Origin of the sequence: Microcoleus sp. C2D2, assembly GCF_036702495.1 — a bacterium.
Classification (GTDB): Bacteria; Cyanobacteriota; Cyanobacteriia; order Cyanobacteriales; family Microcoleaceae; genus Microcoleus.
In genome coordinates this window covers 1-57,671 of record NZ_JAUBTO010000017.1, presented here as the reverse complement: position 1 = coordinate 57,671, position 57,671 = coordinate 1, and the positions used below count along the sequence as shown (strand labels likewise).

The window sequence follows — 57,671 nt, the reverse complement described above, 5'->3', positions numbered from 1 at the left end:
GCTGCTGGCAAAGCGGCGCCGAATTATGGCTTCGCCGATCGGCGGTCGCGCTATGATTAATCAAATGCTGGCAATTGCAGAGAAGTTTGAGATTGAGCCGAGTATCGAAGTTTTTGCGATCGCACAAGCGAATGAAGCCATGCAGAAAGTCCGCGACAATCAAGTGCGCTATCGCGCAGTTTTGACGGTGAGTTAGATAATGCGTAATCGGTAAGGTGCGCAGTGCGCAGTGCGCACCCTACTAGAGATATATAAGCAACGAATTAAAGCAAAGAATTAGCACTAATAAAACGATCCTTTAAATCGGCTGGGGTCACGTTCAACACAGTACCCAACAAAGCATTAGTAAAACCGAATCTCATATTAGTAGCTTCCACGCGGCCATTGCCATCGGGATCGAGACTTTGCTGCGAGATGCCGCCCTTGGCTAACAAACTCGTTCCCCCCGCTATAGTTCCAGGATTGAGCAGCAGCAGTCTCGGATCGTTTAAGCTATAACTTACCTGTTCAAAGGAGATATTGCTGCTGGTAAATTGCCCACTAATTCCTATCGAATCGTTAGACTTATCAAAATCCACAATTAGCGCGTCAGGAACTTCAATTCCAGCTACTCTGATTCCCGCTTGATCGACTCTAAAAACAAAGACATCCCTCCCCCCACCACCTTTGTAAATATCCACATCTCGGTCGCCAATTAAAGTATCATTACCGTCACCGCCAACTAACAAATCACTACCTTGTCCACCGCGCAGCAAATCATTTCCCGCACCCCCATCAACGAAATCGCTATTTCTATCTCCTGTCAAGGTATCCTCACCAGCTTCTCCCAAAACATCGTCATCATCTTTGCCGCCGTAAATAGAATCACTGCCGGCACCGCCTAACAGACTGTCTTTACCATCGTTGCCGAAAATCCGTTCTGCATCTGACGATCCCCTGACAGTATCATTGCCGCCCAGCATCCAAAGTCCCCCAGGAAAACTAGCAAGTTGTCCTGGTGCAAGTGTAATATTTTCAGGAGAATTGTCTCCTACCAAACGAGAGATGCCTGAATTATCGGGCGTGAGTACCATAGTTGTAAACTTTGTGCGATGTATGCGATCGTGAATATTTTGCAATATTCTAAAGCTGAGTTGGGTGCGCCAGAACACAGTTACTTTCTCCACGCGATCGAGCACTCGCTGGCGCACCCTACTTGAGAGCTCTATCGCTCCATCTTGGCACAACCCTGATGGAAGTATCCTAGATTAAAATAAAAGTTAAAATTTGAGCCGATGCCAATTATCTTAGTTGAAGACTTGAGCAAAGTTTATCCAGTAGCGATTAAAGAACCGGGACTTAAAGGAACAGTGGGACACTTTTTCAGGCGCACGTACCGCAATGTCAAAGCAGTTGAGGGCGTTTCTTTCAGCATTGAACCTGGGGAAGTGGTGGGGTTTCTCGGCGCTAACGGTGCGGGCAAAACTACTACGCTGAAAATGCTGACTGGTTTGATTTATCCGTCTGCTGGTACTGTGAGAGTGTGCGATCGCACTCCTTTTCGTCGCGAAGCAGATTTTCTGCAAAGAATCACGTTAGTGATGGGGCAGAAACAGCAGTTAATTTGGGATTTACCCGTGCTTGACTCTCTGCGAATCAATGCCGCTGTCTACGGCATTCCCGATACAGATTATCGGCGGCGAGTCGGAGAATTGACAGAAATGCTGTCACTAGAAGGCAAGTTAAATCAGGCGGTGCGCAAGCTGTCTTTGGGCGAACGCATGAAAGCTGAATTGATGGCAGCGCTGCTGCACCAGCCGGAGGTATTATTTTTAGATGAACCGACTTTAGGTTTGGATATAAACGCACAGTTTAGCGTCAGGCAATTTCTGCGAGAATATAACGAGCGCTATCAAGCAACGGTGCTGTTGACGAGCCATTACATGGCTGACATTACTGCTTTGTGCAAGCGCGTTTTATTGATCCATGAAGGGCAATTAGTTTATGATGGCAGTTTGGACGGATTGCTCGACAGGTTTGCACCTTATCGGGAAGTTCAGGTAAAATTAGCCCATCCGCTGGCAAAAGATAGCGCTTTTGCTTACGGAGAGGTAGAATCAATTGAGGGAAATTCAGTGCGACTTTTGGTCAAAAGGGAGGAGCTGACGGTAAGCGTGGCAAAGATTTTGGCGGAGTTAGAAGTGATAGATTTGACTGTTACGGATCCGCCCATTGAAGAGGTGATTGGGCGAGTTTTTCGCACTGGAAAAATTTAATTGACTGCGCCGAAAATTTGGTGCGGTTAAATTAACCACAATACTTGTAGGGGCGGGTTTAGTCAACTATCTATTCCGGCAGACTAATAATCTAGATCGACCCGCCCCCACCAGGCAACAGAATTCGATCGCGGGCAATTCACCGGACACGATATAACTATAAATCTACAGGATTTATTGAGATGCTATATGAACAAATTTTTGAGAATTAGTAAAACTTTGCTAGTTACCTACTACGCTTATATGCTCGAATACCGGGCGGAATTGTTTTTGTGGGCGCTGTCGGGAGTTTTGCCGTTTATCTTGATGGGCGTCTGGATGCAGGCGGCCGAAACTGGTGAATTTGCGCTGAAGTCGATCGACTTTGCCCGTTATTTTTTAGCGGCTTTCATTGTGAAACAAACAAATGTAGTTTGGGTGATTTGGGAGTTTGAAAAGGAAGTAGTGCAAGGCACGCTATCTAATAGATTGTTGCAGCCTCTCGATCCCGTATGGCATCACATTGCATCTCACGTTTCCGAAAGGTTTGCGAGGCTGCCGTTTGTAGGCGGATTAGTGCTGCTGTTTTTTGCACTTTACCCGCAGGCTTTTTGGCTGCCGAGTTTGGGCAGGTTTTTGCTGTTTTTGTTGGTTGTCGTCTTGGCTTTTTGCTTGCGGTTCTCGATCCAGTATACCTTTGCGCTGTTTGCTTTTTGGCTGGAAAGGGCAAGTGCGATCGAACAATTCTGGTTTTTAATTTATCTATTTTTATCGGGACTTATCGCGCCGCTAGAAGTGTTTCCCGCACCCGTGCGCGAAGTAGTTTTGTGGATGCCGTTTCCTTATTTGATTCATTTTCCCGCTTCAATCTTGATCGGATTGCCCGTAGATGTAGGCCGGGGTTTGTTGGTAATGTTGGGTTGGAGTGCGGTGTTTTTTGTGTGGAATCGCTGGCTTTGGCGGCAGGGTTTGAAGCAGTATTCTGGCATGGGAGCTTAAATAATAATTAAAAATTAGAAAACTGTAAGCTGCGTCACAGTAAAAATGTTAATCGTTTTGTCAAAAAGACGTGACGCACCCTACTTAACTGTGGAGTAAATCTAAAATCTAAAATCTAAAATCTAAAATCGACGGCGGCAAGGTTTGAAGCAGTATTCCGGTATGGGAGCTTAAATAATAATTAAAAATTAGAAAACTGTAAGCTGCGTCACAGTAAAATGTTAATCGTTTTGTCAAAAAGACTTACGCGACGCACCCTACTTAACTGTGAAGTAAATCTAAAATCTAAAATCTAAAATCGACTGACGCACCCGAATTAACTCTGGAGTAAATTTAAAATCTAAAATCTAAAATCGACTGACGCACCCGAATTAACTGTAGAGTAAATCTAAAATCTAAAATCTAAAATCTAAAATCTAAAATCGGTCGATCGCAGACATCATGCAAAAATGCAATCGGAAGTATTCGACAATTGCATAAAAATCGATTTTTTGTATATATAAGTACAAAACTTTACAATAAAGTCTTATATTAATAAACTCAACGACTGATAAACGGGATGAAAGAGATTCTAATGACAGCCAAAAAAAACCTCATTGTAATCGGCAATGGCATGGTAGGTCACAAGTTCCTAGAGTTAATGGTGAGCTCGGATGCTACCAAACACTGGAATTTAATTACTTTCTGTGAAGAACCGCGCGTTGCTTACGATCGCGTAAACCTCAGCGGATTTTTCTCTGGCAAAACAGCGGGAGACTTATCTTTAGTTGCACCGGGATTTTATCACGAAAATGACATAAAGATTCACATCGGCGACAAAGCAGTCGCCATCAATCGGGAACAAAAAATAGTTTCTTCAGCCAACGGTTTAGAAGTTCCCTACGACAAAATTGTTCTCGCGACTGGTTCCTATCCATTTGTGCCACCAATTAAAGGCAAAGACGCTACAGGCACTTTTGTTTACCGGACAATTGACGACCTGGAGGCGATGTCCGATCATGCTAAAAATTGCCGAGTTGGCGTAGTAATTGGCGGCGGTTTGTTAGGTCTAGAATGTGCTAACGCGCTGCAAAATATGGGCTTGAAAACTCACGTAGTTGAGTTTGCTTCGCGGCTGATGCCCGTGCAAGTTGACGAAATTGGCGGTGCAATTCTCCGCAGCAAAATAGAAGAGTTGGGGGTTTCGGTTCACACCAGCAAATCTACAACAGAAATTGTTAGCGAAGATGGCAAAGTTACTAAAATGCTGTTTGCTGACGGTTCGGAATTGGCAACAGATATGATTGTCTTTTCTGCTGGCATTCGCCCCCGCGACGAAATTGCCAGAAGTTGCGGTATAGAAGTAGGAGAACGCGGCGGCATTGTGATTAATGATAGCTGCCAAACCTCCGATCCTGACATTTATGCGATCGGAGAATGCGCGCTTTATCAAAGTCGTATCTACGGCTTAGTTGCGCCTGGGTATACAATGGCAAGCGTAGCAGCGGATATTTTGAGCAGTGCAGCGGATGACAGGCAAGATGCCTGCACTAGCACTTTTACAGGTGCGGATATGTCCACTAAACTAAAACTTTTGGGAGTGGATGTTGCTAGTTTTGGTGATGCTTTTGCCAATTCTCCCGATGCTAAAGAAATTGCTGTTGCTGACACATTCCAAGGTATCTACAAAAAATTAGTTTTAAATCAAGATGGCAGCCGGATTTTAGGCGGGATGCTCGTTGGAGATGCTTCTGCTTACGGCACTTTGCTGCAATTCATGCAAAATGAAATTGCTCTGCCGCCGCATCCTGAAGATTTGTTAATGCCACCGCGATCGGGCGCAGCATCTGCTGGCTTGGGTGTGGACAGTTTGCCGGATTCGGCTCAAATTTGTTCTTGCAATAATGTCAGTAAAGGGCAGATTTGTGAAGCGATTCGCGATCGCAATTTAACCGATGTTGCCAGCGTCAAGAAATGCACTCAAGCTGGTACGGGGTGCGGCGGGTGCGTGCCTTTGGTGACAGATATCTTCAAGTCTGAGATGAAGAAAGCCGGGTTTGCTCTCAAAAATCACCTCTGCGAACATTTTGAATATTCCCGTCAAGAATTGTACCATTTAGTGCGCTCTCAAGAGATTAAAAGCTTTGATGAGTTAATTGAAAGACACGGCAAAGGTAAGGGTTGCGAAATTTGCAAGCCTGCTGTTGGTTCGATGCTGGCTTCTACTTGGAATGACCATATTTTAGAGAAGTCTCACGTCGGTTTGCAAGATACGAACGATTACTTTTTGGCAAACATTCAGCGCGACGGTACTTATTCGGTGGTGCCGCGAGTACCCGGTGGAGAAATTACGCCGGATAAGTTGATTGTTTTGGGAGAAGTTGCCAGGGATTTTGGGCTTTATACTAAGATTACTGGCGGGCAACGGATTGATTTGTTTGGAGCTCGCGTGGATCAATTGCCGCATATTTGGCGTCGGTTGATTGATGCGGGATTTGAGTCGGGACACGCTTACGGTAAGGCTCTGCGTACTGTAAAATCTTGTGTGGGTAGCACTTGGTGCCGGTTTGGGGTGCAGGATTCTACGAGTTTGGCGATCGAAGTTGAATTGCGGTATCGCGGTTTGCGATCGCCCCACAAGCTCAAATCTGCTGTCTCTGGCTGCACTCGCGAATGCGCGGAAGCTCAAAGCAAAGATTTTGGGATCATTGCTACGGAAAACGGCTGGAATTTGTACGTGTGCGGCAACGGGGGAATTAAGCCGCAGCACGCGGTTTTGCTGGCTGCGGATATCGATAAGGAAACTTTGATTAAGTATATCGATCGCTTTTTGATTTTCTACATCCGCACGGCGGATAGATTGGAACGCACTGCTACTTGGTTTAACAAGCTTGAGGGCGGGATTGAATACTTGAAACAGGTGATAATTGAGGATTCTCTGGGCATTTGTGCTGAGCTGGAAGCGCAGATGGAACATTTAGTGAATACTTATCAATGCGAGTGGAAAACGACCATTGAAGACCCACAAAAGGTGCAGCGGTTCCAGCATTTTGTGAATTCCGATTTGCCCGATCCGAGTATTGTTCGTGTTGCGGAACGGGGACAAACGCGGCCTGCTTACGAATATGAAAAGGCTCTGGCTGGAGTTTCGGAATAACCCCTCCCCAGCCCTCCCCTTACTAAGGGGAGGGAGCAAGATAACCCCTCCCCAGCCCTCCCCTTGTTAAGGGGAGGGAGCAAGATTTAATCTTCCAGGCTCTGCCTGGGAATGAATTCCCGGAGGCTCTGCCTCCTCGAACCGTGAGCCAGAGCCTCCTTCCGCGAGGCAGAGCCTCGAAACCTACGTTCCCAGTCTCCGGCTGGGAACGAGATTAAAGTAAATTAACAGGAAAAGAAGATGGTTCAATCATTACAAGTTTCGGATACTGTGACTACTTGGGTAGATGTGTGTTCTCTGGATGCGATCGCCCCGAATACCGGAGTTTGCGCTTTAGTTGCAGGGGAACAAGTGGCGATTTTCCGAGTGGGAAACGGGGATGAAGTGTATGCGATCGGCAATTACGATCCGTTTAGCAAGGCTTTTGTGTTGTCGCGGGGACTTGTGGGCGATCGCAGCGGCACTTTGAAAGTTGCTTCTCCGATTTACAAGCAGAATTTTAGCTTGGCTACGGGCCAGTGTTTGGACGATGAAACGGTAAAAATTCCGACTTTTACGGTTCGGGTTGCTGCCGATCGCGTCCAAGTAGCTGTTAGCTAGATTCAGCGGCTTAATTGTTCGATCGCCATCCGCCACCACCTCACATTCCTATGGGTGATGGCGGATTTTACATTGGGGTGCTCCAGAGTCAATATTTTTGATCTAAAATAGAGTCCATCGGCTCCCTACTCCCGGCTCGCTCAAAAAACTATAAACTAATACCGGAGCTGATGCGAGGATTTTAAATGCAAACAAACTCCAGGGGGCAGGAAATCGGTATGTTGTTAAAAAAACTTGTTTCGGAAAATAATCCCCAGACAGTGGCAGAGTTAATCCACGCAAAACTCCAAATCGGTCAACTGACTTGGGGGGATCTCAACACACAAGTTTTCTGCCAGCACTGGCGGGACGAATCTTTGCACGAAGTCCTTAGAGAAATTGCAGCCAAGCTTGACAAAGCAACAGCAAGCGAAATTATAGAATATCTGACCGATCAAAACGGTCAAGAAAAAAAATTTATTAATTTGTTTTTAGCAGCGCAATGCGTGTTAAAAGTTAAAAATGGTGTCAAGAAAACAACAGAAAAAAAACTGTTAAAGGCTTTAAAAAAGTTATCGCAATACGGCACAGGTTTCCTGATTCTTTATCAAAGCGCTCAAGAATTGCAGGAAACTTATCAAATTCGCGAGCAATCGATCGCGGCGATCGCCCAAACTTGGAAAAACGACCCGCAAACCCTGCCCTGGCTGAAAATACTCGCTCACTCCAGCGACTTTGGCGAAGTCCGGGCCACAGCAGTCGAAGCAATAGCCCGCGGTTGGCCCGACGAGCCAGAAATTTACCTGATGCTCAAAAAACTCGCCAAATCCGATGGAAGCTGGGCAGTGCGATCGACCTGTGTCCGAGAAATCGCTTCGGGTTGGCCCGACACGAAGGATACCTTGCCGCTGCTGAGTGCCCTGGCGAAGTCCGATCGAAGTCCCGCAGTCCGCACCTGCGCACTGGAACAGTTAGCCTCTAATTGGCCCGATCGAACAGATACCTTGCCGCTGCTGAGAACCGCCGCCGAATCCGACGAAAATTTGGGAGTGCGAGTCTGTGCGTGGCAAGAAATAGCCAGACGTTGGCACAGCGTTTCAGGCACGGCGTCCCTGCTCAAAAACCTTGCCCAGACAGGAAGTTCTACCCTGCGAACAGTAGCGGTGCGGGAGTTGGCAGCGGGCTGGCCCGCCGCGGCCGACGTTTGCCTGCTGCTGAAAAGCCTAGCCGAATCCGACAGCAGCAAAGAAGTGCGGACAGCAGCGTTAGAAGAATTGGCCAGGCGCTGGCACCGCGAACCAGACATTTACCCGCTGGTGAAAACTAAAGCCGAGTCCGACGCGAGTTCGAGCGTCCGGCGGGCAGCAGTGCAAGCAATTGCCTCTGCCTGGCCCTTGAACCCGGAAACTCTGACTTTTTTGACAAATATAGCAGTGGGCGATCGCGACGCCGAACTGCGCGAAATCGCCCTGCACGAGATCGCTGCAGGTTGGCCCGACCACCCAGAAACCCTGCCCCTGCTGCAAAAAATAGCTGATTCCGAGGATTACTGGACTGTGCGGCAAGTAGTAGTGAAAGCAGTCGCCGCACTGCCGTCACCGAGTCTCGAAGTCTTTGCTTGGTTGCAAAAACTCGCCGAGTCAGACAGACACCTGAACGTCCGAGAAACTGCGGTGGAAGAGATAGCAAGACGCTGGTCAGTGCGGGCCGAGACCCTGCCTTTCCTCAAAAGCCTGGTCGAGTCGGAGCAAGATTCTCACCTGCTGAGCGTGCTGGTGCGGGCGATCGTGCGGGGGTGGCCCGACGACCCGGAAACCTTGCCTTGGCTGAAAATTCAGCTTGATTCTGCAGAAGCGCTGGTGCGGCAAGCTGCGGTGCAGGAACTCGCTCACAACTGGCCTTTGGGTGCTGAAACTTCGATGCTGCTTACGGCTAAAGCAGAGGGCGATCCGAGTCCGGGCGTCAGGCAAATGGCTTTGCAAAAGTTAGCCCGGGGCTGGACAAATCAGTCTCAAACTTTCGAGTGGCTGAAAATTAGAGCTCAAAAGGATCGAGATTCGCAGGTGCGGGCGATGGCTCTGGTAGAGTTAATCCGGGGATGGAAAGACGAACTGGGAATGTTTGAGTTTTTGCGCGATCGAGCTTTGAGCGATGTTGACAATCAAAACTGTTCTTTTGCTTACAATCCCCGATTTACAGCCCTCGAAGCGATTATCGAACATTATCCCGAAAATCCGGGAGTTGTGCCGTTGTTGCGATCGCTTTCCGTTTCCGACACCGACGAGCAAATCCGGGCCTTAGCGGGCCGCCGGCTCACAAGCGAAGAATGGTAAGCAGAAACAATCTATTTTACGTTGTTTGGAAGTGACTCTAGAAGTTGCCGGGCGTGCATCTACGTCGGGATTCTCCACAATTTGGGTGGAACCTGTTTACCAGCCGTAAGTTTAATGTTACGGTATGTGTGTAGATTGAGTGTGTCAGAAAGAGGTACACATTTTTTTTAAGGAGTTGAAAGCATGAAGGACAGGCTAATCATAAAAATTTTGAAAGAAGGCGATCGAGTTCTCAATGTTTGGCATAGTAACGGCGAGATTTATGTAGTTGTTCGGAAACCAAACGAAGAAGTCTTTGTTCACTGCATTGCCCCGGATGAAGATGGGCAACCCAGACTTTCTACAGCACCGGAAGTTACAATTACAAATGGTGATGGGGTAGTTGAAGCATGGGCAACTGATGAGAATGCTAAGCAAGTTTTTTCTTTAACAGCTTAATGAGGTAAAGCGTGAGAAAAAAGTCGCTCAAAATCAAAGTTGACGATCTGTCTGATGAAAACTACATCCATGTTGCTAACGAAGTGGTAAAAGCAGTTAAAGCCGCCGCGCCCGACTGCAAAGTTTCTATTTTAGGGTCTGACCCGGAAACGTTTGAAGGAAAAAATCAAAAGCAAATAAAGGGTAAGTAAAATGGCAGGTCAAAAAAGACCAAGAGAGCATATCAAAGTACAGAAAGAGGTCAAGCAAAGGGATGGTTATGAATGTGAGATATGTGGTCGTGTTACTGAGAAAGCGCACGGACATCATCTGATCCCTTATAAAGATGACGGGCCGGCAGATTTAATCAACATGATGACACTTTGCCCAGAGTGTCACAGAGCATATCACAGTGGAGAGGTAAAAGTTGATATTTGGCGTTTTTAACTGAAAATTTTAAATTTTATAGCTTCGCCACCTGCTTTTTGCTGTTGTCTAGAGGGAGCGATGGTCTCCAAAAACCGAGCATTGCTACTTAAGGAAACCGTTTCAATATCTGCGAGCGTCTTATCTATCCCTTAAATCGAGCGCGAACTCCCACTCTTGACTGCTAAAATTAGAGCGCTCGCTTTCCTATTTAAACTACGGTAAAATATAGATTTTCGAGAACTACATTAGGCATACTTCCAGTACCTAAAACCTGTGTAGCATCTAAAATTTCTATCCCTACTAATAACTCATTTTCCCCAGTATTTAAAGCAATTTCGTCAGTTAACTTTAAAGTGTGACACTGATGTTTACCTTCTACATGAAGTACCCACTGCATACAGTTTCCAAACCAGTCTCAGGTAGTGAAGTTCAGAAACTTGCCCATGCCCTTAAGAGTGACGCTTATGTTGCAAATGAAGCTGCTTTGGCTTTAGCTAAACGGATTGCGGCTCGTCGCCATCGTCAAAAAGCTGCCAATGTCGCCCAGTAGTAAGTTTGCTGGAGTGGATTTTGATATCTATTCATTCCCACCAAAGACCGATCGCAAACCGCACCGCTTCCCCCATCATCGAACAACGATCGCGATCGGAACCTGTTTTATCCCACGCGAGCAACTGTTCCCGAAAAGCCTGGTATTGCTTGGCAGTAATGCACGATCGCTTTCCGTTTCCGACGCACAAGAGCAAGTGCGGGCTTTAGCGGGTCGCCGACTTCAAGTGTTAACGATTAACTGTTAATAATCGATCAAAAGGGCGATCGAAAACCGCACCGCTTCCCCGATCATCGAACAGCGAACGCGATCCGACGCCGTTTTCTCCCACGCGAGCAACTGTTCGCGAAACACCGGGTCTTGCTTCGCCTGCTGCACGATCGACTGACTGATGACTTTCTTTTGAATCTGCTCAGTCGCGATACCTTGCTGCTTCAAATAATCCAACAGCCGCTGCACGCTTTCGGAGAGTTTCTCCGGCGTTTGAGCCATCAAAATCAACCAAATGAGGCGCACCATCCGCTGGTAGATTTCCTGTCTTCTGAGCAACACTTCATTGTGACTCGGCGGAAGACTGTTACTAGCAACAGCCAAGTCGAGCAAACTCAAAATTTCAGCATCCTTGGCTAAAACCTTTTCCAACATATCTGGATAAAGCTCCAAAATGCGATCGCCCAAAATCTTGCCGTTCACCAAACGGTTCGCGCTCAGCCTCAGTAAATTTTGTTTTTCCGCCGATTCAAAAAATTGAACGTTCAACTTAAGTGCGTAGCTTTCCAACTCCACCCGACGCACCGTAAAAACCAAAGCCTCCCAATTAGGAGATTCAGCAAAACACACATTCACAATAGAAGTGTCCTCTTGATGCTGCCCCCCCAATTCCCCCGGCTCAAAATCGCGATCGACCGGAAAGCGATTTGCCGCAACCTTCGCAGTATAATCAAACTCAGTAAAAACATAGCGGCAGTCAACTCTCGACAGATCCACATCTTGAACTTGCCAATTTTGAATGCAGCAACCCGTAAGCTGCGCCCCCTCCAAATTCGTCCGAATCAAACGGCACTCAATCAAACAAGCTTCTCTTAAATCCGCCTCACCCAAAATCGCATCCATCAAATAAGCGCCGCTCAAATCAGCTTTCCGCAAATCAGCACTGCGCAAATTAGCTTCGCTCAAATCCCCCCGCAGCAAATACACTCCTTCCAGGTTAGCTCGCAGCAAAAGCGCCTTCTTAAAACTCGCTTTCAATAAATAAGAACCCGCCAGATTAGCTCGACTCAAATCAGCGTGATCCAGCACCGCCTCAGTCAAATCCGCCCCCGCCAGCACAGCTCGGTGCAACTCAGCGCCCGTCAGATTTGCCCATCGCATTTGAGCGCCGTTGAGGTCAGCTTCAATCAAATTTACACCGATTAAAATTGCCGATCGCAAATTCGCTTCCACCAAATGCGCTTCCCGCAAATTAGCACCCGTTAAATTAGCACCAACAAGACTGGCGCCATTGAGATTCGCCTCCATCAATTCCGCCGCCATCAACTTCGCGCCGTCGAGTTTAGCCCCAGCCAAATTAATTTTGTCAGATTTAACTCCTTGAAGATTAGCACCGCCCAAATCCGCTTCAGGCAATGCGGCCCAATTGAGCTCTGCTGCTTCCAAACAAGCAAGGCGCAAATCCGCTTTAGCAAGATTTGCCCCGCTCAAATTTGCCACGCTTAGATTCGCCCCAGCCATCCCCGCACTGCGGAGATCCGCGCGCCGCAAACAAGCCCCAATTAACTTGGCATTGCTCAAAAAAGACCAGCTCAAATTAGCACCGGTCAAGTTAGCACCAGTGAGGTCTATTTCTCGCAGGTTGATACCGCTTAAACTAGCGCCGCTGAGGTCAATGTGACTAAAGTTGCGCTCTCCCTGTTGATAGCGCTGTAAAAATTCTTGTGTTTGCATTCCGCAGGTTTGGGGGCTAGCAATTTAGGTGTTTTAGGACGCGCTGGGCAAGAACTTTAACTCTAAGGTGCGCACGGATCGCTATCGGGCTAGGCACAGGGACACTACCCCTACTACTTACTGCAACAACTCAAGTCCTCCAGGTGATGCGTGCGCACTTTACCCCTATAGATGGCCGTTCAAAGGATTTGTTGCCTAAGTTCTATTTCCACTACCAACTTTACAGACTTTTGTCACTTAGAGTAGCAGAGTTCGTATCTGATACGCTGCCCCGCCGGAGACTGCTTTTACCTAAAGCGCTGCAATTCTTGCTGCAAGTGCTTTCCCCATTTAGTTGCTAGAGGAATTTCTGTAAAAGGAACCTGCACCGCAGCAGCATCTTTCAACAAAAATTCCAGGGCGATTCGACTTCCAGAATTCGGCGGCGACTCCAAATCAACTGCCTGAGAGTTGACTAACAACCGTAGCGACTGCACGTCTTTTAAAGAAAAAGTTTGCAAATTCACCGGCCCGCGGCGAGTAGGTTTTCCCCAAGTTAAACTGTCTTCTTGCTGACCGAGTACAGCATAAATATCGTACTTGGCTTTAGCAAATTGTTCGGCCCAGACGCGATACGCTTCCAGCTTTTGATACTCGTTCCATCCAGCCCAAGCCAGCCCGATAAAAATTGCCAGCAGCGGCAGCCACATTAAACCTCTTTCCATGCAATACCCTTGTTGAAAATAGTCCAGGTTCTGTTTGTCATTTTCTCTAATGATACAATTGATTGAACTCCTAAAACTTGCTATGCAATTCTAACTAGAAATTAGAGCAATTTTTGATCGAGCAAGAGCCACCGCCGAAAACTACCAAAAGTCGGCTTGGGAGAGATCCACAAGCTGCAGCAAGGAAAACTGGCGCTGGCGGTGAAAATTGGGTTATTGTGGTGAACAAGCCTTCCCTAAACGGACGATCGGCCATGAAAAAGTTTTTCCTTCTGTGCTTATTTTTAATCGGGCTCGGCTGGGCGATTTCTAATTTCCCAGGACTTGCTACTCAAGGCACTTACGACTCGATTGTGCTGGATTTTCGCGAAGATTTGGGTGCTGCTGAGATTGCGAAAGAAGTAAATGCGATCGCCCAACAGTACCAAGTCGCACCGCAACTCAACAGCGAATTCTCAGCGGGCGACAATGTATATGTAGTTAAGGGCGATCGCACTTTGCTAAACGCCCTGAAAAAATCAAATTTGGCTAAAGATACCGAATACATTGAACCCAACTACGTCTACAGCGCTTTCGGGATTCCCAATGACCCCATGTATACCAAGCAGTGGAATCTCCGCAGCATCAACGTAGAATCGGCCTGGAACGAAACCAAAGGCAGCGGCACAACAGTAGCGATAATTGACTCGGGCATTACTCCAGTCGCTGACTTAAAAGAAACCAAATTTGTACCCGGCTACGACTTTGTAAACGATCGCGCCGAAGCCTACGACGACCACGGCCACGGCACTCACGTCGCCGGTACAGTCGCCCAATCAACTAACAACAATTATGGCGTTGCGGGCATCGCCTACGAAGCAGCTTTAATGCCGCTAAAAGTGTTAAGCGCCAGCGGTGGCGGCACGGTTTCCGACATCGCCGAAGCGATCAAATTTGCTGCTGACAACGGCGCCGACGTGATTAACATGAGTCTCGGCGGCAGCGGCGAAAGTCAGTTAATGTCCGAGGCGATTGACTACGCCCACTCTAAAGGCGCCGTCATCATCGCAGCAGCAGGCAACTCCGGCGAGAGTTCCGCTTCCTATCCCGCCCGCTATCCCCACGTCATCGGCGTTTCCGCCCTCGGCCCCGACGACGAAAAAGCCTCTTACTCGAATTTCGGCGCCGGGGTTGACATTGCAGCCCCGGGCGGTTCTGAAATGGGCAAGATCCTGCAAAGTACGATCGACCCGGAAACCGGCGCCGAAGTCTTTGAAGGCTACCAAGGCACTAGCATGGCTTCTCCCCACGTTGCAGCCGTTGCAGCCCTTGTCAAGGCCTCGGGCATCACAGAACCAGACGCGATTCGCAGCATACTTTTGCAGTCCTCGCGAACTGTCACTGAAGATCCGTTAAACCATTTTGGTTCAGGACACCTAGACGCAGCCGCAGCAGTTCAGCTAGCCCAGCGCGGACAAATCAACTTCCGCGATTTCTTCCGCTGGCTGCGCGACAACGGCTATCTCAGCCCCCGCTTTTGGATTGACGGCGGTGCAGTCGCCCTGTTGCCTAAAGTTGCAATGGTGCTCGGTTCTTACCTGCTGGCTTTCTTTATGCGGAATTATTTCCCCTTCGCCTGGACTTGGGGCTTTTCCGGCGGTTTGATTGCTGGCAGTTCTGGGTTCTTTTTCCTGCGCAACTTGTTTGTATTTGACTTGCCGCAGTGGCCGCTGCGGGTGATGGGCAGTTCTATTCCCGAACTCGGCGGTGCAATTAATGGCAGCAGTATCCTGAATCCCTTTTTTGCTAGCGTTTTGATTCCTGGGATTTTGATTGCTTTGCTATTGGGACATAAACAGTGGAAGTGGATCGCGATCGCAATTTCGATCGGTTTTGCCAGCAGTTTAGCGGTGAATGCTTTTGTGTCTCCCGCAGTTTGGGGATTGGGAAGTGGTTTGGTAGCACAAACATTCTTGATTGTCAATGCTTTGCTGTGTTTCGGATTGGCGCGTTTGGCGATTAAAACAGAGGTGCAGTCAGCATGAGTATTACTGTCAAAGGCGAAATTGAACGTAAAGGATTAGGCCCGGGCACTTGGGCTTTGGTTGGCGAAGATGGGGAAACTTACGAACTTAAGGATGCTCCTTCTGAGTTGAAAAAAGCGGGTTTGAAAGTCAGTGTTAAAGGTGAAGTCCGCAAGGATGTGATGACTTTTGCTATGATCGGCGACGTTCTTGAGGTGCAGTCTTTTGAGGAGTTGTAGGTCGATCGACTAATCCAGCTTTCGAGCAAAAAAAACCCCGGCCAAAATTGGCTGGGGTTTATTCATCAGGGTGCATCTACTAATTTCATCTCCCGCCTCACAGCACCTCTTTCAGGACACTTGGGCAGAATTTGGCAGAATTTGTGGCGACGGCGTGCGATCGAAAAAAAAAAACCCCAAACCAAAATTGGTGGGGAGTTAATTAATCAGGGTGCATCTACTAATCTAATCTCCCGCCCCAGAGCACCTCTTTCAGGACAATTTGGCAGAATTTGGCAGAATTTGTGACGACGGCGTGCGATCGACAAAAAAAAACCCCAAACCAAAATTGGTGGGGAGTTAATTAATCAGGGTGCATCTACTAATCTAATCTCCCGCCTCACAGCACCTCTTTCAGGACACTTGGGCAGAATTTGGCAGAATTTGTGGCGACGGCGGGCGATCGAAAAAAAAAAACCCGGCCAAAATTGGTCGGGAGTTAATTAATCAGGGTGCATCTACTAATTTAATCTCCCGCCTCACAGCACCTCTTTCAGGACACAATGGCCGAATTTGGCAGAATTTGTGGCGACGGCGGGCGATCGACAAAAAAAAACCCGGCCAAAATTGGTCGGGAGTTAATTAATCAGGGTGCATCTACTCATTAAGCTTTCTGAGAATTCCAGCGCCATCCGGACAACCTCAAACTTTTTCAGCATCAGCCTCGATACCGAAAAAAAAAACCCGGCCAAAATTGGTCGGGAGTTAATTAATCAGGGTGCATCTACTAATTTAATCTCCCGCCCCAGAGCACCTCTTTCAGGACACAATGGCCGAATTTGGCAGAATTTGTGGCTAGGGCGTGCGATCGACAAAAAAAAACCCGGCCAAAATTGGTCGGGAGTTAATTAATCAGGGTGCATCTACTCATTAAGCTTCCTGAGAATTCCAGCGCCATCCGGACAACCTCAAACTTTTTCAGCATCAGCCTCGATACCGCAAAAAAAAACCCGGCCAAAATTGGTCGGGAGTTAATTAATCAGGGTGCATCTACCAATTAAGCTTCCTGAGAATTCCAGCGCCATCCGGACAGTCGGATCGAATTTTTCAACAGGGCGATCGCTTCCAGCAGAAAATATTCTGTAATCCTTTATTGGGCGCGGGGTGGAAAGTCCGGCAGAATTGGGATAGCGTTTGGGTGCTTTAAAGGGAAATTATTACCACGTTGACATGACGCTGGATCAGATGATATTTTTCCGCCCTTTGCCGGACTTGGCTAATTACAAAACGCCGATCGACGATTTGTTTCTCACAGGGGCTCGAACGCATCCGGGCGGATCGATTTCGGGGATGCCCGGACGGAATACGGCTCGGGTTTTCATGCACGCGCAGCAGCCCTTCGCGCCGACTTTGGCGGATGCGGCTAATTTTCTGAAATCGACGGCTAAGTCGCTGTTTCAAGCAATTAGAAGTAAGATTTTTAGCAACCGCAGATGAACGCAGGTGAACGCAGATAGCAATCTGATTCATCTGCGTTTCATCGAGTCAATATTTTCACGAGATTTAGCATTAATTCCAGTCATAATCTCGTTAAATACAACATCAAAAAAAATACTATTGCAATCACTATAACAGCTACTACCAGTATACCTGCCAAGAAATTTAAACCAGAGGAAACTGTCCACACAATTGCCACAACATAAGGGCAGCCTACAAAAATAGCAGCAAGTATTGCTGTTAATGGCGTCCACTTAATATCTCTTTTAGTAAAAGGAGTGGCTCCCAAACCTTTGAACTGATATGGATCGGATAACCCTAAAGGTTTTGGGGATGACACTATGGGTTTTTGAGAGGGGGATAATGGTTTTTGACGTCGCAGGCCCATGTTGTACTCCTTGTGAACGATTAGTAAATTTTATTGGAATGGTTTTTGAGCCGTTTTGAATTACAATAAATTCCCCCTTTCTAAGATAACAATAGCATCAGATCCCGCACTGCTTCCATCAGATCGGCGAGTCTTTCCATAGGGCCGTTTTGCTTCTTCTTGATTGAATACTTCTTGCCAAGTTTGATCGGGTTGGCGAACTATAAATCGGATTTTGACATCTCCTGGTAAACTGCCATTAAACACTCGATTATCAAGAATAAAGTTATACATTGGGGGATAAGTTATCAAAAAGCAAGCAGATTCATCGAAAAGTTTATCCAAAGCTTTAAGAACAGTCTCAGGTGTTTCTTCATTTCCGGGTTGAGGAAATTTACCAATATGTTCAATTGTGGAAACAGACAAAACTTTTCTACCCTTCAAATCCACATTCATGATTGACAGTTTATCAGTTACGCTGGGATGTTTGTCGTAAGGGTCAATAATTTTTTCTACTCGAATAGGTCTCCAATAATTACAAGAAACAGCTCCTATTTCCCAAACATTTTTACCTGCCAAAGAAAGCCATAGATCTACAATGGATAACTCTACAGTCCGCTCTGTTCTGGGTTCTGGAGGAAAGCCACAATTTCCTCTGTGGTAAAAGTATTTGAGAGTATGACCTGCAAAATTAAAGTATTCCATATCTACAGATGAATCAACTATGCTTTTGCTATCAATATTCATGGGATTATCCTCGTTGTTTCCAAGTGTATAGCTAGTTTTGGATCTGAAATCTGCTATTTTACGTCTGTTATTGCAGGATTAGCGACGTACCTTTTTGGCGACCAATCGGACCATAGGGCAGTATCTATCCCGTTTTCTTTCTTCCCACTTAGGGCCGCTCTTCGAGCTAATGATTTCAAATCCTAGTTGCTCGAGCATATCTCCAAGAAGGGCTGCATCAAAGCCATATTTGTGAACATTATACTCATAATCATTACCTCCAAACATTAGATAGTTGAAAAACTCTAAATCAATATGACCTTCAACAAGTTGCTGACACATCTCCCGAACATCAGGAACAACAATATCAATAATGCCTCCTACACGCACTAATTTACTCCATTCTTTCAGTACATTTTTTACTTCAAATCGGTTGAAATGTTCCAGAATATGGGAAGCAAAAACTTCATCAAATTGCTCGTAAATTTCTTCGGGAAAGTTTTTGGCATCGCAGACTATTTCGATATCATCTAGAGGGCGAATATCGTGATGGATGTAGCCTGGTCGCGGCTTAGAACCAGCACCAATTTCAAGTTTTTTGGGGCTTTTATCGTCGGCTAGCTGGAAAATTAACGAATTATCTTGTGCATTCACGGTGACACCTCAAAATTTTATAGCTACGGTTATCAGTTTCTCAACTAAACTGGAAAAAATTAGGACTTATCCTCCCGACTCTATCGGTAGGTGTGCAATGCGCACCTTACTAGACGTAAGTGGCAATACTATTCGTAAAATCTACAATTGCTTCATTCAAACAATTAGAAAATCGCTCAAATGAAAAATTTTCGTTCATGTGCTCGCGACCTTTCTTTCCAATCTCGGTTGCCCGATCCTTGTTTGACCAGACATATCTCAAACATTTTTTAGCTTCCTGCAAATCAATTTCGTAGTAACTTCCACTATGGGAAGCTTTAAAGTTCTGACCAAAAGGAGCGGAAATCTCGGAAACTAATTTTTCTTGTGTTGGCAGGCAAAATGCCACATCACTTGTTAAGTAATCCAGCATTGACGTGGATAAGGGAGCAATGACTGGCAAGCCGCACAGCATTGCTTCTGCTATAGGTAAACCCCAACCTTCTCCTCGGGTGAAAGAAACAAAGGCATCCGCTCTATTATAAAATCGATTCACCCATGCTGGATGAAGAGATTTGGTACTAAATGAACACATAGGAGGCTTCTTGTGTTCTTGGCTTTTCTTAATTAAGAAGTTACCGATTTCATCAGCTTTATCCCCCGGACAGTGGAGATGTAAGTTTACTTCTTCCCAGGAAAACTCTTTAAAAAATGCCTCAACAAGTAAATCAACTCCCTTTCTAAAACTGAAGCTTCCTACAAATATAAAACTAAAACACTCTGACCCTTCTGAGCGCCATCTTGGTACTGGTTTAAATATTTGAGAATCGACTGGTAGAGGGGTGACGTAAACTTGAGAAAAATATTTCTTGAAGACAGATGATCCACTACTAGAGGCAGTAATAATAGCATCAACTTCTTTCATTGCTTTGATGTCTTGCTCGTCCAAGTCGGACTGATCGCAAAGAGTAAAAAACATACATGGTTTTTGGTATTTTTTGAAGCTTTGAGGAGGTCCTATTTGTAAAATTAAATCGCAATTATCTAAATTTGTAGCACAATCTATCGATTTTAGTTCTTCTTGATAAATACCTTCATACTCCCATTGTTTATTGTTGTCAAGAATCTGAACTTGCAATCGTGGGTTGCGCGCAAGCGCTATAGCAAAACTCTGGGCTACATGACCATATCCAGAATAAATTCGATGTCTGCCACCGTCTATAATTAAAACTCGAATCTGCTTAGGATCGTGAGTTTTTTCGGATATTAAATCTTTTGATATTTGCTTGGTGTGTAACGTGTGCAAGGTTTTTAACTCCTAAATTATCATCTAATTATGTGAAAGCATGAGCTAGCAATCCCTCTCTTTGCTGTCTATACTCTTGAACCGAGTCAGGTTCCGGCATATTTCATATTATTTGCTATGACGCAAGTTGAAGTAGCTGATTGTAGAAAAGATTGTAAATGCTCAAAGCAGCACGTTTTGGTGAATATCTTGCTGCTGTTTCAATAGCATTTAACTTGAGTTGCAATAACACTTTGCTGTCAGCTTGGATCAGTTTGCCAATACCCTTGATGCAATCCTCAATTGACGTTGTGTCAACGACTACAGAGTTAAAATCCGGGATAGCAAATTCATCTGTTCCTCCTTTATTGGGGACAACTGGAATGCAGCCAGAAGCCATTGCTTCTATAGCTGTACGCCCAAAAGCCTGGAAATCAGAAAGATCTAGAAATATATCTGAGTTCCGCAACAGGGCCGCTACTTCGGAGCGACTCAGATGAGGAAAGATAGTAGTATTTTCTGGAATCGGTATCCCAGCAGATTCAATCAGACTCCGGTCAGAGCCAAAGATGGTAAAATGCACTTGATTTGGAAACAATTCTGATAAAATTTTAGCGACAGCTAATGTGCGACGGGGAGCGCGTCTGGCCGTGGTGAATCTTACCATCATAGAAATCTCTATACGAGAGTTTTCACTCTTCAAATGAGGGTAGTAAACTTGATGATCGATGCTGGCTTGGACTTTGTGAACATTAACGGCATGATTGCGATCGACAATATGACACAACCAGTTGGTTTTGGCAAACCGGACAGCATGGGGAATCAGTGTATACGATTCTCGTGCTTCTTCCCACTCAGGGGTATCTATACAAGAAAATAAGGGTTCGTAATCTTGTATATAGTAAGCCGGCAAAATTTGGTGATTGTCTCTGACTAGCATTTCCAGCATTTTTACTGAGCTATAAGTCGTTGCACAGACAACAGAGAAATTTTTAGCTAAGTTTTTTAGGTCTGTTAAAGTTTGATAAGAGATAGCAATTTGACCGATCTCGGGAATTTCGGTTGTGTAACTCTTTAAAAAGTCAGTAAAGTTAGATTGATTGACAGCTATTTTGGCAGGGATACCGCAGCGATAAAGTGCTAAGGATTCTTGCACGACTGAATGAGCGCCACCTCCACCGCCTTTGACGGGGAGAATAAATAAAACTTTTGGGAATTCATCATTGACATTTAACTTGACAGTAGGCTGATAATAGGGAAGAGATTTATCTCTATCTAGCTGACCATTCTGGGCTAAGGCTTCCTTTAATTTGTAATAAGCTGGAGAAAAGTTGGGGTCAAGCTCAAACGCTTGACGATAACAGCTAATTGCCTCTTCCCACTGGTCTTTTTTGCTGAGAAGTTCTCCTAAATTGTGGTAAACTTTGGCAGAAAAATCGGGTTGGATTTCAATAGCTTGACGGTAGGCAGCGATCGCCTCTTCTGTATGTTCCAGTTGTTGGAGAGCTTCGCCTAAACGATAGTAGGCGGTAGGGAAATTGGGGTTGAGTTCGATCGCCCTACGGTAAGAGTCGCTCGCTTCCTTCCATTGCTTGAGTTGACCGAGGGCATTTCCTAAGTGATGGTGAGCTTTAGAAAAATCCGGTTGCAGCTCAATTGCTTGACGGTAAGATGCGATCGCATCCTCATATTTCCCTTGTTGCCGCCAAAGTTCCCCTAAACTGTGGTGACACTCAGGGTTATTTGGGTTAAGTTCAAGAGCTTGACGGTAGGTTGCAATCGCCTCTTCTATTAGTCCTTGTTGTTCCAGAGCTTCACCTAAACGATAATAGGCGGTAGGGAAATTGGGGTTAAGTTCGATCGCCTGACGATAAGAGGCGATCGCTTCGGGCCACTTTTTGAGTTTGCCCAAGATATTTCCTAAGTTATTGTGAGCTTTAAAAAACTTAGGTTGCAGCTCAATTGCTTGACGATAAGAGGCGATCGCTTCCTCAAATTGCTTGAGTTGACCAAGGGAATTTCCTAAGTTATGATAAGCTTTAAAAAACTTGGGTTGCAGCTTAATTGTTTGACGATAGCAAGCGATCGCCTCTTCATGTTTTTCTTGTTGTTGCCACAGCTCTCCTAAGCTGAAGTGTAACTCAGGATTATTTGGATTAAGTTCGATCGCTCGACAATAACAGGCGATCGCTTCAGGCAATTTTTTAAGTTGTAGGAAGATATTTCCTAAGTTATGGTGAGCTTTAAAAAGCTTTGGTTGCAGCTCAATTGCTTGACGGTAAGATGCGATCGCATCCTCATATTTTCCTTGTTGTTGGCAAAGTTCCCCTAAACTGTGGTGACAGTCAGGGTTATTTGGGTTGAGTTCAATAGCTTGACGGTAGGCGGCGATCGCTTCTTCAGTTTCTCCAAACTGTTTTAGAGCTTCGGCTAAACGATAGCAAGCAGTAGGAAAATTAGGATTAAGTTCGAGCGCCTGACGATAAGAGGCGATCGCTTCGGGCCATTGTTTGAGTTGGCCCAGGGCATTTCCTAGGTTATGGTAAGCCTTAGAAAAATTCGGTTGCAACTCTATTGTTTGACGATAACAGGCGATCGCTTCTTCGTGTTGCCCCACTCGTTGCAAAACCTCCCCCAAACTGCGGTGAAACTCAGAGTTATTGGGGTTGAGTTCAATAGCTTGACGGTAGATAGCGATCGCCTCGTCTAGTTTACCTTCCCCTGCCAACTGTTTGCCTGTTTGGAAATTTGTTTCAGCCGTTTCTTGGTTAGTTTTTATTGACATATACAAACCTCTATTCGATCTTATTTTTAGCGCCAATTATTAGTATTGAGTCCCAGGGGCACGATATGTTCGCGCAGTTTAAGACGCAAACGTTCGAGAGCTTGATTATTTTTAATTTCCTCAGTCAAAGCTTTGACATTAATATCAGGATGCTTGGATTTGAAGGCTGCCGAACCTTGTTTAGAAAGCTCTTGACGGCGTTCGTGTCCGAAACTTTTAGATTTAGAGTGATAGACGTAGGCATGATCGGCAATTGCGAGTTTGAACCCAGCTTTGCGAGCTCGAATTGAGAAATCATTCTCTTCTCCATAACCGTAGGGAAAGCTTTCTTCATCCAGCCAACCTATGGCATCTATTACTGCTCTCTTAATCATGTAGCAAAAGCCATTAACAAAATTCACACAAGGAAATGCTTTGTCGGAAACATTAGCCACTATATCACTCAGAGTTTCCAGGGAGTATCCTTCAGGAATATTGTTAATCATCCAGCCACCGTTTTTGTCAAATATTTCCGGAATAGATTGCCAAGATGCACAATTTGACAGAGGTCCAACTATGCCAATAATTTTTTGAGAATTAGCACATTCAATTAATTTTTCAAGCCACCCAGGAGTAACAATTGTGTCACTGTTTAATAAAATAATGTAGTCACCCTTGCTGGCGCGCAGACCAATATTAGCTGCTTTGGTATAACCGCGAGCCGTCTCATTTCTAAACAAAGTGGCTACAGAATCCTCTTGAACCCACGACTTAAGAAAGTCTCTAGTTTCTGGTTGAGAACCGTCATCTACAATCAGCAAGCGATAGTCAACCTTTGTGTGTCGTCTAATGGAAGTCAGACACTCTTTTACATCCTCGAAAGCATTGTGAACGCAGAGAACAATATCAACTAGATCGACTGTAGATTTTGAGACTGGCGAGAATTTAAATGACAAGGGAATTTGTGAAGATTTATTATCAACCTTCTGTTCTCCACAAAAATCAATCAAATCCGCTTGCGACTGTACAGCGACATCTTCAAAGCCATCATTAATCTGGAGAATGGCTTTCCATAGCTGCAAATAAAGTTCAAAGTCACCAGGCTTAAGTTGCAGCCCCATTTGATAAAATACGATCGCTCCATCCCTTTGTCCTTGTTTAATCAAAGCATTACCCAAACCCAAATAGAGTTTCGGATCTTTTGGGTTAACCTCCAGAGCCTTGTGATAGAGCTTGATATTATCTGGATTTTCTTGAATAGCTTGATTGTAATAACTAATAGCTTCTTTCGCAGATAATGGGCTGTGATGTCGCAGCGCATCCCCCAACTTTTCATACACGAATCGCAGATCAGACTTTAACTCAATTGCAAGCCGATAAGCAACAACGGCCTCCTCCCACCTCTCCAACTCCACTAAAGCTTCGCCCAAATTATAGTGAGACCAATGGAAGTCAGGATTTAGCTCGATCGCACGTCCATAAGCCACCGCCGCCTCTTCCCATTTCTCCTGCTTAATCAGCACATCCCCTAAATTATTGTGCGACCAAGAGAAATCAGGATTCAACTCAATAGCCAGACGATATGCAGCAACCGCCTCATCTAACCTTTCTTGTCCATGCCAAATATCCCCTAAATTGTGGTGGACTTCCCACAAACTAGGCTGAAGTTCGATAGCTTTATGATAAACTATTACTGCTTCATCCAACTCACCAGTTTTAACCAGAGTATCCCCTAAACTCTGATAAATTTCGGCTGAACTAGAGTCTAGCTCTAAGGCTTTACGATAGGAATAAATAGCTTTTTCGCACTCCCCCTTTTTAGCCAAAGCCTTACCTAAGCTGTAGTGAGGTTTGGCGGCATTGAAATTAGCTCCGACACTCCCGTAAGAATGCTTGTCTCGCTTCCTTTCCTGTTCACCAGATTCCGAGTCAACCTTTTTTAAGCTAACTAATTGAGGAGGTAAGATTTCAGGAGCTTGCTGCGATAATGCGGAGGAATGTGAATGATTATTTACTGGAAAGGCAATGATATTAGATTGGTTGCTCATACCCTGTACCGGTTGTAATTTGAGAGTAGTAAATCAGCTTAATTTATTTTTCTGGCTATTGGCTAAGCATCCGGAAAATTTCTAAACTTTGCTCAGTTCAATGGCGCGGTTGTAAGCCTCGATCGCCTTATCAATCTCGCCTTTTTCTTGTAAAGCATCCCCTAAGTTTTGGTGAACCTCCCAGATATCCGGTTTCAATTCAATGGTTTTTTCATAACATCCGATCGCCTCATCCAACTGACCCCAACTGTCCAAAACATCCCCCAAACTTTGATAAGCTTGAGCCAAATTGGGATTTAACTCGATCGCTCTCCGATAACAGGCGATCGCTTCTTCCCGCCGATCGAGACTTGCCAAAGCTTTCCCCAAACCGTAATGAGGTGCATCGAAATTTGGGTTCAGATCGATCGCTTGTCGGTAAGCCGCGATCGCCTCTTCCCACTGTCCCATAACGCTCAAAACCTCCCCTAAATTGTGATAAGCCTCCGCATAACTCGGCTGCAACTCAATCGCCCGCCGATAACACGAAATAGCCCGATCCAACTGACCCAGTTCTAACAAAGTATTGCCCAGAGTAAAGTGTTCATCAGGCTTTGCCCAATTGATATCCAGAGTGAGAGCTTCATACCAGCATTCTGCCCCTGCTTGCGGCTGACCGGACTGCAAAAATACCCTCGCTAAATTCCGGTAAGCCGATGCTAAATTCGGTTTAATTTTAATTGCTTGTTGGTAACAAGCAATTGACTTTTCCCACTGTTTCTGCTGAGCGTAAAGGCTGCCTAAATTGGCGCGAACTTCAGCAAAATCCGGCTCGATTTCCAGGGCTCGAGCGTACCAATCCCTCGCCGCCTCTGCTTTGCCCATAGCTTGGGTAGCATTCCCCGCAATCTTGTAGGCAACCGCCACATCCGGTTTAATTTCAATAACTCGCTTGCACTCCGCGATCGCCTCTTCAAATTTCCCCTGGGCGTAATAAGATTCTGCCTGTTTGATGTATGTTTCTGCACTGACCGAATTGACGCTCGCCACAGGTTTGCCGCTGTTAATATTACCGCTATCAAGTGCGGATAATGTTAGAGTTTCGGCAGATTTTGAATGACCGTTGTTCAGATTGTTTGCTGGTGCCGAAGAAGCGATCGTATCCCCAACTTCCACAGCGGCAGCAGGTTTGTGACTGTTGCGATCGCCATTTACCTGCGTCGCGGGGGCAAAAGTATCTGCTGCTTTACTGCCAGATACCGAACTGTTGCCGTTAAGTACCGCCACTTTCTGCAAACAAACAGCAGCTTCATCCAACTTGCCTTGTTTGGTCAACGCTTTCGCCAGATTTTGGTAAGCCACAGTTAAATTCGGATTTAACTCGATCGCGCGGCGGTAACACGCGATCGCATAAGTAATTTGACCTTGCTTAAACAAAAGGTTGCCCAATTTAAAATGCTGATCTGGCGATACCTTTTCTGGTTCCAAAGAATAAGCTTCGTACCAGCACTCGTTCGCCTCTTCCAGTTTGCCCTGCTGCGTCCACACCCTAGCCAAATTCCGGTAAGCTGGTGCTAAATTCGGTTGGATAGCAATCGCTCTTTGGTAGCAAGCAATTGCCGGCGATAGCTGTTTAGCCATAGCATACAAAGTCCCAAGATTTACGTAAATATCTGCCTCGTTAGAATTAATTTGGACGGCTTTTTTATAGCACTCGATCGCCTCTTCTGTATTGCCTTGCACTTGCAAAATCTTGCCCCACAGTTTGTAAGCAGCCACCGCATCTGGTTTAATTTCAATAGCTCGCTTGCACTCAGCAATAGCCCGAGCAAACTGTTTTTTATCGCCATAGGATACCGCCCGTTGAATGCAGTCATCCGCCGTTTCTTCTTGCCGAAAATCTGCCGCCAAACCGCTATTAACAACTGTCACCGACGACAAAGACTCAGCCGAGTTTTGAGCGGCAGGTGCAGAATCTGCCGGATGGGCGCTCGTATTTAACTGTTGGGGTACAGCAGGAATTGTTGTCGGCTGCTGCAACTGTATGCGAGGTTTTTCAGCGGAGATTATGGAATCGAGTTGCAAGGAATTAGCTGCAACATTTGCCCGCAAAGTAGATGTTTGGGGATTCTGAGGCAACTCAACTTTCGCGTTCAAATTCAGAACTACTGTTTTGAACAAATCCCCAAAAATGTTAGCAGGACGTTCAATTATTTTTCGATAATTGGCAACTTCTTCCTGCACCTTTTTTTGAGCTTTGAGAGCATTTCCTAACTGTTGGTAAGCTTCGTTTGAATTGGGGTTTAACTCGATAGCATGGCAGTAGCAGCGTATAGCCTGAGTTACCTGATTCTGCCTCAAAAAATTATCGCCCAGATGAATGTGTTCTTCAGGAGTTGCCTTAGCAGGTTCCAGAGAATACGCTTTAAACCAGCACTCGTCAGCCTCCGATAGCTGCCCCATTTGCGTCCACACCCGAGCTAAATTTCGGTAAGTTGATGCTAAATCCGGCTGAAGGGCGATCGCTTTTTGGTAAAATGCGATCGCAGATTGCCACTGCTGTTCCTGAGCGTAAAGCGTCCCCAAATTAGTATAAGCTTCAGCAAAATCTGGATCGAGTTCAATAGCCTTAGCGTAGCAATTTTTCGCCTCCTCTACCTTGCCTTGAGCTTGCCTAGCATTACCCCAAATTTTATAAGCCCTCGCATCTGGTTTAACTTGGATAACTCGCTGGCAAGCCGCCGCCGCCTGCTCGAATTTCCTTTGAGCATAAAACGCTTCTGCACCTTGAATGTAGACTTCAATATCGTCAGGATTGAATGCTAAAACAGGTTGACTGCTATTAGTTGTTGGAGATTTTACAGCAGCAAAATTTGCTTTTTGGTAACAGATTAAAGCTTGCTCCCATTTCTTTTCTTTGGCGTACAGAGTAGCAAGATTAGTATAAATTTCTGCCCAATCCGGCTGAATTTCTAGAGCTTTTACGTACCAATGCTTTGCCTTGGCTAAATTACCTTGTACTTGACTGATATTACCCAACGTTTTGTAAGCTGGTGCAAAATCGGGTTTCTGCTTCAGGGCTTGCTCACAAGCAGCTACAGCATCGCTTAACTTGCCTTGTTCTAAATAAAATTCTGCCCGTTTCTGGAAAAAATCTGCTGATTCTTGGTTCATGATTGCAGTAGCATTTTTAGGGTTTTCAAGATATCTTAAATTTGGAATATTTTTTAAAACAAATAGATTACTCTCTTCCAGCATTTTTTGGAGAGAATTCAAATTGACTAAAATATCTTCAGTCAATGGATTCTGATACATTAACTGTCGAATTGGGTAACAGTTAAAGCTCTCTCCTATTACATAATAATGTTCGAGATTTAGCTGCTGAGCGCTCGCCCAATAGTAGTGCCTGATATAATTTGGAGATACTAGCTCAATTACTTTTGTTCCCGGACCACAAAAGATTATATTTGTCAGACCGCTGCCGTGCGGCGCTACAATAGCTTTCGCGCGAGAAAATAAGGCTATTTGCTCCTCAAAAGGCATAGATTCTAGTAGCACTGAAACAAAGCCAAATCGGCTTAAAAATTCGATTACCTTTTCTTCATTGATGACTCGTCGGTAGCTGCATTGACTGCGGCTGATATAGATCCGTTCTGGATAAAGAAATTTGCGATCGTCTTGCTCGTTTACCTGTGTACCTTTAGGGAGAAAAATGTTCGCACTACAGAGTTTCTGAAAATTTCTCTTTAAAAAAAAACGCCTCAAAAACTCAAGCCCCCGCGGCGACAGCCAGCCCAAATATCCAGGAAAAGAGGGAACAATTAATTGTTGGGCTTGAATGTAAGGATGGCGATCGCTCTCTATAATTTTATATTCAGGAATTCCTAATGCTTTCAGGGTTTCTCGCTGAAAAGGCTGCTGGCAGCTATTAACCAAAAACCAATCTATCTCTTCCAGATTTATCCCCCAACGCTGCAGAACTTCAATCCGGGGCAAAATATCCACCATCCAGTGAAAATAGACATTTCCCGAAAGTCCAGCCAATACCGCCACCGTACCGTCTATCTTTTCTAAAGGTGGCAATTCTTCCGGTTTTAAATTCAGAAACCTGTGCTGAGTAGAATGTTGATTTTCGCATCCCGGCAACTCGCCCGGATATTCGCGGGAAAGTTCGGGTAAAAGCCGATCGTCTCGATCGATAATAGCAATAGCATTGCAAATCATCCAAGAATTTTTCTGCGGTACAATCCAAGCCCGCCCGTTTGGGAGCGAAGTCACAAACGTTTCCGGCGACTCAACAGCAGTCTCTCCCTGCTGAGCACAAGAATATACGCCATTACCTAAATGCACAGGCTCAAACTGTCTGAAAATCCGCTTGAGACACCGCTGACAATCTAAGCCCTGACATTCCGATTTTTGCTGTTCATTCCCGTTAACAAGGGAGGGGTGTTTCATGCTCTCAAAGTGAGAGTCCGCCAGGGCTTGAAACCCCTGGCGGGCTGAGGGAGAATGAATCAGCCCCTCCTTAACAGGGGGAGGTAAGTGAGATTCACATTGGGAAGTTTGAACATCTTCCCTGCCTTCTTGCTGCAACTCCTGCTGTTTTTTCAAGACAGCCTGCAACTGCTCAGAAACATCCGAGCGATCGCCCGCAATTGCCAGCACCATGTGGTAAATTACAAGCGCTGCCGAAAATCGTTTCTGCTGACTCAAGCAATGAGCCAGCCGTAAGTAAATATCGCCATTCTTAGGTTGAATTTGTAAAGCTTTTTGGTAATAACTTTCCGCTTGTTCGTACCCGCCGTACTCGAATAAAGCGTTTCCCAAATGGAAGTAAGTCTCTGCTAAGTCGAGCAGCAATGATGAAGGGTGAAGCGGATTTTTAGCCAGACTAGAAATGGGGCAACCACAGCCGTCCTTTCCTTGAAGTTGCTTCAGAAATCGGACACAGGCTATTTGAGATCGATCGAGTTCGTTTAGTTCTTGTACGGAAGTCAACCGCATCTCTACTTGGTGGCAAAAACCATCAACAAACTGGCTTTGCAGACCAATAGCATTTTGCAAACATAGCATTGCCTCAGCTAATTTGCCTTGTGCCATCAGGGAAACTGCCCGATCGCTGTATGCTGAAACATGATGCGGCTGTTTGCTAATTACCAGCTCAAAACATTCTCCTGCAAAAGTATGCAGTCCCAATCTTTGGAATGCTTTCCCCAAATTGTAACGGGCCATGACTAATTCTGGCTGCAACTCGCTCGCGCGGCGGCAAAGGGCGATCGCTTCCTCTGGCTTCCCCAGTTGGAACAGAGAAATAGCTAAATTATTGTACAGAGCCGCATCATCGGGCGCCACAGCTATTCCTGCTTGAAAAACCACAATTGCTTCGTCAACTTTGCCCTCTTGCACCAGAATGCAGCCCCAATTGCTGTAGGCATTTACCGCGTAGGATAAAAAAGCTTGTTTAGAGCTTTTTTTCCAGCAAGATATCGCTTGCTGGTAACTGTAAATCGCTGCTTCTATTTTGAGTTGCTGTTGAAAGACAACGCCGATATTGTAGTGAGCTTTAACGTCATCTGGGTTGACAGCCAGTGCCTCCCGATAGCTGGCAATCGCCCCTGTAAAATCCCCCTGCTGTTGCAGAACTCTACCCAAATTGTGCTGCAATTCGGGGCTGTTTTTCCCGAGAGCCAGTGCCTGCTGGTAGTGAAAAGCAGCATCTTCTATTTTTCCCGCGCGATCGCACAGCAAACCCATTTTGGCAAAAGCTTCTACTAAATTGGAATTTTGTTCCGTCTCTTGGGTGCTGAGCATAGTTAAATTACTAATTTTAAAAGGTAAATTGCAGCCCCCACTAGCCATAGCTGACATCAGGCACTTAAGTAATTAACAAGTTTTCTGACTTGTGAAGCCCGATCTCTTTGTGAGGTTTGAGCCAGCCGATAATGTTTAAATTATATTAATGATAGATCCACCCAAAATCGGGAGAAACTTTAGATAATTTCAAAATTATTCGACCCGAGATTTAGATTATTACCTACTTGAGCGACGATCGATATTTGACCGTTTTGATTGCGGTAGTACAGCGAACCGTCAACCGGGTTGTAGATGAGATTAGCCGCGCCCGCAGTCCCAGGAACGTTGGGATTGAAATTGGGGTCGGTAATAAATTGGTTGCCAGTTAGATTGCCCGGTATCAAAGCATTAAACACAGCGTTGTCAAGCTGAACAATATCTTCTGTAGGATTAAAGTCCGTAAGCGTATCCATATTATCTATGCCGAGGAACTCGAAGCGGAATGTATCCGCCCCAGCACCACCTACGAGGGTGTCATTTCCTGTGTTGCCAGAAATAATATCGTTGCCCGCATCACCCATAACGATGTCATTGCCTTTACCGCCGTACAAAATATCGTTTCCTTTGCCACCTCTTACGGTGTCATTCCCTAAGTTGCCGTTTACGATATCATCGCCGGCACCACCCTCAACCACATCATCGCCTTTACCGCCGTCGATATTATCATTTCCTTCGCCGCCCAAGACAAAATCATTGCCCTCACCGCCGAAAAGGTTGTCGTTGCCAAGGCCGCCGTTGACAGTATCGTTGCCGCGATCGCCAAACAGGAAGTCATCGCCCGCACCGCCGTCAACTAAATCATCACCTTTACCTCCAAACACAGTATCCTTGGCTTCTCCGCCGAACACAGCATCATTGCCCTCACCGCCGAAAAGGTTGTCGTTACCAAGGCCGCCGTTGACAATGTCGTTGCCGCGATCGCCAAACAGGAAGTCATTGCCCGCACCGCCGTCAACTAAATCGTCCTCTTTACCTGCAAACACAGTATCGGGGCCTTCTCCGCTGCCGATGGTATCTTCTCCTTGGTTGCCTAACAAAAGATCGTTGCCATTGCCGCCATCGACTAAATCGTTATCTTTACCGGCGTAGACAATATCATTGCCGTCGCCGCCTCTCAAAACGTCATCGCCGTCTAGACCTAATATGACGTCATCGCCGCCTAAACCGGCAACTTCGTCATTGCCCGACCCTAGAATGATTTCATCCGAAGCGATGCCGCCGTTAATTCTGTTTGGTAAATCCGGCGATCCTTGGATAATTAGACCGCCAACAGCGTTCTGTTCAACGCTTAGGGGTTGAGTGGGATTTGTTACTTGGGACATAGCCTGTCACCTCCAAGGGGGGAATATCTATCGAGAGCTTTATCTCTCTTGTAAGATTTACTAGCTACAATCCTGATGTCCGGAATTGTTGTATGTGAAATTAGTCATCAAAAAAGGCAAATTATTTGTTTGATTTTTTATAAATTCAAAAATAGTTAGGCAACCGCCAACTATTTAACTATCCAGAACTATTAGATGCACAATTCATACCGAATCCTGGTTAAAATCCCTGATAACACTCGGCAGTGGGAACCTTTCCTACACAAAGGAAGTCTAAGCATATAGGGACTAAGAAATACAGGGGTTATTTAAGCCGGAGTTAGTATCACTACTCACGGCTCAAAACTCTTTTCGGTGAACCAGAGTTGCACTAGCTTGATCTGTCGGAACTAGCAAGACTTCGCTAATATTGACGTGGGGCGATCGCGTCGCGCAAAAATACACGACATCGGCTACATCGTCCGCAGTCAGCGGTGTCAATCCTTGATAGACATTTTTTGCTTTTTCTGCATCGCCGTGAAACCGGACATTGCTAAATTCTGTTTCCACCAAACCAGGCTCTATTTCCGTCACCCGCACTGGTGTTCCCAAAAGGTCTTGTTTCAATCCTTCGGAAATAGCTCTCACTGCTGCTTTGGAAGCGCAATAAACATTACCTTTCGGATAAGTTTGGCGGCCTGCTATTGAGCCGATATTCACTACGTGGCCTCCGCCTCGGCTTACCATTCCCGGCACGATTGAGCGAGTCATGTAAAGCAAGCCTTTAACATTGGTATCAATCATTTCTTCCCAATCTTGAAAGTTGCCTTCGTGCAGTTTGTCTAAACCGCGACTCAATCCCGCATTGTTTATCAGAATATCGATGCTTTTCCAGGCATCGGGAAGCGCAGTTATCGCCGATTCGACTTGCGGGCGATCGCGCACGTCCAATTCTAGCAAGTAAATCTCGTTCGCCGAGGCGATCGATTTTGTTTCTACAAGTTCGTTTGCGAGTCGATCGAGTTTTTCAAGGCGGCGGGCTGCTAAAATTAGTTTGGCTCCACCTTTGGCGAATATCTTGGCACAGGCCGATCCGATACCGCTACTGGCACCTGTAATGAAAACAATTTGATTGTGGATAGAAATCATTTTTAATAATAAGGAAGATTTATTAACCGCAGAGGGCGCAGAGAGCGCAGAGAGAGGAAGGAAGAGGGAAAAACTGAGTTTTTAGTTGCTCTAAAATCAAGTCGGGTCAATTAACCATAATTCTTGTAGGGGCAGGTTTATCGGGTTCTCTCATTTGTATTAGAGATTTTACTTAACCCGCCACTACAGAAATTACTCAAATAACCCATAACACCTATTTTATTACTTGACAACCCGCAATCGCACACTAACCAGTGCAATTCCGCCTTGTCGCATCAAAACTGCTGAAACCCACCGATTTTCAGGCGTAGCCGGAGCTTTACCTACTTTAAAAATTCCCCCGGAATTTAGCAACTCCAGCTCGACTTGTGACGGATTAAAAAATGTTTTTTCGGTAATGGGTTCCTCCAAAACAGTCCCTATTAAAATATCATCGCCGATCGGCTCTCGCACAATGGCATCAAAATGGTACTCTTCGCCCACCTTAACTTGCTCCGGCAAATTCACTTGAACTGTGGGAGGATTTTCGCCAGAACTAAGCTGAGTTTGTTCGGCTAAAATCTCTTGCTTAACTATTTTTTCACCTTCAAAGTGCTGCTGAGAACGGATGGTAGCTTTGAGAGATGATTCTCTGCCATCCTTTTTTTGAGTGCCGGCAATTGTAGTTACGGTTTCTGCGACAATCGCGCTACCTTCTGTTGTCCAAGATTTGATCTCGGTGCGGTAATTCAAACTCGGATATCGATCCCAGAGTTGGGTGAGGGCTTTTTCCATGCTTTGGCTGTTTAAGCCGTCAGAATGAGTGAAATTCTGGCCGTAAAATGCCATGACTGCTTTGACATCGCGCCGGTTGGCTGCTGCGTCAATTTCTGTTAGCAGTTTTGTGAGTGGGGCCGGGGCATTTGCTCCTGTTTGGGCGATCGTTTGGGGAGTCGCCGCGATCGCACCGTGAGCTCTTACCGCACTCGGATGCAGCACGCCAGCACTTATCACTGTTAAACACAACAACATTTGAGCGATCGACTGCCCGCAGTTAAAGCCAAAAACGATCGCCCGATCGGCTTTTTCGTCCCGACGGCTGGAAAAATACTGAGATGCACTTGGCATTAAATTCAAAAAATTACGCATTAGATGATAATTTGGTTATTTGTCAGGAGTCGTGGCGCGGGCAACGGTTTGCCTGCAACGAAAACTGACAGCGGAAGGAGGGACACGGCACAATCTAATTTTAGATGGCTGATTGAAAATTGGCTGAAACTGTCGGAACAATAAGCATAATAATCTAAAACCTCAAATATAAAATTGATCGACCTGTGGAACTTGTACTTGTAAAAGAAACAAATACCTTGACAAAAGCCCCTCTCCGGTTGTTGGTTGCAGCTAGCGGCACTGGTGGACATTTATTTCCTGCGATCGCCACCGCTAGCCAGTTGAACGACTGTCAGATCGAATGGCTAGGAGTCCCAGACCGCATGGAAACGCAATTAGTTCCAGCCCTTTACCCCCTCCACACGATCGCCGTCGAAGGCTTTCAGCAGCGATTTGGACTCGGTACACTGCGAATTTTGGGCGGACTCGCCGGCTCGATCCTTCAGGTGCGGAAGTTGCTCAAAGCGGGAAATTTTCAGGGAGTGTTTACTACCGGCGGTTACATCGCAGCACCGGCAATTCTGGCGGCCCGCTCTTTGGGTTTGCCGGTGATTCTCCACGAATCTAATGCAATTCCCGGGAAGGTGACGCGCTGGTTTAGTCCTTTGTGCACTGCTGTGGCGATCGGATTTGAAGCAGCAGCCCAGCATTTACCCCGCGCGAAAACTGTGGTTGCTGGTACGCCGGTGCGATCGCAATTCCTGAGTCGCCAACCTCTAAATTTGCCAATTCCTGACAGCGTACCTGTAATTTTAGTCATGGGCGGCTCTCAAGGTGCTGTCTCGGTCAATCAGTTAGTGCGACAGTGCGCTCCGGCTTGGTTTGATGCTGGTGCTTGGGTAGTTCACCTCACCGGAAATCATGACCCGGATGCTGAAAGTTTGAAACACGAGCAATATTTGTCTATGCCATTTTATGACAATGTGGCGAGTTTGTTGCAGCGAGCAAATTTAGCAATTAGTCGATCGGGCGCCAGTGCACTGACAGAATTAGCAGTGACGGGAGTACCTTCTATTTTAATTCCTTTTCCTCATGCCGCTGACGACCACCAAAGATTTAATGCGGAAGTATTTGCCGCATCTGGCGCCGGCGTGGTATTCCCTCAAAGCGAACTAACAGCAGAGGTGTTGCAAAGCAAAGTGTTGTATTTGTTAAGAGATTCCGAATATTTGGCAAAAATGTCTCAAGCTGCTTCTGAATTAGCCGTGAGAGACAGTACAGAACGTTTGGCAAATTTGGTCAGGGAATTGCTGGTGCGGTAGCGAAAATTGGACACCGCCACTAATTTAACGAGTTCTTTTTAATGAGGGTAAAGCGTAAAATCCCTGTCCAACCAAATAACATAAAACACAGCCCCATCCCGATAACCAACCATCGGAGCCTTCCCGCAAAACCGAAAAGCAATAAAATTTACATCATCCTTAAGATGGCTGGGAATAGGTGCTTTAATGGAACTTCGGGCTATCTTCTCGTAGCCCAATCCGTGACGGGGACAAGCATTAATCTCACTCCAGGTAAGCTGATTTAATTTGTAGAGCGTATCTGCAAAAGCAGCCTTTTCATCTTTTGTGCATTGAGAAAGAGAGTAACCTTTATTCATGTACCGCAAAGAAAATAGAGGTGACTGCTGCTGTGGCGGTAAATCAACAGTTTCTGTAGGTGAAATCCTTTTCCCTTTTTCTTGGGGTTGATTGGCCTTAAGATGCTTCTTCACCATTGAGTTGAGTCTTGAAGTATTCCTTCAGGGATTGATGAGTGATTTTACCGCTATTTGGAGCAGCCAGTTTCCAGGGAGCTTCTTCGTGTGTCATGTTGCCTAACTTCCATGCAGCAAACTGCCCAAACACAGAGTAAACTTCATCAAGGAGGCTCTTAGTTTCTTCGTCGTAAATCGAAAAGTCTATATCTTCAGGACATGGAATTGCACCAGCACCATACTTTTTATAGTAATGGTACAAATCAGGAACAACGGGCCCGTGAGTCCATGCTTCTATCGCTTCAGGAAATAGCGGTTCATCGTACAAAGCTAAATGAAAGCCTTGAGCATAGTAAACCAATTTCTGAAGCTTGAGATTAGATATCAGATCGCCATCATCTTCACTTGCCTGAGCCAAAAAGTATTTGGCTGCATCATAACAACTCAGCATAACTTACTTGGTAGTCATTAAAGGGCTAAACTAGAACGAGATTTTTTTGACATTCCCGCGACTCAAGCAGACTATATTTGTCTGGAGACGTTTTCACGGGGAATTGCGAGCCGTGGGACTTTATTTATATTATACTATATTTTCTCAATCTATGCCATATTCAATTTAACAAAATTAACTACTGATTCTAATCCTTCTTTTGTCTTCAAGTTAGTAAAAACAAAAGGTTTCTCCCCTCGCATTTTTTTAGCGTCCCGTTCCATCACGCCTAAATCTGCTCCCACGAAAGAGGCGAGGTCTATTTTATTAATCACTAACAAATCTGATTTAGTAATTCCAGGCCCGCCTTTGCGCGGAATTTTATCGCCCGCAGCGACATCGATTACGTAAATTGTTAAATCTACTAACTCGGGGCTAAAAGTTGCAGCCAAATTGTCGCCGCCGCTTTCTACAAAGACTAAATCTAAATCAGTGAATTTGTGCTCTAGCTCTTCTATAGCTACTAAGTTGATCGAAGCATCTTCGCGGATGGCTGTGTGGGGACAGCCTCCCGTTTCTACGCCCAAAATTCGATCGCTCTCCAAAGCTTGGCTCCGAACCAAAAACTGTGCATCTTCCTGAGTATAGATATCATTAGTAACCACAGCAATCTGGTACTGCTGTCGCAGCGACTTGCACAAAGCATCAAGTAAAGCAGTTTTTCCAGAACCAACCGGGCCCGCAATTCCTACACGAAAAGCACTCATAGCGATTTTAGATTTTAGATTTTAGATTTTAGATTTTTTTAGATTTTTTTGGATTTTAGATTTTTTTAGATTTTAGTAGGTGCGCCATAAGCACTTTACTCGACTTTAGGGTGCTTGTGGCGCACCTTCCGTTGCCGGATTTCCCCCTTGAATTTTTAACTCCGAAATAACCGAGTGTACTGAGTTTCGTGCGCCATGCTAGCCAGTCCTAATCCCCAACTGCAACTACCAAGGTCATCATCTTCTAATTGTAAAACTTCTCGCGCCGTGCAGCTAATTGGCGATCGCAAATCTAACAGCAACTGCTGACCGGCTGTTTGACCGAGGGGAATCAGTTTAACGCCCGCACTCGCCAAATTTGCAGCCCAACTGTACAAATATCCTAACACGGCCGCTTCTTCTTCAATCTGCCAGCTTGCGGCGGCAATGCCAAAGCCGATCGCAAAATTGCACGGATTGCCGCCACATTCCACCAACTCTTTTACTATTGTTGTTAACACAGAAGAAACGGGCGATTCCCTGCGGGATAGCTTCGCTTCACGCAAATCCAGCAGCAACCTGACCAAAGTCCGCCCCATTTGCCAACTTTGCAAGCGCAACTCTTCTGTTTCCTTAGCAGCAGTCGCCCAAGCATTCCAGTAACTCAAAGCGGTCAAATCCCCCCTCCTTGCCGCCCTCAAAGCCCGTACCACCACAGCGGCTTCTACTCGAACAGCCCCGAATTCCAGCGAATTTTCTAACCAATTCCTTAAAGTAATCTCGCTGTCGATCGCACCAGTTTCTACCAGACTTTCGATTCCCTCAGAATAACTATAAGCTCCCACAGGTGCAAAAGCTAACTGCAACAAACATAAAAGTTGATTGTTCACTGTTGATATCAAATCTGTTACCATCGAAATTATTCATATATCTATTCTCTTAATCTGCGTGAATCAGCGTCTATCCATTGTCATCTGCGGTTAATAAATTCTCTTTTTTGAACCGCAGATGAGGGCAGATAAACACAGATTAACGCAGATGAATTAGATCGAGTCCGGTTGCACCCTCCGTGATTGTTGACTGTTGAGAGTTGAGTGCATTTTACGCCCGACGATGCTACCGGATTTAATATGACTTCTTCTTTGTTGAATGACTGAAACCAATTTGGTCATAAGCCCTCGGATTCATCGGTGTCCGTAAATCTAAAATCTCAAATCTAATGGCTGTGCCCGTAAGCGCCCATTTCTGGCTGAAACGGCACAATTTCCTCTGTTACTTCCAAACCCATTTTTTCCAGCATTCCCTGCAACACAGAGTCGGGAGAAAGCCTTAAATAATTATCGGCAACTTCTAAAGCTACGTGACGGTTTCCTAAATGATAAGCCGCCCTCATCAGTAGCAGCGCAGTTGAGGCCCGCGCTGTCAGCACCGATTCGGGTTTTGCACTTACCAGTACCAAACAGCTACCGTCTTCCGACTGCAATAAATCCCGATCGCGCAGTACCGTACCTCTTGGCAAACTCAGGTGCAGCTTTTCCCCCGTTTCTGTCTCGACTCGGTGGCGGCTGCGAGTGCGATCGTCGGCTGTCATCGGTAAAGTAAAGCTGACAATAGCATCGGGATTGGGCCGCAAATGTTTTGTGAAAGTTAGCATTTTTATATTCTATTCCTCTGACGAATTCACTTCACATCTAGTTTTTGAGGAATATCTTTTCGATCTCTAATGGGAATTTACAGGTTTTTTGACCGGAAGGATAAGCGATCGAACCTTTCAAAAAGCTGATGCTGTCTGTCTGTGTAATGTCTTTCAACAACCCTCATATTTTGTTTGGGCCTAAAACTTTTTTGGGTTGAGATCCGCTAATGTACGGTAAAATCCAGGGATTATCTTATCTAGTGTCACACCTAGTCGGAAAATAGTCATCTCTCTAAACCGCTCCCGTTCTTGTCTGCTTACCAAATTATGGTCAATTTGTCAAGCACTTTTTTAAAGACGACGCCCTTTTTTCAAAAAATTTTGCATACCGTCTAGTAACTCGAACAATAGAACGGGAGAGGCAGAAAGACTCAAACCCTCAAGCTTATTGATTGCCCGCTTGTTGCAGCCGCAGCAGTTCGGCTTGAATTCGCTGTTTGACTGCCGGATTCGCTTGCTGGAGCAAAGTGAGCTGGTTGAAGCGATTAACTGTCAAGCCATTAGTTTCGATAATTTTTTTAGCTTGTTGGCAGTAATTTACTACAATACCGCGAACATTTCCAGACAGCCTGTTGATTTCCTGAGTTTCGTTGCACACTACTCTGGGAACCGAGCCTCCTGCTATTCCTTTAATTTCTTGAGAGGCTCCCAGCCGTTTGGGTTCTATTGCTAAGACGGAGCGAGCGTAGCTAGTAATTTCCTCGTTGCTAATCTCTTGAGCTTGGGCGGAGGCTCCGAAAACGAGGCTTGGGGATTGTCCGTACAAACCGGGCGCCCCTCCGAAGGCCAAAGCTGCTGCGGAAATGATGCCTGCAAACAGCGATTGTCGCAGCATCCGGTTTAGGCGAAATTTAGAGTTGTTGGTTGAGGTGTTCATGGTCGTCGGTGATTGCCTGCGTGTAGATAAAAATGACACAGCGCTGGGAGGCTCAATCTTTTTGAATAATGTGGTGGCTAAAAAGTTCCTGCCGTTGGTGACAATCTTTAATTCAAGCAGGATGGTTTGGGAGTTGCTATGGCGATCGACTTTTTAGCAAATTTTATAATTTTCTCCATTGTAACATTTTTGGGAGGTTGACAAAACACAAAATTTAGACGGTAATTAAAGTTACAGAGCGTTCCCGAATTGCCTCTACCCATTATTCTTAAAGCGAAACATTAAATAATTCTAAAAGTCCTTGACAAAATACTCCCATTAATACGTCAAATTAAGGTACGCGCGAGCGAAGCTATCCCGCAGGGAATCGCCTGCAAGCCAAGGTCAATCGATTTGAGATTTGAGATTTTAGATTAAAGAATTGAAGCCTTGACCCCACGGATAAATTCGGGGGGCAAGTTTCATCGGATACAGGTTTTTTATTTCTGGACGGATGAATCCGGGGGCTTGTATCCTGGATGCTTTCGGTCATAGGATTTTAGATGAAAGAATTAAAGAATTGAAGAATTGGGGATGACTTATTCTGTATGGGTTTGGAGTACGGGCCTACAGTTCCATTCTTTTTTTTTTACTGGTGTCAAAATCAGCAGCAATCGCACTCATCAATTCTCTTGATGATTTAATGTTAAGCCCAGGCGGATTTGTCGAGGCAGAAAATCCCCCGCTGGCGCGGGCTGTTGACCCGAGCCCGAACCAAAAATCAGGTTTTACTACCGGAAGATAGAGACAGCTGCAGGGAACTAGACATTAAAATCTTGGTATCAAAATGCGCCCTATCTGTTTTCGGCAGTCAACGCGCAGGCCTCCGATTCGAGTTCTCGCTTCCTCAAGTTTGGGGCTGCGAAAAATTGTCTGGGACTTACCCAGAAACCAGGTTTTTCTACTCAAGAAGATCGTTTCAGCCACCAGCAAGAGTACACAAACCCGGAAACCGGGACTTTTTGTGTCGAGAGTGTTCTTGTCATCTCGATCGCAGATAGCGATTTTGTGCAATCATTCTCTCCGCAAGTTAACAAATTATTAATTACCGATTGCCCATGAAAAGTCAAAAAGAAATTTGGCGAGTTATCCTCGCAGTAGCTATCTGTATTGTAGGCGTGCTGCACTTTACAGTGCCGGCACCTTTTATCAGAATCGTGCCGCCCCAGCTTCCTTACCCGGAAGCATTGGTTTATATCAGCGGTTTTTTTGAGATTTTGGGCGGAATTGGGCTGTTAGTTCCTCCTGTCAGCAGGGCGGCGGCGTGGGGATTAATTGCCTTGTTTATTGCCGTGTTTCCAGCTAATATCAATCAAGCCGTCAACAACATTCCGATAGAAGGGATTCCCCACAACCAATTACTGTATTGGTTGAGGCTGCCTTTTCAAGCTGTCTTCATTGCTTGGGCCTGGGTTTATACCCAACCAGACGAAGGTAAACCCCGGGCTTCTATAGTTCCAGATAGAACAGAAAACGCCCAATGAAGCAGTTCGACTACTCTTTGGATTTTAAGAACATCGACTTTCGACAGCACCCGGAACTTTATCGGGTAGGGAAAGGAGAACAGGGAGTGCTGTTGGTGGAACCCTACAAAGGAGAAATTCTGCCTTTCTGGAGATTTAAGACTCCTGAAATTGCCAGGGAGTCCAGCAGCAAAATTTACTCCTTGTTTTTAGAGTACCTCGATCGCGAAGATTTTGTTGGAGCCGACATGGCCCGCAAGTTCTTGCAGATGGGGTACACTCGATCGCGTCGCTACGCCAACCACAAAAGCGGCCGAAAATACCAGCAAAACCCTCAAAAGCTCAAGTCTGTTGCAGAGCAAAGCGCAGCTCGAAAAGATATTTTGCCGCTACAAGCAGATCCGGTGAAAGCAGAATCCGCCGCCATTTTTCAAGAGAAATGGATGCTGGCCAAAATCAACGAGAAATATCTCCAGCTTTTAGCCAGGCACCGGCAGATGTACGAATCTTATTTAGTCAAGTCTGAGGATTGACATACAGTTACAAAAACTCAGTACTCACAATTTAGCCCCCAGGCAGCAGTGCAGTTGTGCTTCACTCTCTGGGGGCCGCATCGAGCGAGGGTTGTCCTATAACTTACTCATCTTCTTCTTCGGTCTGCCACTGCCGCCAAATTTCAAAGGCATTAAAGCCCCTGTATTGCAGGTAATTCAAGACTTTGCCCTTGGTTTTCGGATCTGCTTTACCCCAAGTATCGATCTTGTATTTCCGCATGATTTTGGCTTTTAATTCCGCCAGTTTTTCTGCTTCGGAGTCCTGATTTTCAGCAATTTCTTCTTCCCAGACTTGCTCGAACAAATCGCTGGTAATTCCTTTTTGCAGGCACTTGCGCTTGATGGCGGACTTCCCGTATTTGCCTGCTGCAGAGGCGATCGAGTTTGCCACCAAGCGAGTGTCGGACTGATAGCCCCGGTCTTGAATTTGCGCGATCGCCTCCAATATTTCCTCATTGCCAAAACCTTTCTCTTGCCCCTTTTTGCTAAGTTCAGAGGCACTGTAGTCTTTGCGGGACAAGAGAAAATAGAAATAGTCAAGACAGCTCATCAGTTAAATCGAAGGGTGGCGCGCAAATACTCGTGTAGCGAATGCGAAATCCAGTCGCCTTGCCCGAGGCTGACTGCATCGCGATCGCCTTTATTCTTCTGTATCCTCCTCTTCCTCATCCAAGTCCACATCCGGTCTGTCCACATCGATCTGAATCAAGCGAATGTGCTTGTATCCGAGCTTAATTTCAAACTCGTCTCCCGGCTTTAATCCCATTTCTTGGGTATAATTTGCCCCGATCACGATCGAGCCATTCTTGTGAACGCTAGCTCGATAACTCGCTTCTCGCCCGCGTCCGTCTGCTTTCGACTTCTCTAGCTCAATGCCCTTAGCAGCTAACACTGCATCGTAAAACTCAGCCAGATTAATCCGCGTTTCTCCACTTTTGCTGACCGTGAAGTAGCCGCAAAGCTTTGCAAGTTCTCTGCGTGGCAAATCGCTGCCTTTGATTTTTTGAAGCAGACCTTTTCCTGTTAAGGGTGCTGTAGCTGTTTCTGCCATTGACCGTACCTCGCTTATTGGACTTTACTTATATCAATTACAACACATTAGATTAACTTTGTTTCACTGTCAATACTAAGAATTCTGAATATTAAGATTCTGGATAAATTTCTGTGGCCTCAAGACCGGGGGTGCAAGTAAGGATGCTCGAAGGGCGATCAATTTGCTGCTAGCGGCCCAAATCCTTGCGTAAGCCTCTCTTGCGATCGCGCGGGGAATTATTGTCGCAAATTAAATGCTTTACTTTTTTACAGTAAAGTCTGTTCCCTGCATTCACCAATCCCGGATCGTGTCTGCGGTCAAGGTAAAAATAAGACAGCCATGAATCGAAATACCTAGAGGGCGGCCGCTGCAAATCTGCCGAAAGCACTTACCGGCGCAGGGTTAACTTTTACCTCAACAAGGGGAGGCAGCACTTGTTCAAAGGTGCCGCGGCCAGCTACTTGCAAAACCAGTTTACAAAAAGAATCCAACTGTAGACAAGCTCCAAACCCTTATGGAATAAGTCATTCCCAATTCTTCAATCTCAAATCTCAAATCTAAAATCTAAAAGGGTATAAACCCTGTTTTTCGGGCTGGAAATCCCCTCAAAACCCCAAATACCAACGAGCAATCTTCTATTAAGGTGTTGGGCATATAACTTGCACAGAACGCAGTCTGGGGAAGGCAATCCGGTAAAAATTGAAGGAAATTTCACCTGTTCGTTGAAGGGGTTTAAGCTAAAACCCGACTCAATGGGCGCGGCGGCAGAAACATCGCGCAGCCACCAGGAGGGGAATAGTTTCGATCGGGGGAGATTGCTTCGCGACTCTTAACACTTCGCCGCGAATCAGTAGATTTCTAGGGGCAACTCGGGAAAATCTTCCTCCTCCGGCCCGCCCGGCAGAGAATTTGATGTTCTTTCCACAGGGCAATTGAAAAAAACCGAGTTAAATGCACAAGAGCTTAAATGTTTGATGCACTACAAATTATCAGCCGTTCCCGGCATGGAGTTTCGGTGCAAATGTACTGGTTTCCACTTGCAGGCCTGGAAACTGCCAGACTCTCAAAATTTATGCGCAAGCTGTAGGGGCAGGTCAAACTCACCACCGCTTCCACAATTACTTATTGTGAAATATAGTAACTGCCCTGACGGTGAGGAGGTTGTTAATTGTTGCAACTCTTGCTTTTATTGTCTTGTGCCGAATGACGAATGCTCCGGCTGCCGAAGCAGCCCGCCCAAAAACGGATACAAGCCACCGACTCCTGTGGTGGAGAACTCAAAATTTTAGACTCTTGTTCAAGCTCCCAGATTCATCTGTGGAGTAATACCAAATCCGGGGAAAGCTACCCCTTTTATCCTTCGGCTGTTGAAACCGCTGCATAAAGTCAAACTTTGGTCGTAGCGAGCGAGGGACAAGCCAGATCGAGGGGGTATTTAAGCCGGATTGGGTATAAATCTAAAATCTCAAATCCTTCGACGGCTCGCGCTCGCGCCCCCGTCTAAAATCTCAAATCGACTCACGAATTCTATATCAAGCAGTCCCGGACTTATTCTCTCGACGAGAAACCGGGTTTCTTCCTAGATGTTCCGGTTGCCTAGCTTCTGATTTGGGGTAGAAACCGGGTTGATGAGCCGGATCCTCCGAGATTCGATCGAGCAGCATACTTTTGATATCGTTTCCGGTTGCATGGGCCAGATCGAGTCCTGGTCAATAATTCCACATTCCCCGACGGACGACGGACGACGGACGACTCCCCATCCCGAACGGTGTAACCGGAATTGATATGATAACTTTTTCAGTGGCAGCCGGGAGCCAATTGCCAGCAACAACCTCGGCCAGTTTAGAGTGATGGCAAGCGGGCCAAAACTCAGCACTGCCGGAGGTTGTTGCTTTTACTAGCGTTGGTGGAGGTAATTTTGCGACAGGGGAGTCCGTACCGCCGGCAGTAACTCTTCTGGTTTCGTTTCTCGGTGGTGCGAGTACCGCCACCCAAAAAAGCCAGCACTCAAAGCAAGGGGCAACAAGCAAAGCATCAGGGCCACAGATTTTTTCAATCCCGGTTTTTTTAACGGTTTCTGAGCCGGTGCCGCGGCGGAAATTGTTTGGATAACCGAAGACTCAGGATTAGGAATAGAGGACGGCTTCGCCATCGGTGAGTTCGGTGAATTAGCAGCCTCGGCTCGATCGTTCTGGTGAACCCAATCCCTGCGATCTTTTATTGGGTCAGGAAAATATTTCCCGACTTCGCCGTCGGAACTGTCTGACTCATGCGATCGATTGGCTAGCATTGGCGGGTATTGGGCGATCGCCGAAACCGAAGACGGCGCCTTCCATTCTGTACCCGCGACCGCCGGCTGCGTTCCCGACGCGATTATTTGCACCCGAGACCCCGATGCCGCGCTGTGGCCTGGGGCGCCGATCAGATAGCCGTCAAAGTCTGGGTGCTGGTAGAGAATGGGCAAAGCCCAGTATAACTGGTGAGAACCGTAGGCAGAAATTAGTCCGGCTCTGGCTCGGCTCAGGCTGAGATCGACTGGATAGCCTTGATTGAGGTTGCGGTAAAACAGTCGCGTCAGAGTTAGGGCTACATCGTCGGGGATGCTTTCTGCCATTGCTAGCACTGCCGGAATTCCCCGCTTGACTAGAGCTTCGGTTAAGTTGCGTTCCGGGCTGTCGTCCGCGAGGTCTGAGGGGTCGCCATAGGCGCCGCGGCAGGAGTTGAACACGGCCATCTGAATACCGTTGTTAACGAGCAATCCAGCTAAGTCGTCGCCACTCAAGGTTTCGGTTAAGCCGGTGCGGCTGCTGACTAGGTAGAGTTCGCCACCTCTGGAACCTAAGTTGCTGTGGCCTGCGTAGTGCAGGACTTGGTAGTGTCCTTGTTCTAGGGCTTGGGTAAGTTGTTCTCGATCGGGCTGTTCGAGAATAGTCAGTTGAATTTCCGGGGAGTGGGGGCTGTTTTTGAGAGGGTTAGCGGTGCGGTTTTCGAGTTCTTGTTGCAGGTGGAGCACTTCTCGCTTGAGCTGCAAGCTGTCTCGATCGCTCGGAGAGGCGATCGCCATTAAAATTTTTAGCGGCCCCGGCTCAGGCAGTATCCGGGTTTGTTTGAACAAACTTGTACCTGGTTGGTAGCGGGAAAACACGACATCGGTGCCGGTTGCCAAAGGGCGATCGCCCGCGTGCAGAACTTCCCACGGCAGCCGCGGCAAGTGCCGGCCTTTGAGTCCGAGCCGCAGTTGCAGCACTTCTCGGCGGTGCTGGGCGATGCCTTGAGCGCAAGTCCAGCTATCGCGCAAGTTTCCTTGAAACAGCCCGCTGTAGAATTGTTGCCCGAGGGCTACTAAATTCGGCGCACTGTTGTTTCCCGAGCGCGAGATTCCGCGACCAGGAAAACTCGTTCCCTGTAATGCTTTTCCTTGCAGCAAGCCCACCAGCGGGTCGTTCATCAGTTGAGCAGACAGTGCAAGCCATTCGTCGATCGGCCAGCGGACTTGTTCTTCTGCTAAGGGTACACCGGGTGCAACCCTTTCTGTCCGCACTAGATATTCGTCGTCCCCAACTGGGGTGACTGAGAGTTGAAATTCCTGGCTCACGGATTTAGCGCCCTCCCGCCTTAATTCTGAATTTGCCTGCGTTTTTGCGGCTAGCAATAGCCATCGGCAAAATTATTTTTACTCTCTCAATCAAAGTTTCTGAATGCGCTTCCCCCGATCGGGCGAGCGCTGGGGTCAAATATATTTGTTCAAACACCTTGAGGGTATAAAAGTTGTACTTTAATAACAGTTTATTAGTTTTTATTGCTCTGTGGCTCAGTGAAAGCCGAATTTTCTCGAATCTTGCTATCTTTAACATTTTGCACCTCTACCGCAGACCCCTTTAGATTTGTCCCGAACTTGAGTTTCTCATTGCTGAGTAAAGTTAAATTAGAGGCACTTTACCAGGCGGATCTCGAGTTCTTATTAAAATTACTTCGGCTCTCGCCAACCGGTTTCAGGGCAATATCGGAGGCAAAGTTGAGTATTTTTTTTTTTTTTGCGATCTGTCGATCGATCCTTACCGCTTATCCTCTACCACCAACCCCCCATCTGAAATCTTGATTTTGTGTCAATTAATTAATTGGTCAGCCCTGGCTCCTCATCCGCAAGCCCTCCGCCCTCATCCGTAAGACCTCTGTGGCGATCGGTAATCCATAGTTGACCATCGATAATTGCTAATCGACTCTTGCTAATTTACCAGTTTCATGTTATTGATTTTTTTAATTTAACTGTCTTAATCTAGTTAAAATTCAGCAGGAAAAATAAAGTTAAGGAGCCAAGAATTCTCAACAATACAACGGCCAGGAAATTATTCCCGTCCTCTCCAGGAACAATCATTTTTATCATCTAGAGGACTAACCCTCATCAAGCTGGTTTCTCCCAGAAATATTGGATTGGGCAGCGAAGCCTCTACAAAGCAACTGGGTTTCTGAGCCTCGCCCTGCGTCATTCCCGCTCAAAATGCCGATTTATCTTACAACTTTAACCAAAAATAACTCCTGCGTTTATTCCTGTTCGTTTCTGACTTTTACAATCTCTATTGAGATAAATACATTTTTCCAGAGCTCTTTTTTTTTGTAAAAATAAAGGTTCTTTCATTTTGCTCGGCTCGGTCAAATCGAGAGAAAATTATGCGACTGAAAATTAAAATAAATATTTGCCCGAGCGAACTATCTAAATTTCTAATTAGTCATCGGGAACTAAAAAGAGGAGGGTGCAGTCGTTTAGGAAAGAAGCTCAAATCCTACGTCAGGGAAGGATTTGTCCGAGCTGGGAGTGTTACCCTACTTCAATGCACCCAGGCTCGATCGCAAGAAAAGCAAGGGTAAAATTTTGGGGATCAAGGTTTTGGGTAGTTATCTGGGAGTTGTAAGTTGCGAGTTTAAATTCAGCTAATTCACTGTAGGAATTACGTAGAAAATCTACAATCGAGGGCACTTGGGCGCAGCTTACTGTAGAAATTACGGAGAACATCTCAAATGTTCGGCGCTTCGGCGCAGCACTTACGGTGTAGGTGGCGGCTCAATTAATTTGGGTGCGCCATTGCAGAATATAAAACTCGCAACAGAGAGAAAAAATCCCTTGCAGTTTAAAAGGCATCTATAAGATAAAAATGAGGATATCAGCCCCTCTAGCAGGCGCAAGCATGAAGTAAGAATTTTTTTCTTCTGCTGTCTCCTGTTTGCTGATAAATTGAATCTAAGAAGCTTACCAGTGTGTGGGAAATATCAACAATGGCAGAAGAAGATTTGTTAGAAACGGTACAGAAAAGACCTTTTATCGACGATCGAGCAGATGATACAGAAACTCCTGACATGACAGACCCCAAATTGTTTACTACACCTATTCCGGTCGATCGAGCAAAGTCCGAGGCGAGCGACAACAACACCCGTGAAGCTTCTGAGGACGAGGATAACAGCAAAATTGCTGAATTTAACGCCGTACCCGAAAAAGGTGCGGGCGGCGATGACGATGATGATGATGACGATGACAGCGATCGCCGCCGGACGATCGAAGGTAGCGATAACGATGACTTAATTGTTGCCACCGGCGAGAAGGATAAGATATTCGGCAAAAAAGGCAAGGACAAAATCAAAGGAAACGATGGCAAAAAAAATAAAATCTACGGCGGTAAAGATGACGATGATTGCGAGGGCGGCGATGACGACGATGAAGTAAAGGGCGATCGGGGCAACGACAACGTTAAGGGCGGCAAAGGCAACGACAAGGTTAATGGCGGTAAAGATAAGGACACCCTTTTTGGCGGTACCGGCAACGACACCTGCGAAGGCGATGACGGCGATGACTCGGTGTACGGCAACGAAGGAGATGATGACGCTGACGGCGGCGAAGGCAACGATGCCGTCTACGGCGGCAAAGGCAACGACGATTGCAAGGGCGGCGAAGGCAACGATGCCGTCAGGGGCGACACAGGCAACGACGATTGCGAGGGCGGCGACGGCAACGATACCGTAAACGGCGGCAAAGATAACGATACCGTGAAGGGCGGTGTAGGCAGCGACGTTTGCAGTGGCGACGACGGCGACGACAACGTTAGCGGCGGCGACGACAACGATACCGTTAGCGGCGATGCTGGCAGCGACAACTGTGCAGGCGACGACGGCGACGACAGTGTTAGCGGCGGCACGGGCAACGATACCGTGAACGGCGGTGCCGGCGGCGACAACTGTGGAGGCGACGACGGCGACGACAGTGTTAGCGGCGGCACGGGCAACGATACCGTGAACGGCGGTGCAGGCGGCGATAACTGTGCAGGCGACGACGGCGACGACAGTGTTAGCGGCGGCACGGGCAACGATACCGTGAACGGCGGTGCAGGCGGCGACAACTGTGCAGGCGACGACGGCGACGACAGTGTTAGCGGCGGTGCCGGCGACGATACCGTTAGCGGCGGTGCTGGCAGCGACAACTGTGGAGGCGACGACGGCGACGACAGTGTTAGCGGCGGTGCCGGCGACGATACCGTTAACGGCGGTGCAGGCAGCGACAACTGTGGAGGCGACGACGGCGACGACAGCGTTAGCGGTGGTGCTGGCGATGACTCCTTGATGGGGGGCGACGGCAACGACGCTTGCATGGGTGACGAAGGCGACGATACCGTGATGGGCGGCGCTGGGGACGATACGCTGATGGCTGGTACTGGCAACGATACCCTCGCGACTGGCGACGGCAATGACATGGCAGACGGCGGCGGCGGCGACGACAGCGTTGGCGGCGGCGGCGGCGGCGACGATACGCTGATGGGCGGCGACGGCAACGATACGCTGATGGGCGGTACTGGCAACCATACCTGCGTCGGTGGTGCTGGAGATGACGTTTATGTCGTGAGTAACTCTACCAGCGGCGCGACTTCTGTCATCACTGACTACGAAGACGGCAAGGACAAGTTTTTGCTGTTTGGCGGCTTGAACTTTAGCAGCTTGACCTTTATACAAGTCGGTGGCAATACCGAAATTCGGGTCAATAACTTCGCGCTGGCGCTATTGTTGAAGGTCAACGCAACGCTTATCGATGCTGGGGACTTTTTAGGAGTTACCGGTTCAACTCCAACTCCAAGTCCAACTCCAAGTCCAACTCCGAACCCGATTTTTAACCCTCCGCGAGTGGAAACTAATAATAGCTTGACTGCTGGTTCCAGCGGCGGCGAGCAAACTATTACTTCTGAGTTGTTGAGTTTTGTCGATACCCAGCAAGGTCCTAGCGGAATAATCTACAAGCTAACCGAGCTGCCCGCTGCTACAATCGGCCAACTATTCCTTAAGGGAGTCGCCGTAACACAAGTCGGTTTTACTTTCACTCAAGCAGAAATTAACGCACGCTTGTTAACTTTCAAAGCGGCACCAGGTTATACCGGTCCGGCTGCTTTTGGTTTTGAAGTTAGCAACGGCCGAAACTTTATCGCCGGCCAGCGTTTTAACTTGACAGTCGAGCGAAATTTATTTAATTTTGCTGGCACTACACAGGCTCAAAATATTGTCGGTTCTGCGACGCTGGATAACGACATCCAAGGCGGCGATGGTAACGATACCATTACAGCCGGCCAAGGCAAGGACAAAATCATCGGCGGCAAAGGTAAGGACACAATTAAAGGCGGGGATGGCGATAACGATATCGACAGCGGCGATGACGATGACGATATCGAAGTCGGTAAAGGCAAAAACAAAATCATCAGCGGCAAAGGCAAGGACAAAATTAAAGTCGGCGATGGCGATAACGATATCGACAGTGGCGATGACGATGACGATATCGAAGTCGGTAAAGGCAAAAACAAAATAAAAGGAGGCTCGGGCAACGACAAAATTAAAGGCGGCGATGATGATGACGAGATCGAAGGCGGCCTAGGAATCAATACTCTAACTGGGGGTAATGGAAAGGATCGCTTTATTTACCGCACTTCCCGCCAAGAGATTCAAACAGTTGCAGAAGCTGACTACATTACTGACTTTAATGTCACTGACGATGTTTTAGAGCTTTTTACGGCAGCTTTTGGTAATCTCACCGCTTCTAGCTTGAGCCTAAAGGAGATTACTACTACTTCTGTTGTTGGGTCGATCGGCAGCGGTAATTTGCTCGACTTCACTCGGGATACCACTGTTACCAGCATCGCGACTTTGCAAGCGCGGTTTGCACAGTTGGGTGGCGACTCCGAGGTGCCCATTTTCTGTCAGTTTATAGATGCCACTACCGGCCGTGCTGTGCTGGTATTTGCTTTAGGGGCGCGCTTTGAAATTGTGGCCACTTTCTCGGCAAGCATTCGCCTGCAAGTCAGTAACTTTGTCTTCACGGGCCCGCCACTAACTATTCCTGTCGGTACTGCTGGTGCTGACAATGTGGATTTCACCACTTCTCCGGCCCCAGTTAATTACGATGGTTTAGCAGGCGATGACAAGATTGTCGGCAGCAATTTTAACGATAGCTTCAAGGGCGGCGACGGCAACGATACCATCACCGGCGGCCTCGGTTTGGATGTCCTAAGCGGCGGCACTGGTGCGGATCTCTTTGTTTACAGGACAACTAAAGAAGGCGGCGATAAAATTTCCGACTTTACTGTTGGGGTAGACAAATTCGAGTTTAGCGCGAGCGAATTCGGCAATTTGACTAAGGCTAACTTTGACGGTGTTAGCGGGCCTTCTCCTGACATTACTGGCAAAGAGTTCGTGATTTTCACTGGCGGAAGTTATGCCTCTTTGGAAGCTGCACAAGCTAAGGCGCTGGGCAATTCTACAACTGCTGGTTTCTTCGCATTTACTAATGCGTCGAACGAGACTGTGTTGTATTTTGACTCGAACGGTACGGTGGCCGGTGGTTCTACCTTGATTGCTAATTGTGGTACTGCTACTACCAATCTGGGAACGGCGGACTTTGTATTTACAGGTACGATCGCACCTCCTACGACTGGCACTACTACTAATTCAAGCAGCGTTGTCGATTTAATCACTAATCCCGGTACTTTCCCGCCCGGAGTTAACAATTTCGGTTCTGGTGCTGGGGGTTACAACTTCACCTCTCCTGTCTTGTTTACCGGCAATGACAGTGCTAACAGCGTCACCGGTACGCAATTTGCTGACATCCTCAACGGTGGTGGCGGTGCAGATATTCTCAACGGTGGCAGCGGTGCAGATATTCTCACCGGCGGCAGCGGTGCAGATGTTCTGACTGGCGGTGCTGGTGCGGATATCTTTGTTTACAAAGCAACAGGTGAAGGCGGTGATACGATTACTGACTGTACCATTGGGGTTGACAAATTCCAGTTTACCGCGAGCGAATTCGGCAATTTGACTACCACTAACTTTGACGGTGTTAGCGGGGTTTCTCCTGACATTACTGGCAAAGAGTTAGTGATTTTCACTGGCGGAAGTTATGCCTCTTTGGAAGCTGCACAAGCTAAGGCCCTGGGCAATTCTACAACTGCTGGTTTCTTCGCATTTACTAATGCGTCGAACGAAACGGTGTTGTATTTTGACTCAAACGGTACCGCAGCCGGTGGTTCTACCTTGATTGCGAATCTGGGTACGGGTGCTAGCAATCTGGGAACGGCGGACTTTGTATTTACAGGTTCGATCGCCTCTTCTGTGACTGGCACTCCTACCAACTCAAGCAGCGTTGTCGATTTAATCACTAATCCCGGTACTTTCCCGCCCGGAGTTAACAATTTCGGTTCTGGTGCTGGGGGTTACAATTTCACCTCTCCTGTGTTATTTACCGGCAATGACACTGCTAACAGCGTCACGGGTACGCAACTTGCTGACACCATCAACGGTGGTGGCGGTGCAGATATTCTCACGGGCGGCAGCGGTGCAGATATTCTGACTGGCGGTGCTGGTGCGGATATCTTTGTTTACAAAGCAACAGGTGAAGGCGGTGATACGATTACTGACTTTACCATTGGGGTAGACAAATTCGAGTTTAGCGCGAGCGCTTTCGGCAATTTGACTACCACTAACTTTGACGGTGTTAGCGGGGCTACTCCTGACATTACTGGCAAAGAGTTAGTGATTTTCACTGGCGGAAGTTATGCCTCTTTGGAAGCTGCACAAGCTAAGGCCCTGGGCAATTCTACAACTGCTGGTTTCTTCGCATTTACTAATGCGTCGAACGAAACGGTGTTGTATTTTGACTCGAACGGTAACGCAGCCGGTGGTTCTACCTTGATTGCGAATCTGGGTACGGGTGCTAGCAATCTGGGAACGGCGGACTTTGTATTTACAGGTACGATCGCACCTTCTGCGACTGGCACTCCTACCAACTCAACCAGCGTTACGGTCGATTTAATCACGAATCCCGGTACTTTCCCGCCCGGAGTTAACAATTTCGGTTCAGGCGGTTACAACTTCACCACTCCTGTCGTGTTTACCGGAGATGCGACTGCTAACAGCGTCACCGGTACTGAATTTGCTGACATCTTCAGCGGCGGTTCTGGTGCCGACATTTTCGACGGCGGTTTGGGTAACGACAGCATTTCCGGCGACGAGGGTAATGACAGCCTCTTCGGCGGTGGCGGTAGCGATACTCTCAACGGCGGCCTCGGGAATGACACTTTAATCGGCGGTGTGGGAACGAATGTTCTCGACGGCGGTGATGGTTTGGATGTGTTTGTGTTCAGCGGAACTGCTGCTGGCGGCGGGGATTTAATTACCAATTACATCCTTGCTGATGATGTAATTAACCTCGACAAAACTGGTTTTGCAGCGTTTACCACCGCAGGGACTTTGGCTTCGAGTTTCTACGCTTACAGCAGTACAGTTTCTGTAACTGCGCTCGAAGCAACTTTAGCCGGGCCGTCGATCATGGCTATCTACGACAGTTTGGCTGGGGCTACTAAGCTGTATTACGATAGCAACGGTGCTACTCTTGGCAGTAACAGTTTGTTTGCAACTGTCGATAAGATCGATTTGGGACCGACCGGTAATTCTGAATTGTTCTTGTTCTAAACGGCAAGAATCCTAATCGGGATATCGGCGGTACGGTTAGGGATACAGCATTGCTGTGTCCCTACAATACAGAGGTAAGGACATAGTAATACTGTGTCCTTTTTTTTGGTAATTGTTAAACAATTTAGGGGAGCTTTTTTGGGTAGGGAAACGGCTTTGCTGTGTTCTCTTTTGCCTTGTTGTCGATGGTTGGAGTCGATCGCACTCGCGAGGGCAATTTCACCATCCAATCCTGTTTATTTTACCCGTTACCCGAAATTTGGATACAGCGCCTGGTCGTTTCCCGAAAATTAATCGGGCGGCGGTTAAATTTGTATTCACAGTCTGGGACGCACTTCGACAAAGAAACCGGGTTTTTTACCTCATCTTCGAGTACGAACGAAGTATTTTCGTAAAAAAACCCGGTTTCTGGACCCCATGCGCAAGTCCTAATTGATTAATCCCTCTCCTATGCAAGTACAAACGCCACTGTACTTTTTGATAGTAAATTGTCATAACTTTGATTTTAGTCAACAGCTTTTTTAACCATTAAGCGCAACACCTAATAATTCTTATCCTCCAAAATATAGCAGAAGGAAGAAGGAAGAAGGAAGAAGGAAGAAGGAAGAAGGAAGAAGGAAGAAGGAAGAAGGAAGAAGCAATAAAATCAATCGTTTCAGCCATTAACAACGTCCTAACCGTCTTGGCGGTTGCTATATAATAAAAATTTATAATTTAATGGTAGGAGTGAAGCGGGCCATGCCCATCCTACAAATAGAGTCCTCGATCGTCCAAATCTAAAATCTATGAGTACCCACTTCAGTGCCCAAAATCCCTTGTCAGTCAGTTTCGCCGATGTGGAAGCGGCGGCAAATCGCTTGCAGGGCAAAGCTTTCAAGACGCCGGTGCTGACTTCGGAAACTTTCAACAAACGCACAAATTCTCAGGTATTTTTCAAGTGCGAGAACTTTCAGCGCACGGGTTCGTTTAAATTTCGGGGTGCTTGCAATGCTTTAATGCAGCTATCTGAAGCCGAAAAACAGCGGGGAGTGCTGACTTTTTCTTCGGGAAATCACGCGCAGGCGATCGCCCTTGCCGCACGGTTGCTAGAAATTCCTGCTACTGTTGTCATGCCTGCTGATGCGCCCAAAGTCAAGCAAGAAGCGACTCGCGGCTACGGTGCCGAGATTATTTTGTACGATCGCACTCAAGTTTCCCGCGAAGAGTTAACCGCTAAAATTGGCGCCGAACGGCACTTGACAATTATTCCTCCTTACGATGACGCGCGGGTGATTGCGGGACAAGGTACGGCGGCGCTGGAATTATTCGCAGAAGTTGGGGAGTTGGATTTGCTGTTAGTTTGCTGCGGTGGCGGGGGTTTGCTGTCGGGATGCGCCATCTCGGCAAAAACTTTGTCTCCGCAGTGTAAAGTAATCGGGGTAGAACCCCAGCAAGCAGACGATGCGGCGCGATCGTTCCGCACGAAAACGCTACAAACTGTTACTAACCCAGATACGATTGCTGACGGTGCGCGCACGCCATCTTTGGGGAAATTAACCTTTCCTTTGGTGCTGCATTATGTTGATGATATGGCAACTGTTTCAGAAGAGGCAATTCGCAGCACAATGTTTTTTATGTGGGAACGCATGAAGATAGTTGTTGAACCGACAGGAGTGTTAGCGGCGGCGGCTTTGTTGTCAGGTGTTGTGAAAGCTGAAAATGCGAGAGTTGGGGTAATTGTCAGCGGGGGAAATGTCGATTTTAGTCATTAGTTATTGGGTATCGGAATGATTTAACCGCAGAGAACGCAGAGAACACAGAGGGAGACAAGAGAGAGATAATAATTCCGATGTTCTTCGGAATTCATATTATTAGTTAAGGAGCTTTGAGATGCTGCCATTAATCTTTGATACCTGGGTACCCAGAGATGAGATTTTATCGGGAGACTTGTCTCTAGATTTATTTGCAGCAAAATTGAGGCTGGTAGTTGAAGGAACTGCACCTCAAGTTGATCGAGATGCCAATAAATTCTTTGCCAATACTTTCGCAACTGATGGCATTAAAACCCTAATCCGGGAAGTTTTTAGCCGCTCGATCTCGAAAACCGAACGAATTGCTAATATTGCCGAGGTGATTATGGCTATGAGCAATGAAGAGGCACTTTATTGGTTTGGTAAAATTGCCAATGGCAATCGTTCAAATGCTTTGAAAGCCTTACGAATTTTATTGGAGATTGAAATTATGAAAGTAGCGGATTTGACGTATTTACTCGTTGCCAGGCTCTGCTCGGTAACGCATATCCGGAGGCTCTGCCTCCAATCTTTCCAGCCAAAAACAAAGCGGAGCCTCGCTTGCATCGGTTTCCCGGCAGAGCCTTGGAACAGTTAATTTTATTAGGAAATTAATCGGATGAAAGTAGCTGATTTGTCAAACGAAACTTTAGCCAAGATTCAAACAGTGCGGTGGGATCGGATTATTGAGAAGCATGAAGGCCCGGAGACATGGGAGTCTGAGTTGAGATACGGCGAACCAGAATTTATCCAAATAGAGGGGCGGTAGGTGTTATTGCCCGTTGAAGCATCTCGTCACCAAAATATCACGATTTTGCGGACAATTTGGAGCGCGGATGGCAACTCGCTGACTCTGTTTCTTAAGGATACAACTTTTGACGATGATATGTTTGTATCGGGATATATGGCTGTGTGCGATCGACCAAAAGGAGAAGTGTTTTTCTTGGCAGTATTGTACCACGAATGGTTTATCATTGAGAAAGCAGAGCTATTTGAATAATATTAATTTCTAAATTTTTGGGATAATACTAATGCAGATTTAACTGGTTCCAAGGCAGAGCCTTGGAACCGATGTAAGCGAGGCTCTGCCTCGTTTGCTGCTTGGAAAAATTGGAGGCAGAGCTTCCGAATCTGCGTTCCCAGGCAGAGCCTTGGAACGAGTAGAATAAACAATAACCAACTAACAAATCATGCGGTCTCACCTCTTCATCGAGAAAATCATGCCCGTAAATCTGCTAAACGAGCAGGTTTATTACGAACAGGGCGGCAATCCATTTAAAGATTGCATCGCTGGTATTCGCGCCAACTTTTATCGTTTTCTCGCGCTTCGGTGTTGCGGCAAATTTCCCGAAAAGTTTCTTAATTGCGGATGAAGTTGGATTGGGAAAAACCATCGAAACCGGGTTGATTCTGCGTTACTTACTCATCAGCCAAAAAGTCAAACCTGTGTTAATTTTAGCACCCGCCAGCATTCAGCCGCAATCGCACGAAGAATTGCGTGAAAAATTTAACTTGCACTTTTGGAGTTATAGCAAAGGTGAATTAAAAAATTCCTATCGGGAAAGGAGTCAGTCAGGGGAAGAGAATATTTGGAATTCCCAAAATCTCATTTTAGCATCATCTCATCTAGTCCGTCGGAGCGATCGCACAAAACAGCTTTTAGACGGGCAACCGTAGGATTTGGTGATTCTGGATGAAGCGCATCACGCCCGCCGCCCAACCCCGCAAAATCGCAATGAAACTCCAAATCGGTTGCTACAGTTAATGCAGCAATTGAAAGAAAAAAGCCGATCGCTCTTATTATTATCCGCCATGCCGATGCAGATTAACACGATCCAAGTTTTCGATTTATTGCAACTTCTGGGACTGCGAGGACATTAGACATCTCCAAGATAGAAATGAGAGGGTAATGCCTATGATAAAATTGAATCTTTCCTAGAAGATAAATGAGCCAACTGAGAGACTATATACAAAAGCACCCATCCGAAGCTCAAAGGTTAGTAGAACCTTAGGATCGCGAATTAAATAACTTACAATTTTAATTGTTATTGTGGGATGGGCGTCCCGCCCGTCCAAAAAGGA

48 protein-coding genes (1 of these 48 running past the window's edge) are annotated in these 57,671 nt (G+C 46.5%); 24 read left to right on the top strand and 24 right to left on the bottom strand.

All coding sequences use genetic code 11. The annotated features are described in order from the left end of the window. Positions 1 to 196, top strand: the end of a protein-coding gene (locus QUB61_RS08510) for an NAD(P)-dependent alcohol dehydrogenase (protein ID WP_333130864.1). It extends 839 nt beyond the left edge of the window; only the last 196 of its 1,035 coding nucleotides appear in the window; its start codon lies off the left edge, out of view; its stop codon occupies positions 194 to 196. Between the two features lie 67 nt (positions 197 to 263). Here QUB61_RS08510 and QUB61_RS08505 read toward each other — a convergent pair whose 3' ends face one another. Beyond that, the gene (locus tag QUB61_RS08505) at positions 264 to 1,190 is read right to left on the bottom strand and encodes a calcium-binding protein (RefSeq protein ID WP_333130866.1); all 927 of its coding nucleotides are present in this window, start codon (positions 1,188 to 1,190) and stop codon (positions 264 to 266) included. A gap of 84 nt (positions 1,191 to 1,274) precedes the next feature. Between QUB61_RS08505 and QUB61_RS08500 the strand changes: the two genes are divergently transcribed. The 9 genes from QUB61_RS08500 to QUB61_RS08460 all read left to right on the top strand — a co-directional run bounded on the left by QUB61_RS08500 (position 1,275) and on the right by QUB61_RS08460 (position 10,677). Further along, positions 1,275 to 2,255: an ATP-binding cassette domain-containing protein gene (locus QUB61_RS08500; RefSeq protein ID WP_333130868.1), complete on the top strand. Its 981-nt coding sequence runs from the start codon at positions 1,275 to 1,277 to the stop codon at positions 2,253 to 2,255. 189 nt (positions 2,256 to 2,444) lie between these two features. Beyond that, complete coding sequence (locus QUB61_RS08495; protein WP_333130870.1) at positions 2,445 to 3,233, top strand: ABC-2 family transporter protein; 789 nt, start codon at positions 2,445 to 2,447, stop codon at positions 3,231 to 3,233. 574 nt (positions 3,234 to 3,807) lie between these two features. After that, a complete protein-coding gene (gene nirB, locus QUB61_RS08490) occupies positions 3,808 to 6,369 on the top strand; it encodes a nitrite reductase large subunit NirB (protein WP_333130872.1) in 2,562 nt (853 codons plus the stop codon). 240 nt (positions 6,370 to 6,609) lie between these two features. Next, positions 6,610 to 6,969 (top strand): nitrite reductase small subunit NirD, encoded by a 360-nt coding sequence (gene nirD / locus QUB61_RS08485; RefSeq protein WP_333130874.1) that lies wholly within the window; start codon positions 6,610 to 6,612, stop codon positions 6,967 to 6,969. 185 nt (positions 6,970 to 7,154) lie between these two features. Next, positions 7,155 to 9,281 (top strand): HEAT repeat domain-containing protein, encoded by a 2,127-nt coding sequence (locus tag QUB61_RS08480; protein ID WP_333130876.1) that lies wholly within the window; start codon positions 7,155 to 7,157, stop codon positions 9,279 to 9,281. 183 nt (positions 9,282 to 9,464) lie between these two features. After that, positions 9,465 to 9,719 (top strand): hypothetical protein, encoded by a 255-nt coding sequence (locus tag QUB61_RS08475; RefSeq protein WP_333130878.1) that lies wholly within the window; start codon positions 9,465 to 9,467, stop codon positions 9,717 to 9,719. A gap of 11 nt (positions 9,720 to 9,730) precedes the next feature. After that, positions 9,731 to 9,910: a hypothetical protein gene (locus QUB61_RS08470; protein WP_333130880.1), complete on the top strand. Its 180-nt coding sequence runs from the start codon at positions 9,731 to 9,733 to the stop codon at positions 9,908 to 9,910. A gap of 1 nt (position 9,911) precedes the next feature. Then, positions 9,912 to 10,145, top strand: a complete 234-nt coding sequence (locus tag QUB61_RS08465; RefSeq protein ID WP_333130882.1) for an HNH endonuclease signature motif containing protein — start codon at positions 9,912 to 9,914, stop codon at positions 10,143 to 10,145. Positions 10,146 to 10,506: 361 nt separating this feature from the next. Further along, positions 10,507 to 10,677 carry a hypothetical protein gene (locus tag QUB61_RS08460; RefSeq protein ID WP_333130884.1) on the top strand — a complete coding sequence of 57 codons (171 nt, stop codon included), beginning with the start codon at positions 10,507 to 10,509 and terminating at the stop codon, positions 10,675 to 10,677. A 31-nt stretch (positions 10,678 to 10,708) separates the two neighbouring features. Here QUB61_RS08460 and QUB61_RS08455 read toward each other — a convergent pair whose 3' ends face one another. The 3 genes from QUB61_RS08455 to QUB61_RS08445 form a co-directional block, all read right to left on the bottom strand. Further along, complete coding sequence (locus QUB61_RS08455; protein WP_333130886.1) at positions 10,709 to 10,873, bottom strand: hypothetical protein; 165 nt, start codon at positions 10,871 to 10,873, stop codon at positions 10,709 to 10,711. Positions 10,874 to 10,920: 47 nt separating this feature from the next. After that, positions 10,921 to 12,621 (bottom strand): pentapeptide repeat-containing protein, encoded by a 1,701-nt coding sequence (locus QUB61_RS08450; protein ID WP_333130888.1) that lies wholly within the window; start codon positions 12,619 to 12,621, stop codon positions 10,921 to 10,923. Between the two features lie 287 nt (positions 12,622 to 12,908). Beyond that, on the bottom strand, positions 12,909 to 13,325 hold the full coding sequence (locus tag QUB61_RS08445) for a hypothetical protein (RefSeq protein ID WP_333130890.1): 417 nt from the start codon (positions 13,323 to 13,325) through the stop codon (positions 12,909 to 12,911). Between the two features lie 254 nt (positions 13,326 to 13,579). On the opposite strand from QUB61_RS08445, the gene QUB61_RS08440 reads away from it, so the two are divergent. The 3 genes from QUB61_RS08440 to QUB61_RS08430 all read left to right on the top strand — a co-directional run bounded on the left by QUB61_RS08440 (position 13,580) and on the right by QUB61_RS08430 (position 17,043). Continuing rightward, positions 13,580 to 15,349, top strand: coding sequence for a S8 family peptidase (locus tag QUB61_RS08440; RefSeq protein WP_333130896.1), 1,770 nt, complete (start codon positions 13,580 to 13,582; stop codon positions 15,347 to 15,349). Then, positions 15,346 to 15,567, top strand: a complete 222-nt coding sequence (locus QUB61_RS08435; protein ID WP_333130892.1) for a hypothetical protein — start codon at positions 15,346 to 15,348, stop codon at positions 15,565 to 15,567. The genes QUB61_RS08440 and QUB61_RS08435 overlap by 4 nt, the downstream gene beginning before the upstream one ends. A gap of 1,173 nt (positions 15,568 to 16,740) precedes the next feature. Further along, positions 16,741 to 17,043, top strand: a complete 303-nt coding sequence (locus QUB61_RS08430) for a hypothetical protein (protein ID WP_445300212.1) — start codon at positions 16,741 to 16,743, stop codon at positions 17,041 to 17,043. An 82-nt stretch (positions 17,044 to 17,125) separates the two neighbouring features. Here the strand turns inward: QUB61_RS08430 and QUB61_RS08425 are convergent, their stop codons facing one another. The 10 genes from QUB61_RS08425 to QUB61_RS08380 all read right to left on the bottom strand — a co-directional run bounded on the left by QUB61_RS08425 (position 17,126) and on the right by QUB61_RS08380 (position 34,276). Beyond that, positions 17,126 to 17,383, bottom strand: a complete 258-nt coding sequence (locus tag QUB61_RS08425; protein WP_333131719.1) for a hypothetical protein — start codon at positions 17,381 to 17,383, stop codon at positions 17,126 to 17,128. Positions 17,384 to 17,491: 108 nt separating this feature from the next. Next, complete coding sequence (locus QUB61_RS08420) at positions 17,492 to 18,157, bottom strand: hypothetical protein (protein ID WP_333131717.1); 666 nt, start codon at positions 18,155 to 18,157, stop codon at positions 17,492 to 17,494. A 78-nt stretch (positions 18,158 to 18,235) separates the two neighbouring features. After that, entirely contained in the window at positions 18,236 to 18,790 is a 555-nt protein-coding gene (locus QUB61_RS08415) for a hypothetical protein (protein ID WP_333131715.1), read from the bottom strand. Positions 18,791 to 18,899: 109 nt separating this feature from the next. Then, positions 18,900 to 20,075 carry a glycosyltransferase family 4 protein gene (locus QUB61_RS08410; RefSeq protein ID WP_333131713.1) on the bottom strand — a complete coding sequence of 392 codons (1,176 nt, stop codon included), beginning with the start codon at positions 20,073 to 20,075 and terminating at the stop codon, positions 18,900 to 18,902. Positions 20,076 to 20,190: 115 nt separating this feature from the next. Then, complete coding sequence (locus QUB61_RS08405; protein WP_333131711.1) at positions 20,191 to 22,839, bottom strand: tetratricopeptide repeat protein; 2,649 nt, start codon at positions 22,837 to 22,839, stop codon at positions 20,191 to 20,193. A 26-nt stretch (positions 22,840 to 22,865) separates the two neighbouring features. After that, positions 22,866 to 24,866, bottom strand: a complete 2,001-nt coding sequence (locus QUB61_RS08400) for a tetratricopeptide repeat protein (RefSeq protein WP_333131709.1) — start codon at positions 24,864 to 24,866, stop codon at positions 22,866 to 22,868. An 81-nt stretch (positions 24,867 to 24,947) separates the two neighbouring features. Next, positions 24,948 to 30,713, bottom strand: a complete 5,766-nt coding sequence (locus QUB61_RS08395; RefSeq protein ID WP_333189902.1) for a tetratricopeptide repeat protein — start codon at positions 30,711 to 30,713, stop codon at positions 24,948 to 24,950. A gap of 122 nt (positions 30,714 to 30,835) precedes the next feature. Beyond that, a complete protein-coding gene (locus tag QUB61_RS08390) occupies positions 30,836 to 32,020 on the bottom strand; it encodes a calcium-binding protein (RefSeq protein WP_333131705.1) in 1,185 nt (394 codons plus the stop codon). Positions 32,021 to 32,359: 339 nt separating this feature from the next. Then, entirely contained in the window at positions 32,360 to 33,148 is a 789-nt protein-coding gene (locus QUB61_RS08385) for an SDR family oxidoreductase (protein WP_333131703.1), read from the bottom strand. 222 nt (positions 33,149 to 33,370) lie between these two features. Beyond that, the gene (locus QUB61_RS08380; RefSeq protein WP_333131701.1) at positions 33,371 to 34,276 is read right to left on the bottom strand and encodes a nuclear transport factor 2 family protein; all 906 of its coding nucleotides are present in this window, start codon (positions 34,274 to 34,276) and stop codon (positions 33,371 to 33,373) included. Positions 34,277 to 34,279: 3 nt separating this feature from the next. Here QUB61_RS08380 and QUB61_RS08375 point away from each other — a divergent pair, with 3 nt between their 5' ends. Beyond that, positions 34,280 to 34,420, top strand: coding sequence for a hypothetical protein (locus QUB61_RS08375; protein ID WP_333131699.1), 141 nt, complete (start codon positions 34,280 to 34,282; stop codon positions 34,418 to 34,420). 74 nt (positions 34,421 to 34,494) lie between these two features. Continuing rightward, positions 34,495 to 35,559: an undecaprenyldiphospho-muramoylpentapeptide beta-N-acetylglucosaminyltransferase gene (murG, locus tag QUB61_RS08370; RefSeq protein WP_333131697.1), complete on the top strand. Its 1,065-nt coding sequence runs from the start codon at positions 34,495 to 34,497 to the stop codon at positions 35,557 to 35,559. Positions 35,560 to 35,597: 38 nt separating this feature from the next. Here the strand turns inward: murG and QUB61_RS08365 are convergent, their stop codons facing one another. The 6 genes from QUB61_RS08365 to QUB61_RS08340 form a co-directional block, all read right to left on the bottom strand. After that, entirely contained in the window at positions 35,598 to 36,014 is a 417-nt protein-coding gene (locus QUB61_RS08365) for a hypothetical protein (RefSeq protein WP_333131695.1), read from the bottom strand. Further along, positions 35,995 to 36,444, bottom strand: coding sequence for a type II toxin-antitoxin system antitoxin SocA domain-containing protein (locus QUB61_RS08360; RefSeq protein WP_333131693.1), 450 nt, complete (start codon positions 36,442 to 36,444; stop codon positions 35,995 to 35,997). The genes QUB61_RS08365 and QUB61_RS08360 overlap by 20 nt, the downstream gene beginning before the upstream one ends. 149 nt (positions 36,445 to 36,593) lie before the next feature. Beyond that, positions 36,594 to 37,190 carry an urease accessory protein UreG gene (gene ureG / locus QUB61_RS08355; RefSeq protein ID WP_333131691.1) on the bottom strand — a complete coding sequence of 199 codons (597 nt, stop codon included), beginning with the start codon at positions 37,188 to 37,190 and terminating at the stop codon, positions 36,594 to 36,596. A 155-nt stretch (positions 37,191 to 37,345) separates the two neighbouring features. Next, positions 37,346 to 38,083 (bottom strand): urease accessory protein UreF, encoded by a 738-nt coding sequence (locus tag QUB61_RS08350; protein WP_333131689.1) that lies wholly within the window; start codon positions 38,081 to 38,083, stop codon positions 37,346 to 37,348. A gap of 302 nt (positions 38,084 to 38,385) precedes the next feature. After that, a complete protein-coding gene (gene ureE / locus QUB61_RS08345) occupies positions 38,386 to 38,823 on the bottom strand; it encodes an urease accessory protein UreE (RefSeq protein WP_333131687.1) in 438 nt (145 codons plus the stop codon). A 427-nt stretch (positions 38,824 to 39,250) separates the two neighbouring features. Beyond that, positions 39,251 to 39,742, bottom strand: a complete 492-nt coding sequence (locus QUB61_RS08340; RefSeq protein WP_333131685.1) for a DUF4168 domain-containing protein — start codon at positions 39,740 to 39,742, stop codon at positions 39,251 to 39,253. Between the two features lie 1,097 nt (positions 39,743 to 40,839). Between QUB61_RS08340 and QUB61_RS08335 the strand changes: the two genes are divergently transcribed. Further along, a complete protein-coding gene (locus QUB61_RS08335) occupies positions 40,840 to 41,265 on the top strand; it encodes a DoxX family protein (protein ID WP_333131683.1) in 426 nt (141 codons plus the stop codon). After that, a complete protein-coding gene (locus QUB61_RS08330) occupies positions 41,262 to 41,777 on the top strand; it encodes a DUF4385 domain-containing protein (protein WP_333131681.1) in 516 nt (171 codons plus the stop codon). The genes QUB61_RS08335 and QUB61_RS08330 overlap by 4 nt, the downstream gene beginning before the upstream one ends. Before the next feature lie 103 nt (positions 41,778 to 41,880). Here the strand turns inward: QUB61_RS08330 and QUB61_RS08325 are convergent, their stop codons facing one another. The 4 genes from QUB61_RS08325 to QUB61_RS08310 form a co-directional block, all read right to left on the bottom strand. Next, positions 41,881 to 42,348 carry a regulatory protein RecX gene (locus tag QUB61_RS08325; protein WP_333131679.1) on the bottom strand — a complete coding sequence of 156 codons (468 nt, stop codon included), beginning with the start codon at positions 42,346 to 42,348 and terminating at the stop codon, positions 41,881 to 41,883. A gap of 90 nt (positions 42,349 to 42,438) precedes the next feature. Then, complete coding sequence (locus QUB61_RS08320) at positions 42,439 to 42,849, bottom strand: AbrB family transcriptional regulator (protein WP_333131677.1); 411 nt, start codon at positions 42,847 to 42,849, stop codon at positions 42,439 to 42,441. 1,879 nt (positions 42,850 to 44,728) lie between these two features. Next, positions 44,729 to 46,426: a CHAT domain-containing protein gene (locus QUB61_RS08315; protein ID WP_333131675.1), complete on the bottom strand. Its 1,698-nt coding sequence runs from the start codon at positions 46,424 to 46,426 to the stop codon at positions 44,729 to 44,731. A 4-nt stretch (positions 46,427 to 46,430) separates the two neighbouring features. Then, positions 46,431 to 46,685 carry a hypothetical protein gene (locus tag QUB61_RS08310; protein WP_333131673.1) on the bottom strand — a complete coding sequence of 85 codons (255 nt, stop codon included), beginning with the start codon at positions 46,683 to 46,685 and terminating at the stop codon, positions 46,431 to 46,433. A gap of 1,417 nt (positions 46,686 to 48,102) precedes the next feature. Here QUB61_RS08310 and QUB61_RS08305 point away from each other — a divergent pair. From QUB61_RS08305 to QUB61_RS08275, 7 genes are all read left to right on the top strand, one after another. Beyond that, positions 48,103 to 53,820: a cadherin-like domain-containing protein gene (locus tag QUB61_RS08305; protein ID WP_333189898.1), complete on the top strand. Its 5,718-nt coding sequence runs from the start codon at positions 48,103 to 48,105 to the stop codon at positions 53,818 to 53,820. A 785-nt stretch (positions 53,821 to 54,605) separates the two neighbouring features. Continuing rightward, a complete protein-coding gene (locus QUB61_RS08300; RefSeq protein WP_333131669.1) occupies positions 54,606 to 55,571 on the top strand; it encodes a threo-3-hydroxy-L-aspartate ammonia-lyase in 966 nt (321 codons plus the stop codon). 118 nt (positions 55,572 to 55,689) lie between these two features. Continuing rightward, positions 55,690 to 56,187: a DUF7680 family protein gene (locus tag QUB61_RS08295; RefSeq protein ID WP_333131667.1), complete on the top strand. Its 498-nt coding sequence runs from the start codon at positions 55,690 to 55,692 to the stop codon at positions 56,185 to 56,187. A gap of 21 nt (positions 56,188 to 56,208) precedes the next feature. Beyond that, entirely contained in the window at positions 56,209 to 56,358 is a 150-nt protein-coding gene (locus QUB61_RS08290; RefSeq protein WP_333131665.1) for a hypothetical protein, read from the top strand. Beyond that, entirely contained in the window at positions 56,359 to 56,589 is a 231-nt protein-coding gene (locus QUB61_RS08285) for a hypothetical protein (protein WP_333131663.1), read from the top strand. It abuts the gene before it with no gap. Between the two features lie 251 nt (positions 56,590 to 56,840). Next, on the top strand, positions 56,841 to 57,266 hold the full coding sequence (locus tag QUB61_RS08280; protein WP_333131725.1) for an SNF2-related protein: 426 nt from the start codon (positions 56,841 to 56,843) through the stop codon (positions 57,264 to 57,266). 6 nt (positions 57,267 to 57,272) lie between these two features. Next, a complete protein-coding gene (locus QUB61_RS08275; RefSeq protein ID WP_333131661.1) occupies positions 57,273 to 57,470 on the top strand; it encodes a hypothetical protein in 198 nt (65 codons plus the stop codon). Positions 57,471 to 57,671 lie beyond the last annotated feature (201 nt).

Coding starts and splice junctions, on each gene's coding strand:
- QUB61_RS08500 (WP_333130868.1), top strand. CDS start 1,275: ATGCCAATTATCTTAGTTGAAGACTTGAGCAAAGTTTATCCAGTAGCG.
- QUB61_RS08495 (WP_333130870.1), top strand. CDS start 2,445: ATGAACAAATTTTTGAGAATTAGTAAAACTTTGCTAGTTACCTACTAC.
- nirB (WP_333130872.1), top strand. CDS start 3,808: ATGACAGCCAAAAAAAACCTCATTGTAATCGGCAATGGCATGGTAGGT.
- nirD (WP_333130874.1), top strand. CDS start 6,610: ATGGTTCAATCATTACAAGTTTCGGATACTGTGACTACTTGGGTAGAT.
- QUB61_RS08480 (WP_333130876.1), top strand. CDS start 7,155: ATGCAAACAAACTCCAGGGGGCAGGAAATCGGTATGTTGTTAAAAAAA.
- QUB61_RS08475 (WP_333130878.1), top strand. CDS start 9,465: ATGAAGGACAGGCTAATCATAAAAATTTTGAAAGAAGGCGATCGAGTT.
- QUB61_RS08465 (WP_333130882.1), top strand. CDS start 9,912: ATGGCAGGTCAAAAAAGACCAAGAGAGCATATCAAAGTACAGAAAGAG.
- QUB61_RS08460 (WP_333130884.1), top strand. CDS start 10,507: ATGAAGTACCCACTGCATACAGTTTCCAAACCAGTCTCAGGTAGTGAA.
- QUB61_RS08450 (WP_333130888.1), bottom strand. CDS start 12,621: ATGCAAACACAAGAATTTTTACAGCGCTATCAACAGGGAGAGCGCAAC.
- QUB61_RS08445 (WP_333130890.1), bottom strand. CDS start 13,325: ATGGAAAGAGGTTTAATGTGGCTGCCGCTGCTGGCAATTTTTATCGGG.
- QUB61_RS08440 (WP_333130896.1), top strand. CDS start 13,580: ATGAAAAAGTTTTTCCTTCTGTGCTTATTTTTAATCGGGCTCGGCTGG.
- QUB61_RS08435 (WP_333130892.1), top strand. CDS start 15,346: ATGAGTATTACTGTCAAAGGCGAAATTGAACGTAAAGGATTAGGCCCG.
- QUB61_RS08420 (WP_333131717.1), bottom strand. CDS start 18,157: ATGAATATTGATAGCAAAAGCATAGTTGATTCATCTGTAGATATGGAA.
- QUB61_RS08405 (WP_333131711.1), bottom strand. CDS start 22,839: ATGTCAATAAAAACTAACCAAGAAACGGCTGAAACAAATTTCCAAACA.
- QUB61_RS08400 (WP_333131709.1), bottom strand. CDS start 24,866: ATGAGCAACCAATCTAATATCATTGCCTTTCCAGTAAATAATCATTCA.
- QUB61_RS08395 (WP_333189902.1), bottom strand. CDS start 30,713: ATGTCAGCTATGGCTAGTGGGGGCTGCAATTTACCTTTTAAAATTAGT.
- QUB61_RS08390 (WP_333131705.1), bottom strand. CDS start 32,020: ATGTCCCAAGTAACAAATCCCACTCAACCCCTAAGCGTTGAACAGAAC.
- QUB61_RS08385 (WP_333131703.1), bottom strand. CDS start 33,148: ATGATTTCTATCCACAATCAAATTGTTTTCATTACAGGTGCCAGTAGC.
- QUB61_RS08380 (WP_333131701.1), bottom strand. CDS start 34,276: ATGCGTAATTTTTTGAATTTAATGCCAAGTGCATCTCAGTATTTTTCC.
- QUB61_RS08375 (WP_333131699.1), top strand. CDS start 34,280: ATGATAATTTGGTTATTTGTCAGGAGTCGTGGCGCGGGCAACGGTTTG.
- QUB61_RS08365 (WP_333131695.1), bottom strand. CDS start 36,014: ATGGTGAAGAAGCATCTTAAGGCCAATCAACCCCAAGAAAAAGGGAAA.
- QUB61_RS08360 (WP_333131693.1), bottom strand. CDS start 36,444: ATGCTGAGTTGTTATGATGCAGCCAAATACTTTTTGGCTCAGGCAAGT.
- ureG (WP_333131691.1), bottom strand. CDS start 37,190: ATGAGTGCTTTTCGTGTAGGAATTGCGGGCCCGGTTGGTTCTGGAAAA.
- QUB61_RS08350 (WP_333131689.1), bottom strand. CDS start 38,083: ATGGTAACAGATTTGATATCAACAGTGAACAATCAACTTTTATGTTTG.
- ureE (WP_333131687.1), bottom strand. CDS start 38,823: ATGCTAACTTTCACAAAACATTTGCGGCCCAATCCCGATGCTATTGTC.
- QUB61_RS08340 (WP_333131685.1), bottom strand. CDS start 39,742: ATGAACACCTCAACCAACAACTCTAAATTTCGCCTAAACCGGATGCTG.
- QUB61_RS08335 (WP_333131683.1), top strand. CDS start 40,840: ATGAAAAGTCAAAAAGAAATTTGGCGAGTTATCCTCGCAGTAGCTATC.
- QUB61_RS08330 (WP_333131681.1), top strand. CDS start 41,262: ATGAAGCAGTTCGACTACTCTTTGGATTTTAAGAACATCGACTTTCGA.
- QUB61_RS08325 (WP_333131679.1), bottom strand. CDS start 42,348: ATGAGCTGTCTTGACTATTTCTATTTTCTCTTGTCCCGCAAAGACTAC.
- QUB61_RS08320 (WP_333131677.1), bottom strand. CDS start 42,849: ATGGCAGAAACAGCTACAGCACCCTTAACAGGAAAAGGTCTGCTTCAA.
- QUB61_RS08310 (WP_333131673.1), bottom strand. CDS start 46,685: ATGTTAAAGATAGCAAGATTCGAGAAAATTCGGCTTTCACTGAGCCAC.
- QUB61_RS08305 (WP_333189898.1), top strand. CDS start 48,103: ATGGCAGAAGAAGATTTGTTAGAAACGGTACAGAAAAGACCTTTTATC.
- QUB61_RS08300 (WP_333131669.1), top strand. CDS start 54,606: ATGAGTACCCACTTCAGTGCCCAAAATCCCTTGTCAGTCAGTTTCGCC.
- QUB61_RS08295 (WP_333131667.1), top strand. CDS start 55,690: ATGCTGCCATTAATCTTTGATACCTGGGTACCCAGAGATGAGATTTTA.
- QUB61_RS08290 (WP_333131665.1), top strand. CDS start 56,209: ATGAAAGTAGCTGATTTGTCAAACGAAACTTTAGCCAAGATTCAAACA.